Origin of the sequence: Mesorhizobium sp. M0571, from assembly GCF_040320985.1 — a bacterium.
In the GTDB taxonomy this organism is placed as follows: domain Bacteria; phylum Pseudomonadota; class Alphaproteobacteria; order Rhizobiales; family Rhizobiaceae; genus Mesorhizobium.
Genome location: NZ_JAMYQT010000013.1, coordinates 54,883 through 110,946, shown reverse-complemented (window position 1 = coordinate 110,946; position 56,064 = coordinate 54,883). Strand labels below are relative to the sequence as shown.

Genomic DNA, 56,064 nt, shown 5'->3' with positions numbered 1-56,064 from the left:
GGTGGCGGTGCATCCGGCCTATGACGCGCAGTTCGACGGCTTCGCGCCACCTGCGGTGCACAACAATCCGAAAGCCAGGCAGCAATGGGCGGTCGAGCAGATGAAGTTCGGCGCCAAGGCGTCGAACAATCTCGGGCTCAAGGCGTCGGTGTCGTTTTGTGGTGCCCTGGCTTTCCCTTATCTCTACCCGTGGCCGCAGCGGCCGGCGGGGTTGATCGAGGAAGCATTTGCCGAACTCGGCAAGCGCTGGAAGCCGATCCTCGACGTCTATGACGAGAACGGCGTCGATGTCGGCTACGAGATCCATCCGGGCGAGGACGTGTTCGACGGCGCGACTTTCGAGATGTTCCTCGATGCGGTCGGCGGCCACAAACGCTGCAACATCAACTACGACCCGTCGCACTTCCTGTTGCAGCAGCTCGATTATCTCGAATTCATCGACATCTACCACGAGCGGATCAAGGCATTCCACGTCAAGGACGCCGAGTTCAACCCGACCGGGCGGCAAGGCGTCTATTCCGGCTACCAGAGCTGGACCAACCGCGCCGGGCGCTTCCGCTCGCTCGGCGACGGGCAGGTGGATTTCGGCGGCATCTTCTCCAAGCTCACCCAATACAACTATGATTCATGGGCGGTGCTGGAATGGGAATGCTGCCTCAAGCACCCCGAGGATGGTGCTGCGGAAGGGGCCCCCTTCATCCAGCATCACATCATCAGGGTGACGGAAAAGGCATTCGACGATTTCGCCGGCGGCACGACCGACAAAAAGGTGCTGCGCGGCATGATGGGTATTTAGCGCTGCTTCCCTTCCCCTTGAGGGGAGGGTGGCCCGCAGGGCGGGGTGGGGTCGGTTCATGCCGAACTCTGCCTTTACGACCCCACCCCGACGCTACGCGTCGACCCGCCCCGCAAGGGGGAGGGTAACGAACAACGAGGGAGAAAATCATGGTTGGCGCATCGAAGGCGGAAACGGGGGGCGGTCCGATCCGCTACGGCATGGTCGGCGGCGGACAAGGCGCCTTCATCGGTGCGGTGCACCGCATCGCGGCGCGTATGGACAACGAGTTCGTGCTGGTTGCCGGTGCCCTGTCGTCGGATCCGGAGCGCGCCAAGGCCTCTGCGGCCGAGCTCGGGCTCGATCCGGCACGCAGCTACGGCTCCTATGCCGAGATGGCCAAGGCAGAGGCCAAGCGGCCGGACGGCATCGAGGTGGTGGCCATCGTCACGCCGAACAATGTGCACGTGCCGGCCGCCAAGGCTTTTCTCGAGGCCGGCATCCACGTCATCTGCGACAAGCCGCTGGCGACGACGCTGGCCGAGGCGAACAAGCTGGCGGCGCTGGTCGAAAAGACCGGCAAGGTGTTCGTGCTGACGCATAACTACACCGCCTATCCGATGGTACGGCAGGCACGCGAGATGGTGGCCAAGGGACAGCTCGGCGATATCCGCATCGTGCAGTCGGAATATCCGCAGGATTGGCTGACCGAAGACCTGGCCGCCACCGGCCAGAAGCAGGCGGCGTGGCGCTCAGACCCCAAGCAGGCCGGCGCCGGCGGTGCGCTGGGCGACATTGGCACGCATGCCTATAACCTCGCCCGTTTCGTCTCCGGGCTGGAGCTCGATTCACTGTCGGCCGATCTCGACGCCTTCGTGCCGGGGCGGCTGCTCGACGACAACATCAACGTGCTGCTGCGCTTCAAGCCGGTCGGCAAGTCGCACCCGGCCAAGGGCATGATCTGGGCAAGCCAGGTGGCGCCCGGCCACGAGAACGGGCTGAAATTGCGTATCTACGGATCGAAGGGCGGGCTTGAATGGGTGCAAGCCGACCCGAACTATCTCTGGTACACGCCGTTCGGCCAGCCAAAGCAATTGATCACCCGAAATGGCGCCGGCGCACTTCCCGTCGCCGGGCGCGTCAGCCGCGTTCCGCCAGGCCATCCGGAAGGCTATCTCGAAGGCTTCGCCAACATCTACCAGGAGGCCGCGCGGGCGATTCGTGCAGCACGTAGAGAGGGCGGCAAGCCGGCTAAGGATGTCGTCTTCCCGACCGTACAGGACGGCGTCGAAGGCATGGCCTTCATCGAGGCCTGCGTGAAGTCGTCCACGAAGAATGGGGCGTGGACGAAGCTCTGAAGGGATGGTGATATTCAGATGAGGCCGGCCTCATCTGAATCTCACCACTCCTCGGGTGATCGAGCGAATGATGGGAGAGGGGCGTCGATGAAAATCGGCATGTGCATGCTGTTGTGGACGACCAGTGTCTTGAAAAAACACGAGCCGCTGCTCAGGGACATCAAGGCGACCGGGTTCAACGGCGTCGAGATACCGGTCTTTGCCGGCACGCCGGACGACTACAAGAAGCTCGGTGAGCTGCTCGACCGCATCGGGCTGGAACGCACCGCGGTCTCGGCGATGGGCGATCCGGCGATGAACCTGATCTCGCCGGATGCCTCGACGCGCAAGGCCGGTATCGACTACATGAAATGGGCGATCGATTGCGCTCAAGCGCTTGGCGCGGACACCTTGAGCGGCCCGTTGCATTCGACGCTCGGGGCCTTCTCCGGCAGCGGGCCGACAGCGGCTGAGAAAAAGCGCTCGGTCGCCTCGCAACGTGCCATCGGCGACCATGCCGGCAACAAGAACATTACCATCGGACTGGAGGCGCTCAACCGTTTCGAATGCTATCTGCTCAACACGATGGACGACCTGTCGGAGCATATCGACGCGATCAACCGGCCGCACGTCAAGGCGATGTACGACACCTTCCATGCCAATATCGAAGAGGCCGATCCGATCGGCGCCTATACGCGCAATCGCAAAAACGTCGTCCATATCCACATTTCGGAGAACGATCGCGGCGTGCCGGGCCGCGGCCACGTCCCCTGGAAGGAGACGTTCTCCGCTATCCGCAAGAGCGGCTATGACGATTGGCTGACGATCGAGGCGTTCGGCCGTTCGCTGAAGGATTTGGCGGCAGCAACCAAGGTGTGGCGCGACTTTTCGGAAAGCCCGGAAGCTGTCTACCGCGACGGCTACAGGCATATCACGAGCGGCTGGAAGAAGGCGGCATAGCAACTGTTCCTTCGTCATCCTCGGGTCAAGCCCGAGGATGACGAAGGCGTGGAGACCTGCGGCCAATCGTGGTGATCACCCCTGGCCGGCCTGAATCCGGTTGTAGTCGTGGATCGTCCTGCTCAGCCGGCGGCGCAGGAAATTGGAAATGTTGTCGAAGATGAAAACGACGAGCAGGATCAGCAGCACCATGTAGAAGACATTGGCCCAGTTGGAGTTGGTGCGCATCGCCTCCCAGAGCTTCAGGCCGATACCGCCGGCACCGACAGCACCGATGATCGTCGCGCCCCTGGTGTTGGATTCCCACTGGTAGAGCGTTTGGCTGATGAAGACCGGGATCACTTCCGGCAGCACGCCATAGCGCTGCACCAGCAAGCCGTTGGCGCCGGTCGACTGGATGCCCTCGCGCGGCTTGTCGTCGATGTTCTCGAGACCTTCCGAATAGACTTTGCCGAGCGTGCCGATCTCGGTGAAGAAGATCGCGGCGCTGCCGGCCAGCGGGCCGGGGCCGAAGGCGCGGGTGAAGAACAGCGCCCAGATCAGCATGTCGACCGAACGCATGAAATCGAAAAAGCGCTTGAGCACCTGGCTAAGCAGGCCGCTCGGGGTGATGTTGCGGGCGGCGAAGAAGGCGAGCGGGAAGGCGACGATGCCGCCGAGCAGCGTGCCGAGAAATGCCATGACGATGGTCTGGAACAGCTTCGTCCAGACGTCGCCATGCTGCCATTGGGCATTGTACCAGATATTGTCGGCGGCCAGCGCAATGTTCGATGTGCCCGGCTTGAGCTCGGGTCCGGACATCAGCAACGAAACCACCTCGCCGGGCGACTTGCTGAAGAAGGGCGAGCGTGTGTCGAAGACGAAATTCGCCCAGCCGAGGAAGCGCTTGCGGACTTTGACGCGATCGACGGTTATGCGGACCTCGCCGGCAAAGCCCATCCTGGCAACGATTTCATCGTCGTGTGCGGTGATCCAGTCCGGCACGGGGCCGGATATCACCGGCTTGCCGCTGGTCAACGACACCGGTACCGTCTGGCCATTGGCGACCAGTATCGCCTCGGTCTTGTCGAAGGTGACCGATTTGGCCCGGCCGTCGATCAGGATGGTGTAGGAACCGTGGGCATTGGTGATGACCCAGTCGGGATGGGGATCTTCGCCAAGAGCCGAGAAACGCGGGTATTTGGGCGTGATCTGAGGCTGGTCGAGACGGAATTCCGGCTGCAGATCGTAGCTGATCCATTGCGTCAGGAAGAGCGGCAGGCGTTCCCAGTGCGATTCCCTCAGCACTTGCGGCAGGCTGAAGAACCACAAGGCGTAGACGAGGTAGAGCAGGATGCCGGCGAACAGAACCAGCGGGCCGAAGCGTTTGTGCACGGGCCGCCGGAACACTTGGGGAAAGCGCTCCTCGATCGACTGCATCTCATCGGCGGTCATCGCGGCCATGCTCAAGCGCGCATCATAAATGCCTGATCGCCGACGAGCTTGCGACGAAGCCAGGCGGAGAACTGGTCGACGAGGAAGATGGTGGTGAACAACAGCAGCACCAGTGCCAGTGTCTTGGCGCCGAAGCCGCGCGAGATCGAGAGCTTCAGCTCCTCGCCGATGCCGCCACCGCCGACCGCGCCGATGATGGTCGAGATGCGGACATTGATTTCGATCCTGAGCAGCGTGTAGGACATGAAATTGGGCAGCACTTGCGGCAAGCCGGCGAAACGTACGCGCTCGAACCAGTTGGCACCGACCGCGCGCAGGCCTTCTTCGGCGCGCATGTCGACGTTTTCGTTGATCTCGTAGAAGAGCTTGCCGAGGGCGCCGATCGAATGCAGGCCGATGGCGATGATGGCCGCGACCGGGCCGGTCGAGAGGATGGCTGCGAACAGGCCGGCAATGACGATCTCCGGGAAGGCGCGAAGCAGTTCCATGAAGCGCTTGACGACGAGCCTGAGCACCGGACTGGGCGTCAAATTGCGGGCCGCGATGAAGGAGAAGGGCACCGCAAAGATGAAGCCTATGAAAGTGGAAACCAGCGCCACATTAAGCGTGGTGAGCATCAGCTCGAAATATTCGGGCAGGTAAAAACCGCCCCAGAGATAGACGCGGCCAAGCGGGAAGTTGAACTCCTGGCTGCCCTTGTCGTGCGGCGATGCGATGTCGAACAGCGCGCGCCAGACGTCGTTGCAGTCCTTGGGAACAAGCCAACTAAGGAAATCCAGTATGTGCGGTAGCCGATCGAAGAAATGTCCGGCATTGGCCTCGTCGGCGAACCACATGGCTGTGCACATCGCGACAAGCAGCAAGCCGACGCCGAGCGCGGTGTAGAACCGGCGCAAGGACGTCTGGCGTTGCCAGGTGTCGGCCGTCCGCCGGGTCGTGTCTGAACGGATCGTGGCTGAGATGGTCATGATCGGGTATGCAAAAAGGGCGGCGCGGGTAACGCCGCCCTTTTCAATTGCATTCAGCCGCCGATCGCGGCTTTGCGGGCTTCGACGATGACGCTGTAGAAGTCCGGCTTCACCGGAACGTAGCCGGTGAAATCGCCGCCTTCGATGGCCTCGAAGCAAGGCTTGTCCTTGGCCGGCAGGCTGGTGAAGAAGTTGGCGAGCTTGGCGCTCATATCGCCGCCGCGCGCGGTGCGCACGACCAGCGGGCCGTTCGGGATCAGGCCGGAGCGCCAGACTTCGACGAAGTCGTTGGGGTCGACGGCGCCCTTGGCGATTTCCTTGTGGAAGGTGCCAGAAGTATAGCCGTTCTTGAAGTCGCCGATGCCCGAGGAATCGTCAACCGCAACATCGACCTTGCCGTCGCGGACGGCGAGAAGGTTGTTCTCGTGGCCGCCATTGAACTGCGTCGAGGCGAAGAAGGTTTCGTTCGAGGCGCCGGTGTCCTTCGGGATCTGGGTCAGCGGGATCAGATAGCCGGAGGTCGAATCCGGGTCGGCATAGCCAAGCTTCTTGCCCTTTGCCGACTTTATGTCGGTGATGCCGGACGACTTCAGCGCCAGGCCGATTGAATAATAGCCGGTCGCGCCGTCGGTCTGCTGGGTGGTGAGGATCGGGGTCACCGCGTTCGGATCCTTGAGATAGACGCTGGCATAGCCTGACGCGCCAAGCTCGGCGAAATCGAGCGTGCCGCCGAGCAGGCCCTGGATAACGCCGTCATAGTCGGCGGCCGGGAACAGCGAGACCTTTTCGAAGCCGAATTCGGACTTCAGGTGATCGGCGAGGCACTGAAAGTTGCGCAGCCGGTCTGCTTCATTTTCACCGCCAAGGATGCCGATGCGGAATTCCTTGATATCCTGGGCGTGAGCGGCACTTGCAGCGATGGCGAGCAATGAAACGGCGCCAAAAACCATCTTCCTAAACATTGGGTCTCTCTCCTTTGATCCGGCCTCGCGCCGGTTGCGATCGAATTTTGACGAGTGCCTTTGACGCGGGCGGGCGATCAGGCCGTTTTCATTGTTTGTCCATGATCTTTTCCGAAAACCGGTGTCCACTTTTTGCTACGCTGACCTTCGGTTCGGGATCATGGACTAGTATCCCGGAAATGCGGGCTCCAGCGGTCCGGCGGATGCAGCGATTTTCTGTTTGACGGCGACACTGGTCGAGGTGATGGCCTCGGAGATTTCGCCGCCATTGCTGTCGGCACCGTAGACCATGCGCACGGCCTCGCGGTTGAGATCTTCGGGCGGGCCGTCGAAGACGACCTTGCCGGCGGCCATGCCGATGATGCGGTTGCAATAGTTACGGGCCGTATCAAGGGTGTGTAGATTGGTGATCACCGTGATGCCTTCGCGCAAATTGATGTCCTGCAGCGAATCCATCACCACCTTGGCGTTGAGCGGGTCGAGCGAGGCGATTGGCTCGTCGGCGAGCAACACCTTCGGCCGTTGCATCATGGCACGCGCGATCGCAACGCGCTGCTGCTGACCGCCGGAAAGGGTGCCGGCAGGCTGCAGCGCGGTGCGGGCGATGTCGAGACGCTCGAGGGCTGCCACCGCCTCGGCGCATTCGTTGCGGGAGAACATGCCGAACAGGTTGGACAGGGTCGAGCGGTGGTTGAGCCGGCCGAGCAGCACATTGGTCAGCACGTCGAGGCGCGGCACCAGATTGAACTGCTGGAAGATCATGGCGCAGTCGCGCTGCCAGCGCCGGAGCGGCGAGCCGCGCAACCCGGAGACCTCGACGCCGTCGAACAGGATAGATCCCTGGCTGGGATCGATGAGGCGGTTGATCATGCGCAGAAGCGTCGATTTGCCGGCGCCCGAGCGGCCGATGATGCCGACCATCTGGCCTTGCGGAATGGAGATGTGAACATTGCTGACAGCAGTGTTCTTGCCGAACCGGCGGGTGACGCCGCGGATTTCGAGCGTAGCTGACATGGTGCAGGCTCCAGTCCAGTCGCAATTGAAGGTCTGTTAACCCTCGCTAGCGCAGCCACGTGAACCTGCGGTGTCTGATTGATGTCAGTTTTGTTACCGCCCACAGGTGTGCTGCAGGCGGCCCCGTTCGTCAGTCGGTTCCGAAGGGCATCAGCTTGCCGTTCCGCTCAGTAGGTGACTGTGACGACGACCGTATCGGTGTAGACACCGGCCGATGGCGTGGCTTGTGGCGGCACCCGACCATAAACGGTGAGGCTTTGAGGCGCGCCGGTTCCGGTGCCCGCCACTGTGCTACCAGGCGTCGACGCATCACCCCAGGGCTGAGTTCGATCGGTGTCCTTGTAGAGCCCGTAAGTCACGGTTTCCGCACCCTTCGACATCTTGCGCGCCGTCGGGGCCGAACCGGTTGTGCCGCCGCCCAGCGATACAGTGTAAGCAGCTGCCGGCGTGCAGGTTATCGAAACCTGACCGGCGGCATCGACATCTGCGGCGAGAACGCCCGTCGATCCGAAATCGACGTTGCTGGTCGATACGAGGCAATTCGCAGCGACCGTTGCATTTATGGTGAAAGTCGGAGCCGCCGCCAAGGTGCCGGTACCTGTATTGCAGTTGTTGGTGCTGCTGACGCGGTAACGAAATTCGACATTCGCACCAGAAAAGGTCGAGAGATAGGTCCCGGGTGGAGCCGTGCCCTGGCCACCAAATGCCGCGCCGTAGATTGTGGCGGTGCCCGTGGCCGTGCCCAAAAGACCCAGCGTCAACGTCAAGACCGGCGGGCGCGAAGCATAGGCCCAGGCATAAGATCCCCAGACGATGCTGCGCGCCGTATCCGAATAGAGCTGATAGTTGAGGCTGCTGGCTCCGCTCAGCATTTGTCGGGCCGCTGCCGTGGATGCGCCTCCGCTGCCGGCTGCAAGATGCGCACAAATAAGGATGCGCTGGGTGACCAAGCCCCCCGTGCAACTCATGTCTATCGTCGCGGTCGAGTTGGTCTGGCTGCTCGACAGAGTATCGACCGAGCCAAAATTCATGCCGGAAACGCCGAAACTGCAGCTCAAGGCCCAAGCGGCCGACGGGAACAGGACGACGATCAAGAGCATGACAAAGCGGAGCATCTTGTTTCCCATTGTCACCTTTCCCATTGTCACTGGCACGTCACGTCCTTGATCGCCACTTGCTGGCCGGGTGTGGGCAGGTAGAAAAATTCGGCCCGGCAGGAACTCCCATCGGAGCGAGCAATGACGAGTGCGTTTTCGGCACCCAGGTCGCGAATGTACGCCTGGCCGTCATAGCCGATGATGAAGTCTTCCGAACCACCCTCCATGCGGCCGCTCAGGCCGGCCTCGAGCGGTACCCCGCTGCTGTCGACCAAGGTGACGAGCGCCGCCTCCGGCGCTTCCGAAACACCGAATTTCACCACCACGCCGCTGCGATCGGCCGGCACCACGATTTCCCTGGTGGCCGGAATATCCGCGTCGACCGGCAGGTTCTTGGGATCGATCGAAATTGTGTTCGGCTCGTAGGAATTGAGGCCGGGGATCAGAATGCGGCCGCGACTGTCGGTCTTGCCGACCGGGCGATTCTGGAATTGCACGTCGACGTCGGGCGCGCCGACCTCGACGACCGCGAAAGCGTCGTCGATACGATTGGTGGCGAAAACGCCGCCACCTGCCACTGCGATTGCGCCATCCATCTGCGCGGTGGCTCTGAAATCCTTGTCATATTGTTGAACGTCGGCTTCGAAGCGAGCGAAGGGAGCCCTGTAGCTGACGGCAGCCGAACGGCTGGTTGTTTCTCCTTCCGACGTTCGCGCCCGCCAACCGATGCTGCCGTCCTCCAGACGCTCCGACCTGGCAACGTCGGCAACGACATTGAGGCCGTCGGGGCCGTTCTCCACGCCGGTCGAGGCGGTGATGTCGTCCCCGAATGAGATCGAGATCCCGGCAAACACGCCGAAGCTGTGATGGTCTTCGAGATCGGCAAAGGCCGTAGCGTAAAAGCTGCTTCGTTTGAATATTTGCTGACTATAGGAAAGGCCGACAATCTGGCTCTTCTCGCCTTCGGCGCTTTCGAGATGCGTATAGGAGAGATTGAGGCTCGAAAACTCAAGTGGTGCCGGAATGCTCAATGTTACTTGATCAATCGATCGCGGAACGTCCCCGCTGAAGATCGGGAAATCGCCGGGATCAGGAAAGGAAGGTTCGGCGGTCACCGAGGCGATATCCTGGTAGTCGCCGAAGGCGCGCTGAATCCGACCATAGATCGACCATCCCTCGGAACTCATCTCCAGCGACGCGTTCACCAGCGAGCCAGTGCGCCCGTCATGATTGCTGGCGGCAACGGCGAGTGAGGCAGCGCCGTAGTGTCCGAGCGGAAACGCGGCGCCCACCCCGCCATTGACCAACCCCTCGCCGCCCTCGGCATGGGCCTCGAGTGTCAGCCAGTTGGTGAGACCGTAACGCGCCGTGGCGATGCCAAACAGGCGCTCGTCATAGTCGGCGGATTCGATGCCGAAATTGCGCCGTGGAAGTCCAACTTCGGCGGAGAAATCGAGCAGCCCCTGTCCCAGCATCGAGCTGGAGGTGTAGAACGGAAGCGTGGCGGTGGTTTCACGACCGAGACTGTCTCGCAAGACAACCTGCGCTTCGCCGGCGCCTGCAAACACCGGCAGATTGGTAATCTGGAAGGGGCCGGCGGGAACCTCGCCGCTGTAGGTGCGGACGTTCTGGGTGTAGACTTCAAGCGTCGAAGGAACGGCTGCGGTTCCTCCGAAAGACGGCAGCGGCAGCGTGACCAGGTCGGATCGAAGCCGGAAGTTGCGCTGCGCCTGGACGCCGCCGAGGTAGACGGGCCGCGTCCATGACAGCCCGCCGGAAATGAAGTCACCTGCCCGATAGGTCATCAGGCGCTTCGGGTCCGAGTAGTTCCAGGTCGTGTTGAGCCGTACAAGTCCGCCAAACTCGCTGTCGGAATAGCCGGCGGTGAATGACTGGCTGAGCGTGCCGAAAGGGCTGAAAGCACGCGCGTCGAAGCCGCCGGAAATGCCCTGGAACAAGTCCAGATCATCGTCGAAGAAGCTGTTGGAGCTCGCAAAAAGCGAATAGTTCAGCACACCACCGTAGCCGGACTGCGGCTGAAGACGATCTTCCTTGTCGGTGCCGCGAATGTCGACGACGCGTGCGGCCCGACCCTCGTTGCTGGTCGTGACGTAAAGGCGCTGGGTTGCTTCGTCGATCCGAAAAGCGACCTCCGGCAGTCGGTCGAGCCTGACCAGGCCATCGTTGCCGATAGCGTCCTCCACGGGCTTCAAGCCGACTTGCTCCAGCTCGTCCGGAGTTGCCGCCAGGCCGCCGTCGGCAAATTCCGTAAAGGTGCCAATCAGTCCCGTCGAAACATCATTGATGAACACTTCGAGGTAAAGATCGCGGCGTCCCGCCGGGGGGAGAGCGGAGTCCACGACTTGCGGCTCAGCTTGCGAAACCTGAGCGACCGCCGGCAGGAGAGGGAAGATGATGCCCGCAACGACGACCGCGACCCTAGCGCCCCTTGATCGCCACTGGGGCATCGAATGGTCCACGATCACTTTGCCCTTTTAGCGTGATAGGGCTTCCAGCCAGCGATTTGCCGTTGCCGAGCGGCCATTGCATGGTCGCGCCGCCCAAAACATAACCGACAAGCCCGCTGCGACCACCCAGCTTCTTGCCGCCCTGAACCAAATTGAGATTGGACAGTCTCACGCGGCTTTCACCATTGTTGTGCGCTATCAGCATCAGCCTGCCTCCGGTCCGCGATACACTGAACGACACGTCAGATGCCTTTGCGTCGGGATTGCGAAAGAAGACAGGCACGGAATAGCGCAGCACCAGAGTGACAGTGCCGCCCTTCCTCCGCGACGGGTCAGGCAGTTCGTCCACCAGGACGCGGTAGCTTTCTTCCGTATCCACCGGCGCCTTGCTGACGCGAACGACACGAACGACGTAGTCGGCATTCGGTCCGATCCGCGTCGATGGCGGGCTGGCGACGACATCCGAGGTCGGCTCTAGTTGCTCCACGCCGCCTGCCTGGCGCCACCGAAAGACGCGGACCTGGACATTGATAGGCCGCTTGGCGTCATTGCGCAGGTTCAGAACCGCCGCGCTGTCGGGGGCGATCAATTCCAGATTGGTCGGGGCTACCCGCAAGGAAGCACCCTGAGAGTAGCCCGCGCACAGCAAGACGATCGCTGCGGCACTGACGTGTGTCAGCATGGATCGCATGCTAATTCCTTCGCGTTTGGGGAAGGTCAATAGGTTATGGTAATTGCAACGGTGTCCGTGTAGTCGCCTGCTGCCGGCGTCAGCTGCGCAGGTACCCGCCCATAGACGGTCAGGTTCTGGACGTTGCCGTCGCCGGTTCCCGTAACGGTGTCGGTGTTGACAGTGTCGCCCCATACCAGGGTGCGCGCGCTGTTACTATACATCGTGTAGTTTACCGTAGCAGCCGCCGGCGAAGTCATTTTGCGAACCGCAACCGTCGCGCCGGTGCCGGCACCTGCGCCGAGGCCCACATTGTAAGTCTGTCCGGAGGTGCATTGCACACCGATTGTGCTGGTCTCCTCGACGTTTCCATCGATGACGCCGTGCGAACCGAAATTCAGATCGCCAGCGGTTTGGACTTTGCATTGATTAGTGATCGTCAGGCGAACCGTCATACTACCGGCAGCCGTCACGGCAAAAGCGGAATTCGTCATCAATGACGCTGTCGAAAGAATAGCCAAAATGGCCGTCAGCTTGGCGCGCATCCGAGTGCTCCTTTTTTCTCGGCTGCTCGCCCATCGCGACAACCGTAGTACATACATCTCGCATGTCTCTGTTAAGATTCAGATAAGTTTAGACTCGGCTAAATTGTGGTTCCTGGTGCGCGAACGCGCGTGTCACTCGCCGGGTGGAATCTCTGCCGCGGTATCAGGGCTACGCGCCGTATTTCTCCAGAAACGCCTCGGCCGAAAGCGCGCGGAAATCGTCGAGTGCGGCGCGCAGCCGGGCATGATCCCAGTCCCACCAGGCGAGCGCCTGGTAGCGCTCCGCCGTGCGGCGGTCGAAGCGTTCGCGGATCGGTCTGGCCGGCACGCCGCCGACGATGGTGTAGGGCGCGACATCCTTCGAGACGACCGCGCCAGCGCCGACCGCCGCGCCGTCGCCGACGGTGATGCCGGGCAGGATGGTCGAGCCATGGCCGAGCCAGGTGTCGTGGCCGATGGTGACGCGTTTGGCGCGGCGCTGGGCGAAGAATTCGCTCTCGTGCTCGGCGTCGTCCCAATAGTCGGAGGCGCGATAGGTGAAATGATGCAGCGTCGGCCGCCAGGTCGGATGATTGGTGGCATTGATGCGGACGCTTGCGGCGATATTGGCGAACTTGCCGATGGTCGCGCACCAGACGGCACAGTCCTGCATCATGTAGGAATAGTCGCCAAGAATGCTTTCCGAGACCCGGCTGCGCTCAGCGATCTCGGTCCAGCGGCCAAGCGTCGAGTTCTCGACTTCCGCCGTCTCGTGGACCAGCGGCGCCTCCGACAATTTCTTGGTCATGCGGCGATTTTCCCGGCGGCGAAGGCGGTCACGTCGATGATGCGGTCGGCGACCGCCTCGCGCACGTCGTGGTCGTGGAAGATGCCGAGCAAAGCGACGCCCGCCGCCTTCTTGGCGGCGATCAACGCAATCACCACGTCGCGGTTCCTCGCGTCGAGCGAGGCGGTCGGCTCGTCGAGCAGCAGGATCGGATGCTCGGTGATGAAGCCGCGCGCAATATTGACGCGCTGCTGCTCGCCGCCGGAAAAGGTCGCCGGCGGCAGCGCCCAGAGTTTTTCGGGCAGGTTCAGCTGCCCCAGCAAGGCGCGCGCCTTGCCGCGCGCGACCTCACGGTCCTCGCCACGCTCGACCAACGGTTCGGCGACAACATCGAGCGCCGAGACGCGCGGCACGGTGCGCAGGAACTGGCTGACATAGCCGATCGTGAGTCGGCGAACTGCAAGCACGGTGCGCGGGCTGGCCGAGGCGAGATCGATGAGCCCGCCCTCGTGCTGGACGATGATCTGGCCTTCGTCGGCGGCATAATTGCCGTAGAGCATTTTCAGGATCGAGCTCTTGCCGGCGCCGGACGGACCGCCGAGCACAGAGCATTCGCCGGCCCTGATCGCGAACGAGACACCGGCGACGACCGGCAATTTGATGCCGTCACGCAGATGCATGGTGAAGCTCTTGGCAACATCGGAGACAACGAGCGGGGTCGCCATGATTACACCTGCAGTATCGAGGAAACGAGAAGCTGGGTGTAGGGCGCGCGCGGATCGTCGAGCACGCGGTCGGTGAGGCCGCTTTCGACGACGCGGCCGTCCTTCATCACCATCATGCGCTGCGACAGCAGCCGCGCCACCGCGAGATCATGGGTAACGACGATGGCCGCGAGGCCGAGATCGGTGACCAGCCCGCGCAGCAGATCGAGCAAGCGCGCCTGTACCGAGACGTCGAGGCCGCCGGTCGGCTCGTCCATGAATACCAGCCGCGGCCCGGTGACGAGGTTGCGGGCGATCTGCAGGCGCTGGCGCATGCCGCCGGAAAAGGCGCGCGGCTCATCGTCGATGCGGTCCTCGTCGATCTCGACGCGCGACAGCCAGTCGACGGCCGTGGCGCGGATCCTGCCATAGTGGCGGTCGCCGACCGCCATCAGCCGCTCGCCGACATTGGCGCCGGCCGACACAGTCATGCGCAGGCCGTCGGCGGGGTTCTGGTGGACAAAGCCCCAGTCGGTGCGCATCAGGAAGCGGCGCTCGGCCTCGCTCATCCGGTAAAGCTCGCGGAACTGGCCGTCGCGCATGCGGTAGCTGGCGGTACCGGAGCTGGGTAGCAGCCGCGTCGACAGGCAGTTGAGCAGCGTCGTCTTGCCGGAACCGGACTCGCCGACCACCGCCAGCACCTCGCCCGGCCACAGGTCGAACGTGACGTTCTCGCAGCCGACGCGCGAGCCGTAGAATTTGGACAGCGCCGAGACGCGCAGCAACGGTTCGTCGATCATGGGCGCGATCCTGGCATGAATTCTATGCTGTCGGCTTCGCTGTCGATCCTGCCGTCAAGGAGTGCGAGGAAGGCCCTCCCGACCTCAACCAGACCCTTGGTTTGATAATCCAGCCCCCAGGAGTTTGTGAAACCAAGAAGGTTCATGGTTGATGCAGGGAGCTTGTCGCCATGCCGGGACAGTGCTTCGAGCAGTCTTTCGATAGCGGCGACGACGGAAGCTTTCGTTGCGGAGTCGGCAGCAGCCTCGTCGAGATGGGCGTCCATCGCCCCGACGATCTCAGCCTCTGACTGCCACAACCATTCGTCGCGCAGTAGCATAAGGGGATCTGCTCGATCTGCCTTGGTTTCCAGGTTCAAAGCCAACAGTCGCAGCCAAAGGGACAGGACAGAGTCGCGCATCCAGAAGCCTTTGTCGCCAATCGCGACGAATGAGGTGCCCATTATGTCCGCTCCTCAAGAGTGGCTGCTGGGTGCTGTCCATGACCCGCTTCGCGCCGCTTCTCGCAATGATCTGTGTCGGAGCAGACGAACATGTGGCCGCCATGATCATCGAGGATGACCTCGTCGAGATAGACGTTTTCGGCCGCGCACAGCGCGCAGGGCTGGTCGAAGGTCTGCACCTCGAACGGATGGTCCTCGAAGTCGAGGCTGACCACATTGGTGAAGGGCGGCAACGCATAGATGCGTTTTTCGCGGCCGGCGCCGAACAGTTGCAAAGCCGGCGAACGGTGCATCTTCGGATTGTCGAATTTCGGCGTCGGCGAAGGATCCATCACATAGCGGCCTTCGACTTTGACCGGATAGGCATAGGTGGTGGCGATGCGGCCGTGCTTGGCGATGTCTTCGTAGAGCTTCACATGCATCAGGCCGTACTCCTCCAGCGCATGCATTTTGCGCGTTTCGGTCTCGCGCGGCTCGAGGAAGCGCAGCGGCTCGGGGATCGGCACCTGGTAGACCAGCACCTGGCCGGCCACCAAAGGGTGTTCGGGGATACGGTGGCGGGTCTGGATGATGGTCGCCTTGGCCGTCTCGGTGGTGACGGCGACATTGGCGACCTTCTTGAAGAAGGCGCGGATCGAGACAGCATTGGTGGTGTCGTCGGCGCCCTGGTCGATGACCTTGAGCACATCGTCCGGCCCGATGATCGAAGCGGTGACCTGGACACCGCCGGTGCCCCAGCCATAGGGCATCGGCATTTCGCGCGAGGCGAACGGCACCTGATAGCCGGGGATGGCGATGCCCTTGAGGATCGCCCGGCGGATCATCCGCTTGGTCTGCTCGTCGAGGTAGGCGAAGTTGTAGGTGGCGATATCGGTTGGTTGGGCGGTCATTCCGCGGCCTCCCTTTTCTCTTCCATCTTGCCGGTGTTCTCGCGGGCGTCGTGCTCGGCGCGCATGCGGCGCACGAGGTCGAGTTCGGCCTGGAAGTCGACATAGTGCGGCAGCTTGAGGTGCTCGACGAAGCCGGTCGCCTGGACATTGTCGGAATGCGAGATGACGAACTCCTCGTCCTGGGCGGCGGCAACGACATCCTCGCCGAACTCCGAAGCGCGCAGCGCGCGGTCACATAAAGCCATGGCCATCGCCTTGCGCTCGCTCTGGCCGAAGACGAGGCCGTAGCCGCGGGTAAATTGCGGCGGCGCCTTGGCCGAGCCTTTGAACTGGTTGACCATCTGGCATTCGGTGACGCGGATTGAGCCGAGCGGGACGGCGAAGGGCAGTTCCGGCACGTCGAGTTCCAGCTCGACCTCGCCAATGCGGACTTCGCCGACGAAGGGATGATTGCGCGCATAGCCGCGCTGGGTGGAATAGCCGAGCGCCAGCAGAAACCCTTCGTCGCCGCGCGACAGCGCCTGCAGGCGGATATCACGCGCCATCGGGAATTCGAGCGGCTCGCGGGTGATGTCGCCTGGGACATGGTCCTGCGGCATGTCGCCGTCGGGCTCGATCAGGCCTTCGCGGGCAAGGATCGCCGAGACGCGCGGCATGGCTTCCGCCTCGCCCGCACGCTGCTCCGGCTCGGCGACATCGCCGCCGGCGGCAAGCTCGGGATCGAGCAGCCGGTGGGTATAGTCGAAGGTCGGGCCGAGAAGCTGGCCGCCCGGCAGGTCCTTGTAGGTCGCCGAGACGCGCCGCTCGACCAGCATCGTGCCGGTCTCAACCGCTCTGGTGTAGCCGAAGCGCGGCAGCGTCGTGCGATAGGCGCGAACCAGGAAGATCGCCTCGATCATGTCGCCGCGCGCCTGAACGATGGCGAGCGCCGCCAGTTCGCGGTCGTAGAGCGAGCCTTCGCTCATCACCCGGTCGACGCCGAGCGCCAGCTGCTCGACGATCTGGTCGAGACGAAGTGCGGGCACTGAACGGTCGCCGCGCCGGCGGTCGGCGAGCAATTGATGAGCGTTGCGAATGGCCGCTTCGCCGCCCTTTACCGCGACATACATCCTATGCCTCCATCATCTTGATGCGCGTCGTGCGCGGCAGGCAGGCAATTCCGCCAGGGGTGGCGAGGATGATGTCGACGCCACGCGGAAAGCGCTGGTTATTCTGCTTCCACTGCTCGACGAAATGACGCGGCATCCGTGCCGGCGCGATCGTCGCCGTCCGTTCGATGCCGGGGCCTTCGAGCAATAGCGGAGCGCCGGAGACGAGATCGCTGACCTCGAGGATCAGCGTCGTGGAACGGTCCGGATAGTCCTGGGTGCCTTGCGAAAAGCCGTCGAGCGCCATCATCTCGGCCGGCGAGGCGATCAGCGCGAAATGTGCGTCGGCCGGCGTGTTGGCCAGTGGCGCGCCGGTATGGAAGCCGAGCCAGGATTTGATAGCGGGCGAGGCCTGCAAAGCCGGGTCGAGCCAGAGCGGCGTGTCGTTGTCGCACAGCGCCAGGGCTATGGCGCCGGCGGTGGCCGACAGCGGCGCCGGAGGGTGGGCAAGGACCGGCAGGGGCTGCACGCTGCCCGGCCGTGCCATCGCGTCCATGACGGCGCGGAACACCGTCTGCGCGTTGAAGACCGGATCGGCGAAACCGCCTTCGATCGATTGCACGGCTGCGTCCATCAGTCTTCTCCGCGTACCATGGTGAAGAAGTCGACCTTGGTCGCCGCCGTCTCGGCGCGGCGCTGTTCACGCGCCTTGGTCAGTGCGGCCTGCAAGGGGGCGACGATCCTGGTCTCGACTGCGTTACGGTGGGCGGGGTCCTGCCAGAGCGCGTCGGCAATCGCTGCCAGCCTTGCCTTTTGCTTGTCGCGGCCGAGTGCGTAGCAGTGGCCGACCTGCCCGGACGCAAGCCGCACCGTGGCGCGGGTGACCGTCGCCTCGCCGACATTGAAGGGCGCACCGCCACCGCCAATGCGACCGCGCACCGTAACCAGGCCGGTTTCGGGACCACGCAAAAGCTCCGCCTGGGAAGGCAGGCCGGACTCATTCCAGAGACGGACGATATCGTCGCCGGGGGCTTGTGCCAGTGTCGCCATGGCGGCTTTGCGCTCGGCCTGCTCTCGCGCTTCCTGTCCCCGCATGGCCGGTGCTCCTTGTGCGCTTAATTTGTCTATTGATATAGACAACTATACAAATTATACCCGTTATCTAGCGCGTGTCCATGACGGGTGAGTGACAAGAGCCAAAGTGGGCGCAAAGTTGGGGGCGGGAATGATCGGGCATGCCAACAGCATCGAGCGGCGCAGCGGTGTTGCACTGTGGCGCCAGATCGCCGACCAGATCCTGCGTTCGATCGCTATCGGGGATTTTCCCGAGAACGCGGCACTGCCGCCGGAGATCGTGCTAGCCGAGCGCTATGGCGTCAACCGCCACACGGTGCGCAGCGCCATCGCGGCGTTGGTGCAGGAGGGTGTGCTCAAGGCAGAGCAGGGGCGTGGCACTTTCGTGCTGTCGCGCAGGCGGCTGTCCTATCCGATCGGCACGCGCACGCGCTTTTCCGAAGGCCTGCAGGGCCAGGCGTCGGAGCGCAGGAGCGTCTTGCTGGCGTCGGCGGTCGAGCCGGCCAGCCGGCGCGTCGCCGAAGGGTTGGGCCTTGCCAAAGGGTCCGACGTCATTCGCCTGGAGACGCGCGGTGAAGCCGACGGACAGGCGGTGTCACGGGCCACCGGCTGGTTCGACGCCAAGCGCTTTGCCGGCATCGATGCCGTCATGGCGGAGACCGGATCCATCACCGCATCGCTCCAGCGCTTCGGCGTCAGCGACTATCTCCGGCAGTCGACGGTGCTGTCGGCGCGCCATGCGGATGCCGCCGATCTTGCCGACCTCGACCTCCAGCCAGGGGCCATCGTGCTGGTCACGGTCGCCGTCAACGTCACGCCGGACGGAAAGCCGATCCAGTTTGCCGAAACGCGGTTCCCAGCGGAGCGCGTCGAGCTGAAACTTTCGGCTCTCTGAGGCGCGCCAGCTTCGGCATCACCCGACCTGGATGACCGCCTTGATCAACCCGGATTTCTCATGCGCCCAGCGGGCGAGGTCGCGCCGCGTCTCGCCAAGCGTCGTGCGGTGCGTGACGAGCTTTGCCAGCGGCACCGCGCCGTTGCGGATCGAGGCGGCGACATGGTCGAAATCGGCACGCAGGGCGTTGCGGCTGCCGATCAGCATCATTTCCCGCTTATGGAATTCAGGGTCGGAAAAGCTGATGTCGTCCTTGACGACGCTAACCAGCACCAATGTTCCGCCATGCGCGACATGGGCGAAGGCCGACTGCACCGATCGGGTGCTGCCGGTGGCGTCGAACACCGCGTCAAAACCATCGCCGCCGGTCGCCTGTCGGACCAGTTCGGGGGCAGCTCCCTGCGAGCCGTCGTGCGTCGCGAAGCCGAGTTCGCTTTCGGCAAAACCCAGCCTCTCCGTACTCATGTCGAGCAGTGTCACATCGAGCCCGGCGATGCGGGCAAACAGCGCCGTGCCGAGCCCGATCGGGCCCGCGCCTATGACCAGGGTGCGTGCGCCGGATTGAGCCAGCGAGCGCCGTACTGCATGGGCGCCGATCGCCAGGAATTCGACGGCGGCGGCATCGGCCAGCGACAGGCCGTTTGCCGGATAAAGATTTTGCGCCGGCACCAGGATCTGCTCGCACATGGCGCCGTCGCGGTGGACGCCGAGCACCTCGATCTTCACGCAGCAATTCGGCTTGCCTTGCCGGCAGGCGATGCATTGGCCGCAAGCGAGGTAGGGATTGACGATCACCGGCTCGCCGATTGCGAGGTCGACGCCTTCGCCAGCCTCGATCACGGTTCCCGAGACTTCGTGGCCCATGATGCGGGGATAGGCGAGGAACGGATGCTTGCCTTCGAAGATGTGATAGTCGGTGCCACAGATGCCGACATGGCTGACCGCGACCAGCGCCCAGCCGGAGGGCGGCGCGGCCGGCGCCGGCCGATCTTCAAGGACAAGGTCGCCGGGCGAGCGGCAGATGACGGCTTTCATGCTTCAATCCAGTTTATTTGCCGCGTCGGCGCAGGCCGTCGAAATAGACGATGACGATGATCAGCACGCCGGTGATGATGCGCTGCCAGAAGGCGTTGACGTTCAAGAGATTGGCGCCGTTGTTGATGGTGGCGAGGATGAAGGCGCCGAGCAGCGGCCCGTGCACGGAGCCGACAGCGCCGAACAGCGAGGTGCCGCCGATCACCGAGGAGGCGATCGCCTGCAATTCCCAGCCCTCGGCCTGCGTCGGATTGCCGATGCCAATGCGCGACGCGAGCAGCACGCCGACGAAGGCCGCGCATAGGCCCGACAGCGTGTAGGCCATGTAGATGGTGCGCTGGACGTTGACGCCTGACAGGCGCGACGCCTCGGCGTTGGAGCCGACCGAGAACAGATAGCGGCCCCAGCGGCTGTGGTGCAGGAAGATATAGGCCGGGATGCCGACCAGGATCACCATCCAGAACAGATTGGGGACGCCGACGAAGGAACTGCGCGAGAACGTCTGGAAGGCGTCGTTGTTGATCGAGATCGAGTTGCCGTTGGTCATCAACAGGCCGATGCCGCGCAGCGAGGTCAGCGTCGCCAGGGTGATGATGAAGGGCGGCAGGCCCATCTTGACGATGCCGAAGCCATGGAACATGCCGATGGCGACGCCGACCAGCAAGGTAATCAGGATGGCGAGGAAAACCGGTGTGCCGGCGTTGATCAGCATCGCAACGATGACGGTGGCGAAGCCGACAACGGCGCCGACGGAAAGGTCGATGCCGCCGGTGATGATGACGAAGGTCTGGCCGACCGCCAGGATGGCGATCATCGACCCTTGCCGCAACAGGTTGGAGATGTTGTTGGCGGAGGCGAAGCTCGGCGTCGCTACCGACAGGATGATCCATAAAAGAACCAGCAGCGCCAGCAGTGTCAGCCCGAACAGGGCGTTGTAGTTGCGTTTCGGCCTTTCGGCAGGGATCGCCTCGGTGCTCATATCTGCCCTCCCGGTCTTTCTTGTTTCTCGGCCAGCGCCTGGGTGAGGATCTCCTCGTGATCAGCGGTCCGAAACCCATGCGTAGCCACCAGCTTGCCGCGCCGGAACACATGCAGCGTGTCGGCGAGTTCATAGACCTCCGGCAGGTAGGACGAGATCAGGATGATCCCGGCTCCCTTGGATAACAGCGCGCCGAACAGGCGGTAGATCTCGGCCTTGGTGCCGACATCGACGCCGACCGTCGGCTCGTCGAAGATGAACAGCTTGGCGCCGTGGGCGAGCCATTTGCCGATGACGATCTTCTGCTGATTGCCGCCGGATAGGCTGGAGGCCAGCGCGCTACGCGTCGGCGTCTTGATGCGCAGGTCGGCGATCTGGCGATCGGCCTGCGCCTTTTCCTGCGCGCGGGAGATCAGCAGATTGCTCGAGATGCGTTTGTAGATCGGCAAATTGAGGTTGAGCCCGACCGGCAGGTTGAGACAGAGGCCCTGGTCGCGGCGGCTTTCCGGTGCCAGCGCCATGCCAAGCCGGATCGCGTCATGTTCGGAATTGACCCTGACCTCCTTGCCCTCCCAGAGGATCTGGCCGGCCGACTTGCGGTGGCGGCCATAGAGCGTGGTGACGAACTCGCTGCGCCCGGCGCCGATCAGGCCGTAGAGGCCGACGATCTCGCCGGCACGGACGGACATGGAGACATTTTCGAAGCCCTTGCCGGACAGGTTCCTGGCTTCGACGATGGTCGCGCCGGGGGTGAAATGCTCCTTGTGGTAGACCTGCTCGATGGAGCGGTTGATCATCATCTTGACCAGTTCGGCGTCATTGGTCTCGGCGATGTTCCTGGTGCCGACCAGCGTGCCGTCGCGCAGCACCGAAACGCGGTCGGCGAGCTCGAACACTTCTTCCATGCGATGGCTGATGTAGATGATGGTGACGCCTTCGCCCTTCAGCCGGCGGATCAGCGTGAACAGCTGGTCGGCCTCCTTGCGGGTGAGGTAGGCGGTTGGTTCATCGAAGATCAGGAATTTGGTGCCGCGCACGGTGGCGCGGGCGGCGGCGATCAGCTGCTGCTGACCGATGGTCAGGTCACCCAGCATGACATGCGCCGGCAGGTCGAAGCCGAGATCGTCGATGATCTTCTGCGCCTGCCTGACCATCGCCCGCTGCTGCAGGATGCCGAAGCGGGAATCCTCCTCGCCGAGGAACATGTTGGCCGCGACCGTGAGATGTCGGCACAGGACGACTTCCTGATGCACGGCATTGATGCCGAGCGCCATCGCCTCATGCGGCGTCGCCAATGCGGCGGGCTTGCCCTCCCAGATGACGTCGCCGGATGTGCGCGGCATGACGCCGGTCAGAAGCTTGATCAGGGTGGATTTGCCGGCGCCGTTCTCGCCGACGATGGCATGGATTTCGCCGGCCTTGAAGGCGAGGTTGACCGGCTTCAGCGCGTGGGTGCCGGGATAGCGCTTTTCCAGCCCGTGCAGTTCGAGGATGGTCCTGCCCGGTTCCAGCGTTGGTGCCGGATGGAGTTCCTGCGCCGTCGAAGTCATGACAATCCTCCCAGATTGGCCCCCAGATCGGCCTCACGATTGGCGCGAGTACGGGGTGTTTCCGGGGCGAAAAGGCCCCGGAAACAGTTCGCCTGTGGCGATGCTCAGTCGAGCTTCGGGTTGAGCAGCGCGTCGATCTTCGGATCCTTCATGTTGGCCTTGGTCACCAGGTTGGCGCCGGTATCGACATTGGCCTCGACCTTTTCGCGCTTCGAGGCGGCGAGTGCCGTTTTGATGCCGTCATAGCCCATCCGGTACGGATCCTGGACGACGAGAGCCGAAATGACGCCGTCATTGAGGAACTTGATCAGCTTCTCGTCGCTGTCGAAGCCGACCAGCCCGACCTTGCCTGCGAGGCTGTTCTCGGCGATCGCCTGACCGACGCCCTGCGCCATGATCAGGTTGGACGCGAAGATGCCCTTGAGATTAGGGTTGGCGGTGATCAGGTCGGTGGCGATGTTGAGGCCGGTGGTGGCCTGGCCGTCGGCATATTTGTCGGCGACCAGCTTGAGGCCGGGATATTTGGCGGCGAGCTGTTCCTTGAAACCCTGGGCGCGCTGTTCGAGCGAGCCGGCGCCCGGAAGCGCGGTGATCAGGGCGACGTCGCCCTCGACCTTGCCGCCATTGGCTTCGCCGATGGCCGCTGCGAGGCCGTCAGCGGCGACGCGGCCGCCCTGGGTGTTGTCGGTGGTCAGGAACGAGGTGAAGGCCTTGGAGTCGGCGCCGGAGTCGATGCCGATGATCTTGACCTTGGTGGCGGCCTCGTCGATCGGCTTGCCGAGCGCCTTGGCTTCGGTCGGCGCGATGACGACGGCAGCCGGATTGCCGGCGACGGCATTTTCGAGGATCGAGATCTGGCCGTTGACGTCGGTCTCGGCCTGGGCGCCGAGTTCGGGAACATTGACGCCGAGATCCTTGCCGGCCTTGCGGGCGCCGGCCAGAACGATCTGCCAGTAGAAGGACGTGGTGTCCTTGACGATGATCGGAATGGTAACGTCGGCCGCGGATGCCGGCGCCGAATGCATCACGCCGGCAAGCATCGAGGCGGCTGCAAGTGCCACGAAGGCGCGGCGGTTGAGAATGCTGGTCACGAATTTCATTAGGAGTCCTCCCTAAGTCGCCCGGTGAACGTTACAGAAGCTCCATCCGGATGGCGCGGCCCAAACGGAACTTTATCAATAAAAAACAATTACCGCATTTTGATAGTGTATCACCTCGGTCGGCGCAAGCGATGTTTGATGCCTGCTTCGAATGGCTGGGCGGGAGAGTTTTTTCCGTCGGAACTCCGCTGCCAATCTCCTCCAATATCCCGCATGGAATATTAATTCCATCGCTCAGTCAATATGGAATGTTCATTCTTTTTAAGGCTCGCAGAAGTGTGACACCTGGGATATGTCAGGTGTCCGCGATTGTCGCGGGCGGTCTGGTTTAGAGCGTCGCTCCGAGGTGCCAGGGTACGAACTCGTTGTCGCCGTAGCCGAACTCTTCGCTCTTGGTCTTGCGGCCCGAAGCTGTCTCAACGATCAGTTCGAAGATCTCGCGGCCCATGCCGGCGATGGTCTTTTCGCCCGAGGCGATGACGCCGCAATTCACGTCCATGTCCTCTTCCATCGTGTGGTACATTGTCGAGTTGCTGGCGACCTTGATCGACGGCGTCGGCCGGCAGCCGAAGCAGGAGCCGCGGCCGGTGGTGAAGACGATGACATTGGCGCCGCCCGCCACCTGGCCGGTGGCCGAGACCGGGTCGTAGCCGGGCGTGTCCATGAACACCAGCCCGTGCCCGGTGACCTTTTCGGCATAGCCGAAGACGCCGTTGAGCGGCGTCTGGCCGCCCTTGGCGACCGCGCCCAGCGACTTTTCCAGGATGGTGGTCAGGCCGCCGCGCTTGTTGCCCGGCGAGGGGTTGTTGTCGATGGAAGCGCCATGCTTGGCGACGTGGTCTTCCCACCATTTCACGTAGCCGTCGAGCTTGGCGGCGATCTCGGGGGTGGCGGCGCGATAGGCGAGCAGATGCTCGGCGCCGTAGATCTCCGTCGTCTCGGAAAGGATGCCGATGCCGCCGACGCCGGCCAGAATGTCGACGGCCGCACCCAGCGCCGGATTGGCGGTGATGCCGGACATGCCGTCGGAGCCGCCACATTGCAGGCCGACGACGATCTCGCTGACCGGGATCGGCTCACGCTGAAGCGTGCCGACCTCTTCGGCGATCTCGGCCAGCACGAGCAACGCCTTCTCGACCGATTTGCGCGAGCCGCCGGCTTCCTGGATGTTGAAATGGCGTTTTCCCGCGGCGACGCCCTTCTGGCCATAGAGGGTGAGCTGGTTGACCTCGCAGCCGAGCCCAACCATCAGCACGCCGCCGAAATTCGGGTGACGGGCATAGCCGGCAAGGGTGCGGTGCAACACCATCATGCCGTCGCCGGTGGCGCTCATGCCGCAGCCCTGGCCGTGGACGATCGGGACGAAACCGTCGATGCCGGGATATTGCGGCAGAAGCGTGCGGTTCGCCGCATCGGCGATGGCGTGGCAGACGGTGGCCGAGCAATTGACGCTGGCGAGAATGCCGATGAAGTTGCGCGTGCCGGCACGGCCGTCGGCGCGGCGGTAGCCCATGAAGGTGCGGGTGCGGTCCGCCTCGGTCGCGTGCACTGCCTCGCTCGGCGGCACCACCGGCAAACGACCGCTTTCGAAGACCAGGTTATGCGAATGGATATGCTCGCCGGGCGCGATGTCCTGCGTGGCGCGGCCGATCGCCTGGGCATATTTGACCACGGCTTCGCCGGCTGCAATCGGTTTGATCGCCACTTTGTGGCCGGGCTCGATCAGTGCGACGGCGACGGCGCCGCCCGGCAGCACGGTGCCGATCTCGATGCGGCCATTGGCGACCGCGACATTGTCGGCGGGAGACAGAAGAATGCTGGTTGCGGCGTTCACGGGAGCTTCCTGGGTATGTTCCTGGGTGCGCGAGCGGATTGACACGCGGCTCTTAACATATAATGTCTTTTATCGGGAAAAAACATTTTTGCGTCAATTGTTTTTTCGCACGAGCGCGCCGCGTCTTTTGGATGCGCGATGGAGGCACCAAAACTAGCGTTGCGCATGATGTTTTCCGAAGCGATTCCGATTTCATGCGCGAGAAACGCTTCAGGCCGGCCGCAAGCGCCGGTGCGCCACGGGGCAGGGGATGTCAAAGAGCAACAACGTTTACAAGGACGCCTATAATCGCGGTCTCCGGCTGCTCGACGAAACCAAGAGCCTGCCCTCGGAGCCGGAGCTGGGCACTCTGCTCGGCGTCAGCCGCACGACGGTCCGCACCATCCTTGCGCGCATGGAAGAGACCGGCCTGATCGACTGGAACAAGCGCAACAAGACGGTTCTGCGCGAACCGCGGCCGGACGATTTTTTCCCCGAGGAAGAGACCGACACGCTGGCTGAGATCATCGAGCGCTCCTTCATGCGGCGGCTGCTTGCCGGCGGTGCCGAAGCCGGCATGCAGATCAACGAACTCGAACTGGCGCGCGAGATCGGCGTCGGCACCACCAGCGTGCGCGAATTCCTGATCCGCTTCTCGCGCTTCGGCCTGATCGAGAAGCGCCGCAACAGCCACTGGGTGCTGAAAGGCTTTACCCGCGCCTTCGCGCTGGAGCTGACCGAAATCCGCGAAATGTTCGAACTGCGCTCGGCCGCCGCCTTTGCCGCTTTGCCCGAGGACAGCCCGGTCTGGGCCGACCTCGACCGCCTGGAGGACGAGCATCGCCGGCTGGCGCGCGAGATCGCCGCGCGCTTCAGCGAGTTCTCTGAGCTCGACGAACGCTTTCACAGGCTGATCCACCGCGCCTCGCACAACCGCTTCATCGTCGATTTCTATGACGTCATCGCCATGATTTTCCACTACCACTACCAGTGGAACAAGGCGCAGGAGCGCGAGCGCAACGAAGTCGCGGTCCAGGAGCATCTCGCCTATATCGCCGCGCTCAAATCGCGCGATCTAGCCAGGGTCGACGCCGCCTGCCGCAAGCACCTGAAATCGGCCCGCCACACGCTGCTGACGTCGATCCCGGAGGGAAGGCAGCCGCTACGCGCGTGATTGTGTTGCGTTGCCGCAGCAACGTTTTGGCGATTTTCCGGCCGCCGGCTCCGTGCTAGAGAGCTGACGTTGCTGCGTGGAGAGGCTGGTTCTTGACCATATGCCGGAAACGATGGAGCATGCCGGTCGCGTTCGCCGCGGCCTGGCTGCTCGTGCTCCAGTCGATGCTCGGCGCGTTCGCTTCCGGCATCGAACCGAACGCTTCGCAATTCGATGCTTTCGGCAACACCATCTGCACCCATGACGGTGCGACGCAACTCCCTGCCGGCGACCCGCACCCGCAGCACATGCCAGCCTGCTGCATGCTTGGTTGCAACCTCGTTTCGGCTGTCTACGCGCCACCGCCCGATGCCGGGGGCCCGGCTCGCAGCCTTTCCGTAGAAACCGTCGCCTTTATCCTGGCGGCATTCCGGCATCGCGATTTCGCCCGTGCCCGCACTCCATCCAATCCGCGCGCACCACCGGCGACGGCCTGATCCGTTCTGGTTCGCGCTGCGCAACCCTTCGCCGGCGCGTTTATCGACATCGTTCGCGACCGGCCACGGCGCGATCCCCTAAAGCTCATGGAGCAATCATGTCCCACTTTCTTCGCGCCGCCGCGTTCAGCCGCAGGCGTTTCCCGTTGCGCGGCTTCGAGGCGCATCTCGGCTTCGCGGTGTTCGTCCTTGCCCTCCTGTTCGCCAGCGCCCAGTCCGTCTTCGCGCATGAGTTCAAGGTCGGCGATATCGAGATCGGGCATCCCTGGTCGCGCGCCACACCGGCCGGCGCCAAGGTGGCCGGCGGCTATTTCACCATCACCAACTCCGGCAGTGCGCCGGATCGCCTTCTGTCGATCACCTCCGATATTTCGGCCAAGGCCGAACTGCACCAGATGGGCGTCAGCAATGGCGTCATGACCATGCGGCCGGTCACCGGCGGCCTCGAGATTCCGGCCGGCGGCAAGGTCGCGCTGGCGCCCAACGGCTATCATTTGATGTTCATGGATTTGAAGCGGCAGCCGAAGCAAGGCGAGACCTTCTCTGCCACGCTGACCTTCGAGAAAGCCGGTACCGTTACGGTCAACTTCGCCGTGCAAGGCATCGGCAGCGCGGCACCTCAGGACGACGACTGACTTGGCCGCTTCGAGAGGTACCATCATGAAGAAATCTCTTTTGCCCGGCTGCGCGCTTCTCGTCCTCGGGACCAGCATGGCCTTCGCCCACATCACGCTCGAAACGCCGGAAGCGGCGGTCGGCTCGACCTACAAGGCGGTGCTGCTTGTGCCGCATGGCTGCGAGGGCAAGGCAACGACCGCCGTTCGCGTGCAGATTCCGGAAGGGGTGCTCTCGGTCAAACCGATGCCGAAGCCGGGTTGGACGCTGCAGGTCAAGAACGGCAAGTACGAGAAGCCCTACCAGCTTTACGGCCAGGCAGTGACCAGCGGCGTCAAGGAGATCGACTGGAGCGCCGGCAGCCTGCCGGACGAATTCTACGACGAATTCGTCTTCCGCGCGACACTGGCGGCGGATCTGCCGGCAGGTCAGACGCTCTATTTCCCGGTGGTGCAGGAATGTGACGGCGTTGCCGATCGCTGGATCGAGATTCCGGCGGTCGGGCAGGCTGAGGACGCGCTGGAATTTCCGGCGCCCGGCCTCAAATTGTCGCCGAAGAAGTGAGCGCTAACGGCGGGCTTTGTTCGAAAGAGCGCGCCGCTGCTTTTGGCCATGAGATGAGCGCGGCATCCTTCCTGCGACGAGCCTGTATCGCCGGTAATTATACCGGCCGGCTTGCCGTTGGCCTGCTTGCCGCCATCATGCTGCTCGCCGCAATTGCCGCGCCGAACCCCGCCTTCGCCCACGCGGCGCTGATCAAGGCCGAGCCGGCTGACGCTGCGGTGCTGGCGCAGAGCCCGTCGCAATTGTCGCTGACCTTCACCGAGCCGGTTTCGCCGTTGGTGCTGACGCTGGTGCGGCCCGACGGCACGCCGGTCCCGCTGACCTCTTTCCGGCTCAGCGGCCAGACCGTCGAGATCGACAATCCGCAGGCGCTGACATCCGGCACGCATGTGCTGAGCTGGCGGGTGATTTCCGCCGACGGCCATCCGGTCGGCGGCTCGGTGCTGTTTTCGATCGGCACGCCGAGTGCTGCGCCGGCTGTCGCCGAAGCCGTCGACCGGGGGCTTCGTACGGCGATCTGGATCGGCAAGGTCTTTCTCTATATCGGCCTCCTTTTCGGCGTTGGCGGTGCCTTTGCGTTGGCCTGGCTGGCACAAGGCGGGCGATCCGGCCAGCGCCTGATCGCCGCGGCAATCCTGTGCGGGCTGGTCGCGGGACCCTTGTCGCTCGGCTTCCAGGGCCTGGATGCACTCGGTGCGCCGCTGGCCCGGCTGGCGCAGCCGGTCATCTGGCAGACCGCGCTCGGGACCAGCTTTGGCTGGACGGTGCTGATCGCGCTGATGGCGCTCGGCCTTAGCCTATTGTCGCTGGTTGTGCCGCCCGCCGACGCAAAGCCGCTCGCCTTGGCCGGGCTGGTTGGTGTTGGCGCAGCACTTGCCGCCAGCGGGCATGCCAGTGCTGCCGAGCCGCAGTGGCTGACCAGGCCGATGGTGTTTCTGCACGGCGCAGCGATCGCTGTCTGGGCCGGGGCGCTGGCACCGCTCGGTCTTGCCTTGAAACGGCAGCCGGCCAAAGCCGGGCCGTTGCTGCGCCGGTTTTCGCGAGCGATCCTGTTCGTCGTGGCCGTGCTTGCGGCAGCCGGCATCGTGCTCGCCGTCATCCAGGTGCAAACGCCATCGGCGCTGGTCCATACCGTTTATGGCCGGCTGCTGCTGATCAAGCTGGTGCTGCTTGTCTTTCTGTTCACGCTCGCCGCCGTCAACCGCTTTAAGCTAACGGCCCCGGCCGAGGCGGGAAATACGGAGGTCCAGAGGCGGCTGGCCCGCTCGATCGGCATCGAAGCGCTGATCGTGGTGGTGATCTTTGGCGTTGCCGCCGGCTGGCGCTTCACGCCACCGCCGCGCGCGCTGGCGATCGCCGCCGCACAGCCGGCATCGGTCCATATCCACACGCTGCAAGCGATGGCCGACCTCAGCATTGCGCCCGGCCACGCCGGGCCTGTTGCCGCTTCGATCTTCATCATGACCGGCGATTTCGGCCCGCTCGACGCCAAGCAGGTGACGCTGGTGCTGTCAAAGCCCGATTCCGGCATCGAGCCGATAAAGCGCCCGGCAACAAAGCCCGGCGACGGCACCTGGCGCGTCGACGATCTTGTCATCCCGGTCCCCGGCCGGTGGACGGCGCGGCTCGATATCCTGGTCTCGGATTTCGAGATGGTGAAGATCGAGGCACCGATCGACATCAGGCCGTGAGGACAAGCTGGTGGTCTGCAACACAATTCGGCGAGGCGGTTGACGCGGCCTTGAAGGCCCGTCAATCATCGTCATCAAGAATGGGCATCCAACCCAATCGCGGGCTCAAACCAACAAGATCCGAAAGCAGGGAAGAAACAATGGAAAAAGCCGAAATCGGCCTGATCGGCCTTGGCACGATGGGCTCCAACCTGGCGCTCAATATCGCCGAGAAGGGGCACCGCATCGCAGTCTTCAACCGCACCGCGGCGCGCACCGATGCCTTTGTCGAAAATGCCGGCGCGCTCAGGGATATGGTGGTGCCCTGCTATAGCCTCGAGGAACTGGCCTCCGCGATCCGGCCGCCGCGGCCGATCATCATCATGGTGCTGGCCGGCAAACCGGTCGACGAGCAGATCACGGCATTGCGCGGGGTGCTGTCGGCCAACGACATCGTCATCGACGCCGGCAATGCCAATTTCCGCGATACGATGCGGCGCTTTTCCGAGCTTTCCAGCTCCGGCCTGACCTTCATCGGCATGGGCGTGTCCGGTGGCGAGGAGGGCGCACGCCACGGTCCCTCGATCATGGTCGGCGGCACCGAAGAGTCCTGGAAGCGCGTCGAAAAGGTGCTGACCGCAATCTCGGCCAAGTTCAAGGGCGAGCCTTGCGCGGCGTGGCTCGGCACCGACGGCGCCGGGCACTTCGTCAAGACCATTCACAACGGCATCGAATATGCCGACATGCAGATGATCGCCGAGATCTACGGCATATTGCGCGACGGGCTCGGCATGGGGCCGAAAGAGATCGCTGAGGTGTTTTCCCAGTGGAACACCGGTCGGCTTAACTCGTATTTGATCGAGATCACTGCCAAGGTGCTGGCCGCCGACGATCCCAAGACCGGCAAGCCGGTCGTCGACATCATCCTCGACCGCGCCGGCCAGAAAGGCACCGGCAAATGGTCGGTGATCGAGGCGCAGCAGCTCGGCATCCCGGCCACCGCGATCGAGGCGGCGGTGGCGGCGCGCGTGCTGTCGTCGATCAAGGACGAGCGGCTTGCCGCCGGAAAGGTCTATGGCGGCGGCGTGAGCAAGATTTCCGGAGACAGGGACGCACTGCTCGGCGATCTCGAGCTGGCGCTGTTTGCCGGCAAGATCGCCGCCTACGCGCAAGGCTTCGCGGTGATGAGCGGCGCGTCGAAGGAATTCAACTGGAACCTGCCGATGCCGGTCATCGCCAAGATCTGGCGGGCCGGCTGCATCATCCGCTCGCAATTGCTGGATACGATGGCGGAGGCCTTCGGCGCCGGCGGCGCAGCCACCAACCTGTTGATGGCGCCGGCTTTCGTTTCATTGATGCAGGAGGCACATCCGTCGCTTCGCCGTGTCGTGGCAAGGGCAGCCGAAGCCGGCTCGCCGGTGCCGGCCCTGTCATCGGCGCTTGCCTATTTCGACAGTTACCGGCAGGGCCGCGGCACTTCGAACCTGATCCAGGCGCAGCGCGATTTCTTCGGTGCGCATGGCTTCGAGCGCATCGACGGGCAAGGCGCTTTCCATGGCCCGTGGGGAAGCGGCGCGGCGGGTTGACCGACGCCGCTTAAGTGGACGCCGGGCGGCGATAGGCCTGCACTTCGCCCGGCACGCTCAGGCTTTGCAGGGAGCCGGGTGCGGCGCCGCCGATCCAGCCCAGCACCGAGCGGGCGAGCTCGGCGCCGGCCAGCCGGAAGTTCTCGTTGACGACCAGCAATTCGCTGCGAAACAGATGCAGAAGCTCCGACGACTGCTTGGATACCACATCGACATCGCGGCCAAGCTTAAGGCCGGCATCTTCGATGCCGGCGACGATGGCGAGCGTCGCGGCGGCGGCGCTGCTGATGAAACCATCCGGACGGTTTTCGCGGCGCATCAGCTGCGCGGTCCGCATTCTGATCTGCTCGATCGAATGATCGATCGAAACGGTGTTGAACGGGATTTCGCTGGCGCCGACCTCGCTCAGCGCATCGGCAAAGCCGGCGAGCATGTGGCCGTGATAAGTCAGCTCGACGGGCGGCGCCAGCAGAGCCAGCCGGCGGCGGCCGATGCCGGCCAGATGGCGCACTGCCTCGGCCGCGAAAGCGTAATTGTCGAAATCATGGTAGGGGTGGATCAGCCCCATATCGGTGCGGCCGTGCGTGGCAAAGGGAATGCCGCGCTCCAGCATATAGCGGGCCCTCGGGTCGTTCGGCTGCGTGCGCGAAATGATGACGCCGTCGGCTGAACCGGTTTCCACGAGATAACGGATCGGGTCCAGCGGATCCTGCGAGCGCGAATAGGGCGTCACGATCAAATGATAGGGCGTATCGGCGATGACTTCCGAAACTCCGTAGATGATATCCGAGACAAAGCTCATGATCTCGTGCTCGGTGTTGAGCACCAGGCTGATGACATTGGTCTTGCCGGTCCGCAGGCGCACGCCGGCGCGGTTGGGCCGATAACCGATCTGCTTGGCGACAAGCTGGACGCGCCGCTTGGTCTCGGCGCCGATCTCAGGCGCGTCCTTTAACGCGCGCGACACGGTGGTGACGCCCAGCCCGGTCATGAAGGCGAGCGTCTTCAGTGTCGGCCGGCCCTGGCCCGACGCCTCGTCGGCCTTCTCTTTTTGATGCCTGTTCATTCGTCCCGCCCCGTCAGGCGCATAGCAGTTGCCGGGCAGGCCGGCAATCGGCGGGCCGCGGGTACGCCGCGGGCCTTCACCGAATGAGACCGCTATATACTGAAACGTTACAGATTGTCACTGCCATCGCCTTATCACTGGTGACAGGCGCAAAATGAGCGATACTTCAATCGGCGCAGAAAGAGCGACTGGAACGGGCTTTTCTCGTTTTTGGGCGCCGCAGCATTTACTTTCGCGATGCAACCTCTCTTGTTGCGTTGCGGTAGGCTGGCGAGCTGATTGATTTTATTCGTGTTTCGAAAAAATGTGATGGCGCCTTTGCCCGAGGGGTTGCGCGTCTGAAGCAATTGCCGTATCCAAAATCTGTAACGTTTCAGATTCTGGGAGGAACGAAATGCGATACCAACTCATGACTGCTGCGCTGGCAGCGACGGCCGCGCTGCAGTTCGCCGGCCCGGCGGCCGCGACGGATCTGGAAGTCACCCATTGGTGGACTTCGGGCGGTGAAGCGGCGGCGGTTGCCGAACTCGCCAAGGCTTTCGACGCGACTGGCAATCATTGGGTGGATGGCGCTATCGCCGGCTCCGGCGGCACGGCGCGGCCGATCATGATCAGCCGCATCACCGGCGGCGACCCTATGGGCGCGACCCAGTTCAATCACGGCCGGCAGGCGGAAGAATTGGTGCAGGCCGGGCTGATGCGCGACCTCACCGATCTCGCCACCAAGGAGAAGTGGACGGAAATCGTGCAGCCGAAGAGCCTGCTCGACGGCTGTACCCTCGACGGCAAGATCTATTGCGTGCCGGTCAATATCCATTCCTGGCAGTGGCTGTGGCTGTCGAACGCCGCCTTCGAAAAAGCCGGCGTGCCGGTGCCGAAGAACTGGAATGAATATGTCGCTGCCGCGCCCGCGCTGGAAAAAGCAGGCATCCAGCCGCTCGCGGTCGGCGGCCAGCCCTGGCAAGCCTCCGGCGCTTTCGACGTGCTGCTTGCGGCGGTCGGCGGCACCGACGCGTTCCTCAAGGTCTACAAGGACAAGGACGCGGAATTCGCCGCCGGGCCCGAGGTCGCCAAGGTCTTCAAGGCGGCGGACGACGCCCGCAAGATGGCGAAGAACACCAATGTGCAGGACTGGAACCAGGCCACCAATCTGGTCATCACCGGCAAGGCCGGCGGCCAGATCATGGGTGACTGGGCGCAGGGCGAGTTCCAGGTTGCCGGCCAGACCGCCGGCAAGGACTATACTTGCCTTCCGGGCCTTGGTCTCAACGAGGTCATCGCCACCGGCGGCGACGCTTTCTACTTCCCGCTGCTGAAGGACCCCGAAAAATCGAAGGCGCAGGAAGTGCTGGCCCACACGCTGCTCGATCCCAAGACACAGGTCGCCTTCAATCTCAAGAAGGGCTCGCTGCCGGTGCGCGGCGACGTCGACCTCAAGGCGGCGAACGACTGCATGAAGAAGGGGCTCGAAATCCTCGCCAAGGGCAACGTCATGCCTTGGACGGACCAGCTGCTTTCGCAGGATACGCAGAAGCAGAAGGAGGATCTTTTCTCCGAGTTCTTCGCCAAGCAGGACATGACCGTGGAAGATGCGCAGAAGCGCTTCGCCGCCATCGTCGGTTCGGCCGATTGACGATCGACAACTGCCCTCACTCCCGCCCCTGCGAGCGCAGGGTCGGGAGCGTACCGCCCTTACCCGATCCAGCGCGGCTGTGCAGATGAGCAAGAGCGAACGCCCTAGCCAACTCTTTCGCAACCTCAATGCGAAGATCGCCTCGATCCCAATGATCCTTACCGCGCTGGTGATCTTTGTCGGCGGCAGCGCGTGGACGGTGCTTTATTCCTTCACCAGTTCGAAGCTCCTGCCGCGGCTGAATTTCGTCGGGCTCGACCAGTACTACCGGCTGTGGTCGGTGCCGCGCTGGCTGGTCTCGATCGAGAACCTGCTGATCTACGGCGTGCTGTCGCTGCTGTTCTCGCTGGTGATCGGCTTCCTGCTTGCCGCCCTGCTCGACCAGAAGATCCGGTTCGAGGACACGTTCCGGACCATCTTCCTCTATCCCTTCGCCCTCTCCTTCATTGTCACCGGCCTTGTCTGGCAGTGGCTGCTCAACCCCGAATTCGGGATCCAGGGAGTGGTGCGCAGCCTCGGCTGGGAGAGCTTCAGCTTCAATCCGCTCTATGATTCCAGCATCGTCATCTACGGCATATTGATCGCCGCTCTCTGGCAGGGCACCGGACTCATCATGTGCCTGATGCTGGCCGGCCTGCGCGGGATCGACGAGGATATCTGGAAGGCAGCGCGGGTCGACGGGATACCAACCTGGAAGACCTATCTGTTCATCATCATACCGATGATGCGGCCGGTCTTCATCACCACGCTCGTCATCATCGCTGCCGGTATCGTCAAGATCTATGACCTGGTTGTCGCCCAGACCAGCGGCGGGCCCGGCATCGCCTCCGAAGTCCCGGCCAAATATGTCTATGACTACATGTTCTTCGCCCAGAACCTCGGTCAGGGGTTCGCCGCGTCGACCATGATGCTGCTGTCGGTGATCATCGTCATCGTGCCGTGGGCCTATCTCGAGTTTGGAGGCAAGAAGCGTGTCTGACCATACCGTTTCCTTGCCGGCCGGCCCCGGCACGCTCGAAGCGTACGGGCCGAGCGGGCCGAAGCCGCGGCATATGTTCTCGCGCCGCAACATCTTCCTCTACGGCACGCTCATCGTGGTGGCGCTCTACTATCTTTTGCCGCTCTACGTGATGGTGGTGACATCGCTCAAAGGCATGCCCGAGATACGCCTCGGCAACATCTTCTCGCCGCCGATGGAGATCACCTTCGAGCCCTGGGTCAAGGCCTGGTCGAGCGCCTGCACCGGGCTCAATTGCGACGGGCTGTCGCGCGGCTTCTGGAATTCCGTGCGCATCACCATTCCGTCGGTGATCCTGTCGATCGCGCTCGCCTCCGTGAACGGCTATGCGCTTGCCAACTGGCGCTTCAAAGGGGCCGACACCTTCTTCATCATCCTGATCGTCGGCGCCTTCATCCCCTACCAGGTGATGATCTATCCGATCGTCATCATCCTGCGCGAGATCGGCCTCTATGGCAGCCTCAGCGGCCTAGTGATCGTCCATTCCATCTTCGGCATGCCGATCCTCACACTTTTGTTCCGCAACTACTTCTCTTCCATGCCGGAGGAGCTGTTCCGGGCAGCGCGCGTCGACGGCGCCGGCTTCTGGGGCATCTATTTCCGCATCATGCTGCCGATGTCGCTGCCGATCTTCGTTGTCGCCATCATCCTGCAGGTGACCGGCATCTGGAACGATTTCCTGTTCGGCGTCGTCTACACCCGCCCCGACACCTATCCGATGACGGTGCAGCTCAACAACATCGTCAACTCGGTGCAAGGCGTGAAGGAATACAACGTCAACATGGCAGCCACCATCCTGACCGGCCTCGTGCCGCTGATCGTCTATTTCCTGTCCGGAAAATTGTTTGTGCGCGGCATCGCCGCCGGCGCGGTGAAAGGATGATGGCGATGACCGCAAACCGCAGCGTTGAGGTAAACGGCAGCAGGGGGGCAAACGGCACCAGCGTCTCGATCCAGAACCTGTCGCTGAATTTCGGCGCGGTATCGGTGCTGCAGACGCTCAATCTCGATGTCGCCGAAGGCGAGTTCATCGTGCTGCTCGGCCCGTCCGGCTGCGGCAAGTCGACCTTGCTCAACTGCATTGCCGGGCTGCTCGACGTTTCCGAAGGCCGCATCTTCATCAAGGGCAAGAACGTCACCTGGGAAGAGCCCAAGGACCGCGGCATCGGCATGGTGTTCCAGTCCTATGCGCTCTATCCGCAGATGACGGTGGAGAAAAACCTGTCGTTTGGGCTGCGCGTTGCCGGCCTCGCCAAGGACGAGATCGCCAAGCGCATCGCCCGGGCCGCCGAGATCCTGCAGATCGAGCCGCTTTTGCATCGCAAGCCCGCGGCTCTGTCCGGCGGCCAGCGCCAGCGCGTGGCGATCGGGCGCGCACTTGTCCGCGACGTCGATGTCTTTCTGTTCGACGAGCCGCTCTCCAATCTCGACGCCAAGCTACGCGCGGAATTGCGCGTTGAGATAAAGCTGCTGCATCGCAAGCTGGAAAACACCATGATCTACGTCACCCACGACCAGATCGAGGCGATGACGCTGGCCGACCGCATCGCGGTGATGAAGGGCGGCGTGATCCAGCAGCTCGATGCGCCGCAGACGATCTATAACCGGCCGGTCAACCGGTTTGTCGCCGGCTTCCTCGGCTCGCCGGCGATGAACTTTCTCGACGGCAGGCTGGAGCAGGCGGAAGGCGACTGGCACTTTGTCGTCGAGGATGTGCGGATCCCGCTTGCCACCTATGCTTTCGAGAAGGACCCGGTGCCGGGCCCGGCCGTGTTCGGCATCCGCCCCGAGCATGTCGCGTTCAACAGCGGGGCGGGATGGCCGTTCGCAGCCACGGCAAATGTCGAGGTCGTCGAGCCCATGGGTTCCGACACGCTGGTGTGGCTGAAGCTCGGCGGCCAGAATTTCACTGTACGCGTGACATCGGAACGCACGCCGAAGAACGCCGAGGCGGTGGGCATCGGATTTGACCCGATGCGCGCCTCGCTGTTCGACGCCGCAACCGGCAGCCGCCTCTAGATCATGATTTAACCGTCCAACATCCATCCCTCGCCCAAGACTTAACCCTCCCCCAAGACTAACCCTCCCAAGAAAACGGACAGACACGATGAACTGGTCATTCCAACTTTACAGCGCCCGCAATTTCCAGCCCTGGGAGGGCGTGCTCAAAATGCTGGGCGAGCTTGGTTACAGCCAAGTCGAAGGGTTCGGCGGCGTCTATGACGATCCCAAGGCCTTCCGTGCCGAGCTCGACAAGAACGGGCTCGCCATGCCGACCGGGCATTTCTCGATCGACGCACTCGAGAAGGATTTCGACGGCGTGCGCAGAACGGCCGATGCGCTCGGCATCACGCTGCTCATCTGCCCCTTCCTGAACGCCGAGTTCAGGCCGGCCGACGCGGCCGGCTGGCGCGGCTTCGGTGAACGGCTGGCCAAGGTCGGCGAGACGGCTGAGAAAGCCGGCTATGGTTTTGCCTGGCACAACCATGATTTCGAGTTCAAGGCGCTTGCCGACGGCTCGGTGCCGCAGGACCATATCCTGTCTTCGGCGCCCGATATCGGCTGGGAGATGGACGTCGCCTGGGTGGTGCGCGGCGGCGTCGACCCGCTGCCCTGGATCGAAAAGCACGGCAAGCGCATCGTCGCCGCCCATGTCAAGGACATGGCCAAGCCGGGCGAGGGCCTCGACGAGGACGGCTGGTCCGACGTCGGCCACGGCACCATCGACTGGCCCGGCCTGATCAAGGCGCTGCGCGCCAAAAGTGCGGCAAAATACTACGTCATGGAACAGGACAACCCCAACGACATCGAGCGCTTTGCCCGCCGCTCGATCGCAGCCGCCAAGACCTATTAGGAGCACACCAGCATGGCAACAAAACTTGGGATTGGCGTCATCGGCTGCGGCAACATCTCGAAGGCGTATTTTTCACTGGCGCCGCTATTTCGCGGCATCGAGATGCGCGCCTGCGCCGATATCAACATGGAAGCGGCGAAAGCGCGGGCAAAGGAGTTCAAGCTGCGCGCCGAGACCGTCGAGGGGCTGCTCAAGGCGGACGATATCGACATCATCGTCAACCTGACCATTCCGGCGGTGCATTACGAGGTGTCGAAGCAGATCCTCGACGCCGGCAAGCACGTCTATTCGGAGAAGCCGTTCGTACTGTCGGTCAAGGAAGGGCTCGACCTGAAGAAGCGGGCGGAAAACAAGGGGCTTCGCATCGGTTCGGCGCCCGATACGTTCCTTGGCGGCGCACACCAGCTTGTCCGCGACCTGATCGACACCGGCAGGCTCGGCAGGATCACCAGCGGCACCTGTCATGTGATGAGCCATGGGATGGAGCATTGGCACCCCAATCCGGACTTCTTCTTCCAGCCAGGCGCCGGCCCGGTGCTCGACATCGGACCCTATTATATCACCAATCTGATCCAGCTGATCGGGCCGGTGAAGCAGGTCGCCGCCTTCGCTTCGATCCCGATGACGGAACGCATCATCAGCTCGAAGCCGCGCGTCGGCGAAAAGATCCCGGTCTCCACGCCGACGACGATCCACGGGGTGTTGGAGTTCGAGAACGGCGCCGTGGTGACGCTCAATACCAGTTGGGACGTCTGGAGCCACGGCCACGCGCCGATGGAGCTCTATGGCGAGGCGGGCACGGTGTTCGTGCCGGATCCGAACTTCTTCGGCGGCGAGGTGCGCTACACCGAAGCCGCCAAGCCGGTGAAGAAGCTGCCGAAATGGCGGCACCCGTTCGGCGTGCCCAACGAGATGCACTCGCAAGGCATGATGGCCAACTACCGCACCGCCGGTCTGGCCGACATCGCGATCGCGATTACCGAAGGCCGGCCGCACCGCTGCTCGATGGAACTGGCGCTGCATGCCGTCGACGTCATGACCGGCCTGTTGCGTTCGGGCGAGACCGGAAAGTTCGTTGCCATGCAGACCAGCTGCGAGCGGCCTGAAGCGCTCGGCGTCAAGGCGGCGAAAGAGCTGCTGGCGAAGAAGAAAACGAAGTAGGCGGCGCACTCAAGGGATCGCGGCCCCCTCCCCGTTCTTACGGGGCGAGGGTAAGGGGTGAGGGGCGGAGCCGACTCACCCGTTTTCGCGGCGGCAATTGTCGAACTCGCTTCAATCTGAGGATTTCCCATGCCCTATGTCCCCGCCGAAAACCGCTACGAAAAGATGATCTACAATCGCTGCGGGCGGTCCGGCCTGAAGCTGCCGGCGATCTCGCTTGGGCTCTGGCACAATTTCGGCGACGACACACCGCATAGAACCAAGCAGGCGATCACCCGCAAGGCCTTCGACCTCGGCGTCACGCATTTCGACCTCGCCAACAATTACGGCCCGCCGCCCGGCTCGGCGGAGCGGGCTTTCGGCGAGATCCTGCGGACGGACTTTGCCGGCTATCGCGACGAGCTGATCATCTCGACCAAGGCCGGCTACGAAATGTGGGCAGGACCTTATGGCGAGTGGGGCGGGCGCAAATATGTGCTGGCCAGCCTCGACCAGAGCCTGAAGCGGATGGGGCTCGACTATGTCGACATCTTCTATTCGCACCGCTTCGACCCCGAAACACCTCTGGAAGAGACGATGGGTGCGCTCGATCACGCGGTGCGCTCGGGCAAGGCGCTTTATGCCGGCATTTCCTCCTACAATTCGCAGCGCACACGCGAGGCCGCCGACATATTGAAACAGCTCGGCACGCCTTGCGTGATCCATCAGCCGAGCTATTCGATGCTCAATCGCTGGGTCGAGGATGACGGCCTGCTCGATACGCTTGAGGGGCTTGGCGTCGGTTCGATCGTGTTCTCACCGCTGGCGCAAGGCATGCTGACCGACAAATATCTCGGCGGCATCCCCGACGGCAGCCGCGCCAGCCAGGGCAAGTCGCTGCGCCCGGCCTTCATCAACGACAAATCCATCGCCAATATCGAGGCGCTGAACGTGATCGCCCGTCGCCGCGGCCAGACGCTGGCGCAGATGGCGCTGGCCTGGGTGCTGCGCAGGGGCAGGGTGACGTCGGCGCTGATCGGCGCCAGCCGGCCGGAACAGGTCGAGGATTGCGTCAGCGCGCTGAAGGCGCTCGACTTCAGCGATGCCGAGCTCGCCGAGATCGACACCTTTGCACGCGAGTCGGATATCAATCTCTGGGCGGCGTCGGCCGAGCGCAAGGGTCCGCCAAGGAAGTAGGCGACTGCGGCATCCACGGCTCAGACCGGGAACGACGATGCGAGCATGGTGAGCCACGCGGTCAATCTACACAACGACAGCCGGGCGAACATAGTAAAGAGTGCACTGTCACCGTAATTCCTCGTAATTCCTGCCAGGCTTCAGGGAAGGTGTTCGAGTGTATCTGGCTTTGTGCGACGAAAGCTAACTTGCTCCAATTTTCCAATTTCTAGTTCGACAGAGATGCGTCCGCCGTCGTTGAGCTCTATTTCGAGGGCGTCTTGATCGAATTTTACGGGAACTATGCTCATACCTATTTTCCAAAGAATTGGAAGTGATCCTTTGTGTTTTACGACATCGTAATTTGAGAGCTCATCTGAAATATAGACTTTAAAATCTCTATTTATATCTGTCGATATCCTATCGCCCATGTCTAAGGATAAAGCTTCAATCACAACCGAATACAATCCGATTCTAATCAAAGTTACTTCGGTATTCTCAACCCATGATATCCTATTACTCATTACGGAAACCTCAATGAATTGAATGGATCTACAGCATAGTAAGGCAAAGATCGCTATCATTCAGTACAGTCCACCCGGTAACTGGTGAAATTTAATTACGGTGACGGTGCACCTTTTTGAGCCGCGACATCCGTGTCGAGCAAATCGAACAGCCCGTCGACGATGGCAGCCGGTCCTTCATCGGTCTCAGATTCACAACGCCGTCGAGTTGATCCGTCAGATGCGCCCGGGCGCTTGACCAAGGCCAATCGGCCGCCTGCCTCACCAGTCCCGCGCGCACAGGGTCCGGCAACTCGCGTGCGCGGGGTCAGATTTGCCACTTCAGTTGGCAGCCGTCTTCGACCTCGACAGCCAGCGGCTAACTTTCGGCTGCCTTGAGGCTCCGCGCGGCTTCCTCGAGCGTCGCTCTATCGTTGCCAAGTCTGTCGATCAGGTCTTGCGCCTGATCACCGGTTATCCCGGTGCGCATCGCCAGCGCCTCGACCGTCAGAACGTCGGAACTGGCGATCGTTCCAGCCGGAACGCGGTCCGCGTCGTCGAGGTCAAGCTCATGTTTCGCCTGCTGCCAATGACGCTCATGGGCGCCGTGCGGGCGGCCCTCGCGCACCCAGATTTCATATGCTCGCTGCCGAATTTTTTCATGCCGATCGTCATCCATGGCGGTTCCTCCCTTGTGGGTTTTCACCAACGCCGGGAGTGCCGGAACGATCCGACGCTCGCGCCGATTTCGCACACAAGCCGGGACAAACCCGGATTTTCATCGAACAAACACCGGACAGACGCGTTTTGCGGAGGAACCTAGATAGCGGGCCGGCCGTTGATCCGAACCTGAGCAAAGGAGATAACGATGGCCGACGAACCGAACGAATCCGCAGCACCGAAAATAACTCAGCGTGAAGCTCAGGAAGCCCTGGAGAAGCAGGTCGCGCAGCTGAGGCGCGAGATCAACAAGATCAACCGGACCTTGGCCGAACGCGCGGAAGAGGCGATCGAGGACGCCGGCGATTGGTATGACAACGCTGCCGAGCGCGCCTCTCGGACGGCACAAGCCCTCCGCAACAGGGCGCAGACAGTGTCCGGGGTTGTCCAGGAGAATCCTGGCACAGTATCGTCCGCCTTCATACTCGGCGTGGCCCTAGGGGCATTACTGGGCCTCGCCTTGGCCGCCACAGACCAGCGCCGCGATCGCTGGTTCTAGTCCCAACCTAAAGTTTCCGGACAGAAACGGCGGGATTGCTCCCGCCGTTCATTCAGCAGGCGAACGCGGTCAGGGCGTGGCCGACTTCTGAGCCGTGCCGAGGGCTTTGGGCGCTGCCGGTGCGGGAGCCGCCGTCTTCATCTTGTCCTCGATCCAGCCGATGTAATTGGCCAGCCGCGTGTAGATGCCGTAAGCGTTCTTGTGGCCGCAGGCGGCGCTGCCGTCGGCCGGACCTTCGCCCCAGCTGACGACACCGACCTGCACCGGACCGTCGGCGCCGGTCATGAACAGCGGTCCGCCGCTGTCGCCATTGCAGGCGTCGCGCTCGCCGCTGGCGGTGCCGGCGCAGATCATGTTGCCGGTCAGCGGATCGGCCATATCAGCAGCAATTGCGTTGGCGGCCGCCTCGATGCCTCTTTCCGAGTAACGCATGCGGCGGGCGAGCTCGCCGAGCGCAGCCTTCAAATCATGCGCATAAATCGCCATGATGCCGCTGTTGCAGATTGCGTTCGGCTGGAGGTCCAGGTCGGCGACCATCAGCGCCGTGGGAAATGTTCCGTCCTGCATCTTGCCCCAGCCGGTGACCGTCGTCTTACCGGCGTCGGGGGTCGGCCCACGGGCAAATTTGATGGTCGGGGCATCGGCCGGCTCGGCCAGCCGGATCAGGCCGAGATCGTTGTCCAGCGTCTGCTCGCTGTAGCCTTCGTTGACGATGATCTCCACCGCCTTGTAACGCTTGCCCTCGCTGAGATCGGTGGCGCCGGTGAGCACGGTGACCACATCAGGCGAAATCGGCTCGCCATTGTCATTGAGGCAATGTGCCGCCGTCAGCACCCATTGCGGCGCAATCAGGCTGCCGCCGCAGAACTGCGCATTCGCCTGCGAGGCCGGGCTTTCGTCCAGTCTGTCGGTGGTCAGCAACGCCACCTGGAACGGGTAAGCGCCCGTCTCGGCCTGCTTGCCGCCGTAGACGCGATCGGCGCCGTCGGGGTTCTCCGCCTTGGCTTTTGCCCGGGACTCGGTCACGCGTTTCATCGGCGAGATCGCCGCCTCCGGCCGGGCGGCCGCGTCATCGGCATGAACGGAATTGACGACCGGCAAGGCCGCCGCGATGCCAAGCAGCGAGGCGGCAGCAATCGGTCTGAACCTATGGATGATCTTCACCTCGAACCCCCTGAGACGATGTTCCGACAGATCAGCCTCGACGCATAATCCACTGAAATGGAACCGGCCGGTGAGGTCATGCTCCAAGGCGAAGCACGATCTGTCACCAAACCGAGTACCACTTCTGCTAATCGTGCTGTCGAGCCAAACCCGCCCAACATCCTATAGCCCCCCACGAGCTATGTGGAAGCAATTTGTCGTTGCCAATGTTGGAGTATTTTAGGCAGTATACCGTTGCGGGCATTTTTGGCGGGGACCTAAACTGGCTGCACTGAATAATGGCCCGGTAAAGGCGCCGGCAACCAATTTCATTTTTCGGCGCCACCACGATCTCGACAATATTTCTATATCTTGATCCAGTCCTTGCTGACTTTTGGGAGCGTCTCACCATGACAAAACTGACACATAGCATTATTGTGTCCGCGTTGCTTTCCACCGCAATGTGGGCGGTTCCTGCCTTGGCTGCCGATCCAGGTTCCGCCAATGCCGGCAACGGCGAAAGCATGCGGGACGTGACATCGGGCGATTACAAGCCCGGCCGGGCGAAGCCGATCGCCCCGCCGAAACTGACCGACGACGAGGCCAACCGCGCCGCGCCGCTCGCCGACGAAGCAACGGCGGTCAAATCCTATGGCATCGTCGGCCGTTCCGCCGATGGCAAGGACATCAAGATCGACCCGAACGAGACGCTGAAGGACCTTGTCATCAAGGAAATGAACGCGCCCGCCGAGGGGCAGAAGTCCGACAATTCCGGGCTAAGCGGAGGCGAAGAGGCCGGCCGCCAGGTGTTCGGGGGGGACGACCGCGAGCAGATCAAGAATACCAAAACCTACCCGTTCACCGCGATCGGCTACCTCGAAGGCAAATCGAAGAGCGGCAGCTATGGCAGCTGCTCGGCGACGCTGATCGGTCCGCGCACGGTACTCACCGCGGCGCACTGCCTCTACAGTCACGAAGACAAGGCCTGGCTCGACAATATCCTGTTCGTGCCGGCTCTCAACGGGAAGACAGCCGACGACGCGCCGTTCGGCGCCTTCACTTATGAAAGCGCCTATATCGTCCAGGGCTTCATCGACAATTATCAGGGCTTTTACGGCTCGGTCGTGCCGTGGGATCTCGGCATCGTCACCCTGAAGCAGGATGTCGGCACCAATCTCGGCTGGCTGGGCTATGCCAATTACGTGGATCTCGGCGATTTCACTGCCAACATCATCGGCTATCCCGGCGACAAGCCGATGGGCACGATGTGGAAGGCGACCTGCGAAGTGCACGCCGAAAACATCGCCACCGAGTATTTCCAGTACGACTGCGACACTTATCCAGGATCGAGCGGCAGCTCGGTCTATGCCTATGACAATGGCTCCAAGCAGCGCGTCATCACCGGCGTGAACGTGGCCGAGAGCCCGGATGCCAATACCGCCGTGCGTCTGAACGCCATCAACGTCCAGTGGATCAACAGCCTGTACAAATAGGCCTGCCGAGTTTCCGCCGCGATCGTCGGGGCGGGCTATTTATTTAGCCGCATTTCTGCGACGCCAACTGTGATCACACTTGGCTGCAAAATGCTCCAAACCAAAGCCGGCGGCGGAGCATTTCCGTCGCCGGCTTTCGCATTTCGGGGATTATTCGGACTGGGCCGAGGGTGGCGCCTGGCGGACATAGTTCTCGATCGGCAGGGCGAAAGTCGGCGAACCGGCCTTGCGCTCCTTGTCGATATAGCCGGCAAAATAGCTCCAGAAGGAAGCGGCATAGTCGCGGAAATAGGAGTCGGCGACCTCACGCGAGCACAGCCCGCCTTCGACGCAGAAGGAAAGGCGGTTGAGGAAGTAGGCTACGCGGTCGAAATTGTCGCTGAACTCGGCAAGCGGCATGTCGCCGCCAGTTGCGCTCATCGCCTCGATACCAATGCGTTGCCTGAACACCTGTTCCTCGGTCGGCGTCGGATTGGCGCTGAGCAGATTGCCGTATTTGGCATTGAGTGCTGCAAGGCGTTGCTTGAGGGCCCGTTGCGCCTGCTGGTAGTCCTTGCTTTCCCAGAGCTCGACCAGCGACATCGTCTGCTCGACGCGCTTCTGCTCCTGGTTTGCCAGGAACTGGTAGACCGAAAAGATCAAGGTGAAGATGATCGCCAGGCGTACAAGCAATCCGGACCAGGCATAGACGAGCATGCGCCAGTCGCGATCGGTGAACGGGTTCGCCTCCTTCTTGACCTCGTGATTGCTCACCCACGGCAGGCCTTCGACGGTTTCCGGCAGTGACACCGGTTTCTTTTCCGATGTCGGCGCTGACACTGCCTGCTGTGTTGCGATGCCCCCCGCTTTTGTCATCCGCAGCTGTCCAGTTCTATGGTGGCGGACGGGTCGAGCACGATACCCGGCGTCTCAAGCTTCTTCTTCAGGCAATCCAGCTGCGCGCGCGAAACGATGAACTGCACGTCAGGCTCCACCTGCGCCTTGCCCGGCGACGGCAATGGCTCGACCACGCCGCGCGAGGCGCAGCTGCTGAGATCGACCACGACGGCGGTGTTGCCGGTTTTGGCGATTTGGTCATACTGGTCGAGAAAGCAACTCGCCAACTCGGAGTTGATGACGACCTCCTTGGCGCAGAGGCCGCAGGCCTCGTCCGCCGAGGCATTGGCGGCCAGCAACAGCCCGGCGACAAAGCCGGCGGTTGTTGCGCGCCACGAAAATACGATCCTGTTCACGAACGCCCTCATCCGTTTCGTTCGGCCGCCGACAGCGGCGGTCGAAGAATGTTCATTGTCAGCCGCCTAGGCAAGAGGCCTGGCCGGGCGCTTGATGTCGCCTCAAGCGCGCGGCACCGTCTCCATCGGGAAGATCATCACGGCGCCCTTCGATGCCTTGTCGTCGGTAAGCCGCATGGCCGACCGCGTCGCCGGCGCCATGCCGATATCGGCCAGCATGTCGGAGAAGCTTGGCTGTCCCAGTCCGCGCGTTACCGAGACAACGCCCTCTTGCGCCAGGAAGCTCAGATCCTGCTTCTCGCTCTGCGGCGGCGCTTGGGTCAAGACGGCGATCATCCGCTCCATGCCGAAGCTGGTGTCGGTGAATTTGAACAGGCCTTCCTCGAGGACGGCTCCCTCGGTTAGGCGCTCGGCGAGAAAATGCTGGATGGAATAATCAGAGCCGACATAGAGCACGTTGATGTCAACCAGGTTCGCCGAGCTGTTCCTGGCCAAAACATGCACCTGATCATCGGGCGAAACACGCGGCACCGTCGACGGCTCGATCGGCTGCAGCGTGTCACTATCGAGGCGCTTGATCCGGAACTCGACGTCGACCTCTTCCGGCCGATAGTCCGAAGCGGCGGCCAGCCTCGACAGGCCGATGGCGCGAAAGATTTTCGTCAGGTTCTTGGCCGCGGCATCGACCAACTTTCCGTGGTCATCCGGATGAATGACGATCAGCGGCGGCTTGCTGCCGTCCTTGAGCGTCATGTCGCCCGAAGCCGGCAGAAACCACAGTGCCGGCGCGTCGGTGGCATCTTCTGCAGCGCCGGCGACGGCATTCTCGCGCAGCACGGCGAGACGCAGATCGGCGCCCTTGCCCGGCTCGACCAGTGCGATATGGAAACCTGAGTTCTCCCTGGCCGCCAGTTCGTCGAGGACCGAACTGGCGAGCGCGGCCTCCGTCTCCAGGCCCTTGGTCGCCGCCGGCCGTGCGATCACGAGCTTGTAATCGACGGCGAGCTCGGCAAGCCGCGCATAGGCATTGGCGGGGATGTCGGCCAGCCTGAGCGCCGGCTTGCCGCCGAACTCGACCGGCTTGACGCGGCTTTCCAGATTCTTCGCCGATTGCACCTGGAGATAACCAAGCGCTTCGGACAGCGGCGACAGCGCCGAGGGCAATATTGCAAGCTTGCTGCCGGGGGTGAGGCGGTGCAGCAGTCCGGCGCCGATCGTGGCGTTATCGTCCTTGACGACGACCGGCCACTGCATGACCGCGTCGGTCTTGTCGGTGCCGAACACGCGTGCGTCGAGTTCTCCCTCGAATAGCGGCGTTGGCCGGTTGCGGCCGTCCGCCGAATACTGCTGCAGCACCGCCTGGCCGAGCTGGCGGTAGGTGATGTTGGGGTTCTCGGCCAATTTCGACAGGATGGTGAAGGTGAACAGGCCGAATCGAGGCGCATCGGCCGTGCCCTTGGGCAGTGGCATCTCAGGTGTCGTCTCCACCGTCTGCGCCGCGTAGAAGGCGACCAACTTACCCTTGGTGGTCGGCTCGGCGCCGGTCGGCGTCAGCTTGAAGGCCGGCTTGCGCTGGCCGTCCCCGTCAAAGCCGCGCGACGTGGCGGACGCAATCTCGTCATAGGCTTTCACCGCAGCCGCCCTGGCAGCGTCGTCGCCGCCGACCAGATCGGCGAACTCGACCTTGCGTTCCAGCTCGTCGTCGACCTCGGCCGCGCGCGTCGCCGTGCCGGAATGGCAGCAGTCGAACACGGCCCAGATAAAGGCGCCCTTGTCGCGGATGGCGTCGAGCGCGGTGCCGATCTCGTTGTCGACCAGCGCATTGGGCACGCCCTTTTCGCGGTTGACCCATTTGTCGATGTCGGACGGCAAGAAAATCTCGTCGAGGCCGTCGGTCTCGTCGCCCTTGTTCGCCGCGGGCTGCTGCGCACCATGACCGGACAAATGCAGGTAGACGAAATCGTCGCGCTGGACTTTGGCGGCAAGGTCGGCGAGTGCCGCCTTGATCGCCGCATGTGTCGGCGGTCCGTTGGCGCCCTCGACATCCTTGGCGAGCAGCGTGACGTTTTCGGCTGAGAACTTCACCGGCGCGGGCGTGTTCTTCAGAAGGAAATCGCGCACCAGGCCGGCATCGTTCTTCGGTCCGATCAGCCAGTTCTTCCGCGGCAGGTTCGGATAATCGGTGCAAGCAACGAGCAGCGCGTGGTAGGTGCGCGCCGCTGCGAATGCCCGGAACGGAAGCAAGCCGGCGGCCGCCAGCGCGGACGTGCCGGCAAGCAGCGTCCGCCGAGTCAATTTGATCATGATTGCTTCCCCAAGCCCGATCGAATTTCCAAGCACGGCCAGCCTGGCCGAGGATTTTGTCAGTATTTTGAATATCGCGCCGCTGCCCGGCCGACCACCGGCCGCGAATAGAAACAGTAGCAAAAAAGGCGGTTCGTCGCTATCTGGATGGAAGAGGCCTGATTGCATGCCCAACAGCGGCCATCGGCACGGAACGGCTTGGAACGGGATCATGGCGGCAAGGGATGTACTGACGAAGAACCAGCTTTGCGTGCTCGAGAAACTCGAGGCTGCCAGCGGGCCGCTCAGCGCCTATACGTTGCTCGACCAGCTGCGCGAGCGCGGTTTCCGCGCCCCGCTGCAGGTCTACCGGGCGTTAGACACGCTGGTGAAGTCCGGCTTCGTGCACAGGCTCGAAAGCCTCAATTCCTTCGTCGCCTGTGCCGAGCCGCACGACCATAGCCATTCGATGACAGCGTTTGCCATCTGCGATGCCTGCGGCCAGGTGACCGAGTTCTCCGACCACGATGTCGGCCACCGGCTCGACGAATGGGTGCGCTCGACCGGCTTCGCCGCCAAAAAGGCGGTGATCGAGTTTCGTGGGACTTGTGCGAAGTGTTTGGCCGAAGCGGCTTGAGGCCGGAGCCTCAGAGACAAGGCAAGGGAGCCTTTTACGTCTTGTCGGGTGACGCTAGAGTGTATCCTCATCTACGAAAGTGCCGTGGTCGGCCTCCGCGAGTCCTGCTCTGACGGCGCTGCGCTCCGATTCGGACGTGGCATATAGACCGGTTCGGCGGGCCTTGATGAGGCGGGCATAGTCGGCAAGCTCCTCCTGGTCTTCGCGAGGCCAAGCTTCCGCATGCTTTACCAGATTCTGGAGTGTCTTGGTGATCATGGGGGCTTTGTATCACACTGGGGACGGGTTTGGATTTTCACTTTGCGCCCATTCCAGCCGTTTGCGCTGCCCCTCACCCTCACCCTCTCCCCGTGAAGGACGGGGGCGTTGGTGCCGGCTTCCTTCTCCCCGTCATTTACGGGGAGAAGTGCCCGGCAGGGCGATGAGGGGCGGCGCCGAGGACTGTCAGTTGGTGCTGTTGTGAAAATGCAGAAGCCGCCATTCGCAGGGCGGCTCAGCGGCCCCGCCTCAATGTGCCTCTTCCCAGTTGTTGGCGGCGCGGGCGTCGACGTGCAGCGGCACCGACATCGATACCGCCGGCATGGCGGCGTTCTCCATGACATGGCAGACGACGGGGATCGTCGCCTCGACCTCGGCTTCGGCCGTCTCGAAAACCAGCTCGTCATGCACCTGCAGCAGCATGCGGGCGGAAAGCTTCGCCTTTTCCAGCGCCTCGTCCATACGGATCATGGCGCGGCGGATGATGTCGGCGGCGGTGCCCTGCAGGCGTGCATTGATCGAGGCGCGCTCGTTGAACGCGCGGACCGAGGGATTTGACGAGCGTATCTCCGGATAGTGGATGCGGCGGCCAAAAATGGTTTCGACGAAGCCGTGCTCGCGGGCATAGGCCTTGGTCGCGTCGATATAGTCGCGGATGCCGGGGAAGCGCTCGAAATATTTCTTGATGTAGTCGCCGGCTTCCTCGCGCGCGATCGACAGCTGGTTGGCGAGGCCAAAGGCCGAAATGCCGTAGATGATGCCGAAATTGATCGCCTTGGCACGGCGGCGCACTTCGGAAGGCATGCCCTCGACCGGCACGTTGAACATTTCCGAGGCGGTGATGGCGTGGATGTCGGCGCCGTCGGCGAAGGCCTGCTTGAGCTGAGGGATTTCGGCGACATGGGCGAGCACGCGCAATTCGATCTGGCTGTAGTCGGCGGAAACCAGCTTGTTGCCCTTGTCGGCGATGAAGGCCGTCCTGATCTTTCGGCCCTCGACGGTGCGCACCGGAATATTCTGCAGATTGGGGTCCGAGGACGACAGCCGGCCGGTTGTCGTCGCGGCAAGCGCGTAGGAGGTGTGGACGCGCCTGGTGTCGGGATGGATGAAGCCGGGCAGCGCATCGGTATAGGTCGATTTCAGCTTGGTCAGCTGGCGCCAGTCGACGATCTTGCGCGGCAATTCGTGGCCTTCGGCGGCGAGGTCTTCGAGAAGCTGCGCCGAGGTCGACCATTGGCCGGTCTTGGTTTTAGAACCGCCGGGCAGGCCCATCCTGCCGAACAGGATGTCGCCGAGCTGTTTTGGCGAGCCGATGTTGATGCGCTCGCCGACCAGCTGATAGATCTCGTCCTCGAGCCGCGCGGCACCCTGTGCCAGTTCGCCGGAGAGCCGCGACAGGATCTGCCGGTCGACGGAGATGCCGCGCTGTTCCATCCTCGCCAATACCGGCACCAGCGGCCGTTCTAGCCGTTCATAGACCGAGACAAGGCCCTTGGCGGCAAGCCGTGGCTTCAGCACCTGCCAGAGCCTGAGCGCGACGTCGGCGTGCTCGGCGCCGTAGGCGGTCGCCTTGCCGAGGTCGGCCTGATCGAGGCCGACGAAGCTTCTTCCCGAACCGGCGAGTTCCTTCAGCGGAATGGTCGAGTGGCCGAGCCATTTATCGGCCAGCGCCTCCAGCCCATGGCCACCATGGGTGCCGGCCTCGAGCACGTAGGAGATCAGCATAGTGTCGTCATAGGGGCCGATCTCGATGCCGTGACGGCTCATGACGACAAGGCGGTATTTCATGTCGTGCACGATCTTGAGGACGGATTTGTCCTCGAGCAGCGGCTTCAGCAACGCCAGCGCGTCGCGGATCGGGATCTGGTTTTCGACCGCGCCGCCGCCGAGCAGGTCGCCGTTGCCGTTCTTGTGGGCAAGCGGCACATAGGCGGCGTGGCCGGGCGCGACGGCCATGGCAAGGCCGATCAGTTCGGCCCGCATCGGATCGGGTGAGGAGGCCTTAACGTCGAAGGCGACGATGCCGGTCTCCATCGCCTCGGCGATCCAGGCCTTCAGCGTCGCGGCGTCGCGGATGCAGGCATAGGCGCCGGTGTCGATCTTACGGGCGGTGGCAGCCTCCAGGCGAAGCGCCGAAAGCAGAGATGGGGTGTCGCCTTGCGTGGCTTCGGCCGGGGCTTCGGACGCCGCTTCGTCCGACTTGACGCCCGGTGCGCTCTCGGCGGCCGCGGGCACGCCAAAACCCATGTCGGGGCCATGCGCGGTATCGGCACGCTCTATCGTGACGGCAGTGGCCGCAACGTCGCCTGCGTCGGTTCCGGTCGCTTCGGCGACGCGGCGGGTCAGCGTCGAGAATTCCATGGTCTTGAGAAAGCCGATCAGCCTGGGACCGTCCGGCGCGTGCAACACGAACTCGTCGAGCCCCTCGGTCACCGGCACGTCATTCTTCAGCGTCACCAGATCACGCGAAATGCGCGCCTTGTCGGCGTTGGCGATGATCGATTCGCGCCGCTTGTCCTGCTTGATCTCGCCGGCGCGGGCGAGCAGCGTGTCGAGGTCGCCGAACTGTTCGAGCAATTGCGCCGCCGTCTTCGGCCCGATGCCGGGCACGCCCGGCACATTGTCGACCGAATCGCCGGTCAGCGCCTGCAGGTCGATCATTTTCTCCGGCGGCACGCCCCATTTCTCGATCACCTCGGGAACGCCGATCTGACGGTCCTTCATCGGGTCGTACATGGCGACCGAAGGGCCAACCAGTTGCATCAGATCCTTGTCGGAAGAGATGATGGTGGTATCGGCGCCGGCTTCACAGGCAAGCCGGCAATAGGTGGCGATCAGGTCGTCGGCCTCGTAGCCTTCCGTCTCGATACAGGGCAGGTTGAAGGCCCTGGTCGCCTGGCGAATCAGGCCGAATTGCGGGATCAAATCTTCCGGCGGCGCCGAGCGGTTGGCCTTGTATTCAGGGTAGAGGTGGTTGCGAAAGGTTTTCGACGAATAGTCGAAGATCACGGCGAAATGCGTCGGCACGATGCCGACATCGGTGTTGCGGGCGTCCTGCGTCAGTTTCCAGACCATGTTGCAGAAGCCGAGCACGGCACTGGTCGGCAGCCCGTCGGACTTGCGGGTCAGCGGCGGGAGCGCGTGATAGGCCCGGAAGATGTAGCCGGAGCCGTCGATAAGGAAGAGATGATCGCCTTTTTTCATGGCACGAGGGATAGCGCGGCGCAGCGCCGCGGTCCATGCCAAACGCGGCTTCAGGCAAGGGTTCCGGCAACACCCTGACAGAGCTGGCCCATGAGGGCTTGGTTCAGAGCCTGGTTCAGAGCTTTGTTCGCTCACGCCTATGTTACGAAAGTGTAATTTTTGTGCCCTTGAATCGCCATGTTCGGAGACACAAATAAATGCCATCGGCAGTTTTCGCCGAAGTCCGGAGCAAGGCCCGTCCCCCGCCTATCCCGGACACTTGCGGCAGCCTATCCCCCCTCTCCGGGCTGCCGCATCGTTTCGAGTAAGGCCGCCGTGGTTCCCCCTCCACCACGGCGGCATTTTTTTGCCTTTCGACAGGATCCTACCTTGTGGCCTAACGGTCGCGGGCTTTCCGTTTCGCCGTATGGGCTCTAGATTCGCCGCCAGAATCGAAAGGCCCGCCAGATGTCTGCAGTTTCCCCGGTACTCGACCGCCTCGACAAGAATTTCGACCAGAGCCTCGAACGCCTGTTCGGCCTGCTCGGCATCAAGTCGATCTCCACCGATCCGGACTACGCGGCCGACTGCCGCAAGGCCGCCGAATGGCTGGTCGCCGAGCTCAAGCTGATCGGCTTCGACGCCAGCGTGCGCGACACGCCTGGCCATCCGATGGTGGTCGCGCATCACGACGGGCCGGCGGGCGCGCCGCATTTGCTGTTTTACGGCCATTACGACGTGCAGCCGGTCGATCCGATCGAACTGTGGGAAAGCGACCCGTTCGCGCCAGCGGTCAAGGAGATCGAGCCCGGCCACAAGGTGATCACCGGCCGCGGCGCGGCCGACGACAAGGGTCAGCTGATGACCTTCGTCGAGGCCTGCCGCGCATGGAAGCAGGTGCATGGCGGATTGCCGTGCCGCATCACGATCCTGTTCGAGGGCGAGGAGGAGTCCGGGTCGCCGTCACTGAAGCCGTTTCTCGAAGCGAATGCGGACGAGCTCAGGGCCGATTTCGCGCTGGTCTGCGACACCGGCATGTGGGACCGCGATACGCCGTCGATCTGCGTCTCGCTGCGCGGTCTGGTCGGCGAGGAGATCACGGTGACGGCCGCCGATCGCGACCTGCATTCCGGGCTCTATGGCGGCGCCGCCGCCAATCCGATCCGCATCCTGGCAAAAATCCTCGCCGACATCCACGACCAGGACGGTCACGTCACCATTCCGGGGTTCTATGACGGCGTCGAGGAAACGCCCTCGCAGATATTGCAGTCGTGGCTGTCGCTCGGCGAGACCGCCGAGACCTTCCTCGGCCCCATCGGCCTGTCGATCCCGTCCGGCGAAAAGGGCCGCTCGGTACTCGAGCTGACCTGGGCGCGGCCGACGGCCGAGTTCAACGGCATCATCGGCGGCTATACCGGCAAGGGCTTCAAGACGGTGATCGCGGCGCAAGCTTCGGCAAAAGTCTCCTTTCGCCTCGTCCACAAACAGGATCCGGAGAAGATCCGCGCCGCCTTCCAGGCGTTCGCCAGGGAACGTGTGCCGGCGGACTGCGCGGTCGAGTTCCACCCGCATGGCGCCTCGCCGGCAATCCAGCTTTCCTACGACTCGCCCTTTCTGGCCAAGGCCAAGCAGGCGCTCTCCGACGAATGGCCGAAGCCGGCCGTGGTGACCGGCAGCGGCGGCTCGATCCCTGTGGTCGGCGATTTCCAGACCTATCTCGGCATGGAATCGCTGCTGGTCGGTTTCGGCCTCGACGACGACCGCATCCACTCGCCGAATGAAAAGTACGAGATGAGTTCCTTCCACAAGGGCCAGCGCTCCTGGGCGCGCATTCTCGAGGCGCTGACACGCTGAAATTGCGCCATGATCAACTTTCTGTTGATTTTTCACCGGATCACGGCAAGGACGGGCATGGTCCGTCGCGCGTCTGTGCACGGGGCCGCGACCGGAGAAGACGATGAGCGACATCCGTTTCCACAAGAACGATCTGCCCGGCCTGCTGCATTACGATGTCGGGGCGGTCGCCATCGACACCGAGACGCTGGGGCTGAACCCGCACCGCGACCGGCTCTGCGTCGTACAGATCTCGCCGGGCGACGGCTCGGCCGACGTCATCCAGATCGCGCCCGGCCAGAAGAAGGCGCCGAACCTGGTCAGCCTGCTGCGCAACCGCAGCATCACCAAGCTCTTCCATTACGGCCGCTTCGACCTCGCCGTGCTCTACAACGCCTTCGGCGTCATGCCGGAACCGGTGTTCTGCACCAAGATCGCGTCGCGGCTGACGCGCACCTACACCGACCGGCATGGGCTGAAGGACATCTGCTTCGAGCTTCTCGGGGTCGGACTGTCGAAGGCGCAGCAATCGTCGGACTGGGCGGCCGAGACACTGTCGCCCGAGCAACTCGAATATGCCGCGTCCGACGTGCTCTATCTGCACCGGCTGCGCGACGTGCTGGGCGCGCGGCTGGCGCGCGACAACCGGACCAAGGAAGCCGATGCCTGCTTCCGCTTCCTGCCGACCCGTGCGAAACTCGACCTGATGGGCTGGGATGAAGAGGATATCTTCGCCCATAGCTGATGGCCTTCTGGCAATTTATCGCCGTCGGCCGGGAGGAACTGAAATGGCTGCCCGAAAATCAATCGAAACGGCGCCGAAGGACGGTTCCAAGGTCACCGTCTACTGGCAGGACAGCGACGGCGTCATGAACGAGAGCATCGCGCAATACCGTTCGCTCGACCGGCTGAAGGCGGCCGGCGGCGACTGGGACGAAAGCGATGCCGGCTGGTGGGCCTATACGGACGGCCATACGCAAAAGAAGATCGAGCCGATCAGCTGGCGGCCGGCTTCCGACGATCCGGACGCGGACGACTGAGGCCGGGTATGTCGCCGGCCGGCATCGCACGCTGAAGCGATTTATTCCTGGATGGCGTATTTTGTTCTTGCTTTGTGCCGGCAGCTATGCTAGTAATTTCCGTATGGTTGCTCATTCGCGCCGACGACCCGCCGACCGAGGCGGGTTTTTTCATTTCGGCTTTAGCGCCGGCGCGGGCCGCATCCGGTTGAATACAGTTTGCTTCGATTTTTCCCGACTTAACCCGCCTTTAAACCGCCGCATCTAGTCTTCAACTCGAACGCCATAGGCATCGGGAAAACAGCACAGCGCATGGCGAACCGGAAAGACAGCCGCATCGAGCCCAGCTTCGAGGCATCGCCGGCGGCGAGCTCCTCGGCCGGTTTTTCGGTGAGCGAGGAGGACCGCGTCGTGCCGAGCAACCGAAAAGCCGCTACAAAACGCAAATCGCCCAAGGCAAAACCGTCACGTGGCGGGCGCGGCAAAGGCCGGCGCGGCGTGTTCGGCGTGCTTGGCCGGCTGTTCTACTGGTGCTTCGTGCTGGCCATCTGGGGCGGCATCGCTGCTGCCGGCATCGTCGTCTATTACGGCGCGAAAATGCCGGCGGCTACCACCTGGGCCATTCCCGACCGCGCACCCAACATCAAGATCGTCTCGGTCGACGGCCAGCTGCTTGGCAATCGCGGCATGAGCGGCGGCGAAGCCGTCGGCCTGCACGAGATGTCGCCCTACATTCCCGAAGCCGTCATCGCCATCGAGGACCGCCGCTTCTATTCGCATTTCGGCATCGACCCGATCGGCCTTTCCCGGGCCATGGTGACCAATGTTCTCGGCGGGCATTTTTCGCAGGGCGGCTCGACGCTGACCCAGCAGCTGGCCAAGAACCTGTTCCTGACGCCGGACCGCACGCTGGAACGCAAGG

Annotated in this window: 54 protein-coding genes (2 of these 54 cut by a window edge); 24 read left to right on the top strand and 30 right to left on the bottom strand. The window is 63.0% G+C overall.

The window, feature by feature from the left end; all coding sequences use genetic code 11:
* The 3 genes from NKI85_RS17295 to NKI85_RS17285 all read left to right on the top strand — a co-directional run.
* Window positions 1-796, top strand: the 3' portion of a protein-coding gene (locus NKI85_RS17295) for a sugar phosphate isomerase/epimerase family protein (RefSeq protein WP_352525095.1). 260 nt of this gene lie to the left of the window's left edge; the window shows 796 of its 1,056 coding nt (coding positions 261-1,056); its start codon lies off the left edge, out of view; its stop codon occupies window positions 794-796.
* A gap of 149 nt (window positions 797-945) precedes the next feature.
* Window positions 946-2,133 (top strand): Gfo/Idh/MocA family protein, encoded by a 1,188-nt coding sequence (locus NKI85_RS17290; RefSeq protein ID WP_352525096.1) that lies wholly within the window; start codon window positions 946-948, stop codon window positions 2,131-2,133.
* A gap of 87 nt (window positions 2,134-2,220) precedes the next feature.
* Window positions 2,221-3,072 (top strand): sugar phosphate isomerase/epimerase family protein, encoded by an 852-nt coding sequence (locus NKI85_RS17285; RefSeq protein ID WP_352525097.1) that lies wholly within the window; start codon window positions 2,221-2,223, stop codon window positions 3,070-3,072.
* A gap of 75 nt (window positions 3,073-3,147) precedes the next feature.
* On the opposite strand, the gene phnE (NKI85_RS17280) is transcribed toward NKI85_RS17285, so the two are convergent.
* The 16 genes from phnE (NKI85_RS17280) to phnG all read right to left on the bottom strand — a co-directional run bounded on the left by phnE (NKI85_RS17280) (window position 3,148) and on the right by phnG (window position 18,016).
* On the bottom strand, window positions 3,148-4,515 hold the full coding sequence (gene phnE, locus NKI85_RS17280) for a phosphonate ABC transporter, permease protein PhnE (RefSeq protein ID WP_352525216.1): 1,368 nt from the start codon (window positions 4,513-4,515) through the stop codon (window positions 3,148-3,150).
* Window positions 4,516-4,517: 2 nt separating this feature from the next.
* Entirely contained in the window at window positions 4,518-5,474 is a 957-nt protein-coding gene (gene phnE, locus NKI85_RS17275) for a phosphonate ABC transporter, permease protein PhnE (protein ID WP_352525098.1), read from the bottom strand.
* A 53-nt stretch (window positions 5,475-5,527) separates the two neighbouring features.
* Window positions 5,528-6,436, bottom strand: coding sequence for a phosphonate ABC transporter substrate-binding protein (phnD, locus tag NKI85_RS17270; RefSeq protein ID WP_352777074.1), 909 nt, complete (start codon window positions 6,434-6,436; stop codon window positions 5,528-5,530).
* Window positions 6,437-6,601: 165 nt separating this feature from the next.
* Window positions 6,602-7,450, bottom strand: a complete 849-nt coding sequence (gene phnC / locus NKI85_RS17265) for a phosphonate ABC transporter ATP-binding protein (protein WP_352525101.1) — start codon at window positions 7,448-7,450, stop codon at window positions 6,602-6,604.
* A gap of 167 nt (window positions 7,451-7,617) precedes the next feature.
* Entirely contained in the window at window positions 7,618-8,565 is a 948-nt protein-coding gene (locus NKI85_RS17260) for a Csu type fimbrial protein (RefSeq protein ID WP_352525217.1), read from the bottom strand.
* Window positions 8,566-8,594: 29 nt separating this feature from the next.
* Complete coding sequence (locus NKI85_RS17255) at window positions 8,595-11,015, bottom strand: fimbria/pilus outer membrane usher protein (RefSeq protein ID WP_352525102.1); 2,421 nt, start codon at window positions 11,013-11,015, stop codon at window positions 8,595-8,597.
* On the bottom strand, window positions 10,987-11,706 hold the full coding sequence (locus NKI85_RS17250; RefSeq protein WP_352525103.1) for a fimbrial biogenesis chaperone: 720 nt from the start codon (window positions 11,704-11,706) through the stop codon (window positions 10,987-10,989). The genes NKI85_RS17255 and NKI85_RS17250 overlap by 29 nt, the downstream gene beginning before the upstream one ends.
* Window positions 11,707-11,732: 26 nt before the next feature.
* Window positions 11,733-12,179: a Csu type fimbrial protein gene (locus NKI85_RS17245; RefSeq protein WP_352525219.1), complete on the bottom strand. Its 447-nt coding sequence runs from the start codon at window positions 12,177-12,179 to the stop codon at window positions 11,733-11,735.
* A gap of 220 nt (window positions 12,180-12,399) precedes the next feature.
* Window positions 12,400-13,017, bottom strand: a complete 618-nt coding sequence (locus NKI85_RS17240; RefSeq protein ID WP_352525104.1) for a DapH/DapD/GlmU-related protein — start codon at window positions 13,015-13,017, stop codon at window positions 12,400-12,402.
* Complete coding sequence (gene phnL, locus NKI85_RS17235; protein ID WP_352777071.1) at window positions 13,014-13,721, bottom strand: phosphonate C-P lyase system protein PhnL; 708 nt, start codon at window positions 13,719-13,721, stop codon at window positions 13,014-13,016. Before phnL ends, NKI85_RS17240 begins: the two co-directional genes overlap by 4 nt.
* Window positions 13,722-13,723: 2 nt before the next feature.
* Window positions 13,724-14,500, bottom strand: a complete 777-nt coding sequence (gene phnK / locus NKI85_RS17230; RefSeq protein ID WP_352448383.1) for a phosphonate C-P lyase system protein PhnK — start codon at window positions 14,498-14,500, stop codon at window positions 13,724-13,726.
* Window positions 14,497-14,943 carry a hypothetical protein gene (locus tag NKI85_RS17225; RefSeq protein WP_352777069.1) on the bottom strand — a complete coding sequence of 149 codons (447 nt, stop codon included), beginning with the start codon at window positions 14,941-14,943 and terminating at the stop codon, window positions 14,497-14,499. The genes phnK and NKI85_RS17225 overlap by 4 nt, the downstream gene beginning before the upstream one ends.
* The gene (locus NKI85_RS17220) at window positions 14,943-15,833 is read right to left on the bottom strand and encodes an alpha-D-ribose 1-methylphosphonate 5-phosphate C-P-lyase PhnJ (protein ID WP_352525108.1); all 891 of its coding nucleotides are present in this window, start codon (window positions 15,831-15,833) and stop codon (window positions 14,943-14,945) included. The genes NKI85_RS17225 and NKI85_RS17220 overlap by 1 nt, the downstream gene beginning before the upstream one ends.
* Window positions 15,830-16,942, bottom strand: coding sequence for a carbon-phosphorus lyase complex subunit (locus tag NKI85_RS17215; RefSeq protein ID WP_352525109.1), 1,113 nt, complete (start codon window positions 16,940-16,942; stop codon window positions 15,830-15,832). Before NKI85_RS17215 ends, NKI85_RS17220 begins: the two co-directional genes overlap by 4 nt.
* A gap of 1 nt (window position 16,943) precedes the next feature.
* Window positions 16,944-17,555, bottom strand: a complete 612-nt coding sequence (phnH, locus tag NKI85_RS17210; protein WP_352525111.1) for a phosphonate C-P lyase system protein PhnH — start codon at window positions 17,553-17,555, stop codon at window positions 16,944-16,946.
* Window positions 17,555-18,016, bottom strand: coding sequence for a phosphonate C-P lyase system protein PhnG (phnG, locus tag NKI85_RS17205; protein WP_352525112.1), 462 nt, complete (start codon window positions 18,014-18,016; stop codon window positions 17,555-17,557). The genes phnH and phnG overlap by 1 nt, the downstream gene beginning before the upstream one ends.
* Window positions 18,017-18,146: 130 nt before the next feature.
* Between phnG and phnF the strand changes: the two genes are divergently transcribed.
* Window positions 18,147-18,890 carry a phosphonate metabolism transcriptional regulator PhnF gene (phnF, locus tag NKI85_RS17200; protein WP_352525113.1) on the top strand — a complete coding sequence of 248 codons (744 nt, stop codon included), beginning with the start codon at window positions 18,147-18,149 and terminating at the stop codon, window positions 18,888-18,890.
* Window positions 18,891-18,908: 18 nt separating this feature from the next.
* Here phnF and NKI85_RS17195 read toward each other — a convergent pair whose 3' ends face one another.
* The 5 genes from NKI85_RS17195 to NKI85_RS17175 all read right to left on the bottom strand — a co-directional run bounded on the left by NKI85_RS17195 (window position 18,909) and on the right by NKI85_RS17175 (window position 25,388).
* Window positions 18,909-19,925, bottom strand: coding sequence for a zinc-binding alcohol dehydrogenase family protein (locus tag NKI85_RS17195; protein WP_352777065.1), 1,017 nt, complete (start codon window positions 19,923-19,925; stop codon window positions 18,909-18,911).
* A 13-nt stretch (window positions 19,926-19,938) separates the two neighbouring features.
* The gene (locus NKI85_RS17190; protein ID WP_352525115.1) at window positions 19,939-20,904 is read right to left on the bottom strand and encodes an ABC transporter permease; all 966 of its coding nucleotides are present in this window, start codon (window positions 20,902-20,904) and stop codon (window positions 19,939-19,941) included.
* Window positions 20,901-22,454 carry a sugar ABC transporter ATP-binding protein gene (locus tag NKI85_RS17185; RefSeq protein ID WP_352525116.1) on the bottom strand — a complete coding sequence of 518 codons (1,554 nt, stop codon included), beginning with the start codon at window positions 22,452-22,454 and terminating at the stop codon, window positions 20,901-20,903. The genes NKI85_RS17190 and NKI85_RS17185 overlap by 4 nt, the downstream gene beginning before the upstream one ends.
* 104 nt (window positions 22,455-22,558) lie before the next feature.
* Window positions 22,559-23,554: an ABC transporter substrate-binding protein gene (locus NKI85_RS17180; protein ID WP_352777063.1), complete on the bottom strand. Its 996-nt coding sequence runs from the start codon at window positions 23,552-23,554 to the stop codon at window positions 22,559-22,561.
* Between the two features lie 328 nt (window positions 23,555-23,882).
* The gene (locus NKI85_RS17175) at window positions 23,883-25,388 is read right to left on the bottom strand and encodes a UxaA family hydrolase (protein WP_352525120.1); all 1,506 of its coding nucleotides are present in this window, start codon (window positions 25,386-25,388) and stop codon (window positions 23,883-23,885) included.
* A 250-nt stretch (window positions 25,389-25,638) separates the two neighbouring features.
* Between NKI85_RS17175 and NKI85_RS17170 the strand changes: the two genes are divergently transcribed.
* From NKI85_RS17170 to gnd, 6 genes are all read left to right on the top strand, one after another.
* Window positions 25,639-26,541 (top strand): GntR family transcriptional regulator, encoded by a 903-nt coding sequence (locus tag NKI85_RS17170; RefSeq protein WP_352525122.1) that lies wholly within the window; start codon window positions 25,639-25,641, stop codon window positions 26,539-26,541.
* A 119-nt stretch (window positions 26,542-26,660) separates the two neighbouring features.
* The gene (locus NKI85_RS17165; RefSeq protein ID WP_352525123.1) at window positions 26,661-27,017 is read left to right on the top strand and encodes a DUF2946 family protein; all 357 of its coding nucleotides are present in this window, start codon (window positions 26,661-26,663) and stop codon (window positions 27,015-27,017) included.
* A gap of 98 nt (window positions 27,018-27,115) precedes the next feature.
* On the top strand, window positions 27,116-27,652 hold the full coding sequence (locus NKI85_RS17160) for a copper chaperone PCu(A)C (protein WP_352525125.1): 537 nt from the start codon (window positions 27,116-27,118) through the stop codon (window positions 27,650-27,652).
* A 25-nt stretch (window positions 27,653-27,677) separates the two neighbouring features.
* Complete coding sequence (locus NKI85_RS17155; protein WP_352525127.1) at window positions 27,678-28,196, top strand: YcnI family copper-binding membrane protein; 519 nt, start codon at window positions 27,678-27,680, stop codon at window positions 28,194-28,196.
* A gap of 53 nt (window positions 28,197-28,249) precedes the next feature.
* On the top strand, window positions 28,250-29,887 hold the full coding sequence (locus NKI85_RS17150; protein WP_352525128.1) for a copper resistance CopC/CopD family protein: 1,638 nt from the start codon (window positions 28,250-28,252) through the stop codon (window positions 29,885-29,887).
* A 140-nt stretch (window positions 29,888-30,027) separates the two neighbouring features.
* Window positions 30,028-31,452: an NADP-dependent phosphogluconate dehydrogenase gene (gene gnd, locus NKI85_RS17145; protein WP_352525129.1), complete on the top strand. Its 1,425-nt coding sequence runs from the start codon at window positions 30,028-30,030 to the stop codon at window positions 31,450-31,452.
* A 10-nt stretch (window positions 31,453-31,462) separates the two neighbouring features.
* Here gnd and NKI85_RS17140 read toward each other — a convergent pair whose 3' ends face one another.
* Together NKI85_RS17140 and NKI85_RS17135 are read right to left on the bottom strand one after the other, a co-directional pair.
* The gene (locus tag NKI85_RS17140) at window positions 31,463-32,518 is read right to left on the bottom strand and encodes a LacI family transcriptional regulator (protein ID WP_352525131.1); all 1,056 of its coding nucleotides are present in this window, start codon (window positions 32,516-32,518) and stop codon (window positions 31,463-31,465) included.
* 134 nt (window positions 32,519-32,652) lie between these two features.
* Window positions 32,653-32,865 carry a hypothetical protein gene (locus NKI85_RS17135; protein WP_352525132.1) on the bottom strand — a complete coding sequence of 71 codons (213 nt, stop codon included), beginning with the start codon at window positions 32,863-32,865 and terminating at the stop codon, window positions 32,653-32,655.
* 47 nt (window positions 32,866-32,912) lie between these two features.
* Here NKI85_RS17135 and NKI85_RS17130 point away from each other — a divergent pair, with 47 nt between their 5' ends.
* The 7 genes from NKI85_RS17130 (at window position 32,913) to mgrA (ending at window position 40,360) form a co-directional block, all read left to right on the top strand.
* Entirely contained in the window at window positions 32,913-34,151 is a 1,239-nt protein-coding gene (locus tag NKI85_RS17130) for an ABC transporter substrate-binding protein (protein ID WP_352525133.1), read from the top strand.
* Window positions 34,152-34,236: 85 nt separating this feature from the next.
* Window positions 34,237-35,130 (top strand): carbohydrate ABC transporter permease, encoded by an 894-nt coding sequence (locus NKI85_RS17125; protein WP_352456791.1) that lies wholly within the window; start codon window positions 34,237-34,239, stop codon window positions 35,128-35,130.
* Window positions 35,123-36,052 carry a carbohydrate ABC transporter permease gene (locus tag NKI85_RS17120; RefSeq protein WP_352525134.1) on the top strand — a complete coding sequence of 310 codons (930 nt, stop codon included), beginning with the start codon at window positions 35,123-35,125 and terminating at the stop codon, window positions 36,050-36,052. Before NKI85_RS17125 ends, NKI85_RS17120 begins: the two co-directional genes overlap by 8 nt.
* Before the next feature lie 5 nt (window positions 36,053-36,057).
* Window positions 36,058-37,188, top strand: a complete 1,131-nt coding sequence (locus NKI85_RS17115; RefSeq protein ID WP_352525135.1) for an ABC transporter ATP-binding protein — start codon at window positions 36,058-36,060, stop codon at window positions 37,186-37,188.
* An 88-nt stretch (window positions 37,189-37,276) separates the two neighbouring features.
* Window positions 37,277-38,023, top strand: coding sequence for a sugar phosphate isomerase/epimerase family protein (locus tag NKI85_RS17110; protein WP_352525136.1), 747 nt, complete (start codon window positions 37,277-37,279; stop codon window positions 38,021-38,023).
* Window positions 38,024-38,035: 12 nt separating this feature from the next.
* Window positions 38,036-39,184: a Gfo/Idh/MocA family protein gene (locus tag NKI85_RS17105; RefSeq protein ID WP_352525137.1), complete on the top strand. Its 1,149-nt coding sequence runs from the start codon at window positions 38,036-38,038 to the stop codon at window positions 39,182-39,184.
* 129 nt (window positions 39,185-39,313) lie between these two features.
* Entirely contained in the window at window positions 39,314-40,360 is a 1,047-nt protein-coding gene (gene mgrA, locus NKI85_RS17100) for an L-glyceraldehyde 3-phosphate reductase (RefSeq protein ID WP_352525138.1), read from the top strand.
* 140 nt (window positions 40,361-40,500) lie between these two features.
* Here the strand turns inward: mgrA and NKI85_RS17095 are convergent, their stop codons facing one another.
* Both NKI85_RS17095 and NKI85_RS17090 read right to left on the bottom strand, forming a co-directional pair.
* Window positions 40,501-40,863: a hypothetical protein gene (locus tag NKI85_RS17095; RefSeq protein WP_352777055.1), complete on the bottom strand. Its 363-nt coding sequence runs from the start codon at window positions 40,861-40,863 to the stop codon at window positions 40,501-40,503.
* Between the two features lie 358 nt (window positions 40,864-41,221).
* Window positions 41,222-41,521, bottom strand: a complete 300-nt coding sequence (locus tag NKI85_RS17090; RefSeq protein ID WP_352525140.1) for a DUF2934 domain-containing protein — start codon at window positions 41,519-41,521, stop codon at window positions 41,222-41,224.
* A gap of 189 nt (window positions 41,522-41,710) precedes the next feature.
* Here NKI85_RS17090 and NKI85_RS17085 point away from each other — a divergent pair, with 189 nt between their 5' ends.
* Window positions 41,711-42,061, top strand: a complete 351-nt coding sequence (locus NKI85_RS17085) for a hypothetical protein (protein WP_352525141.1) — start codon at window positions 41,711-41,713, stop codon at window positions 42,059-42,061.
* A gap of 69 nt (window positions 42,062-42,130) precedes the next feature.
* Here the strand turns inward: NKI85_RS17085 and NKI85_RS17080 are convergent, their stop codons facing one another.
* Complete coding sequence (locus tag NKI85_RS17080) at window positions 42,131-43,225, bottom strand: S1 family serine peptidase (protein ID WP_352777052.1); 1,095 nt, start codon at window positions 43,223-43,225, stop codon at window positions 42,131-42,133.
* 389 nt (window positions 43,226-43,614) lie between these two features.
* On the opposite strand from NKI85_RS17080, the gene NKI85_RS17075 reads away from it, so the two are divergent.
* On the top strand, window positions 43,615-44,697 hold the full coding sequence (locus tag NKI85_RS17075; protein ID WP_352525143.1) for a trypsin-like serine peptidase: 1,083 nt from the start codon (window positions 43,615-43,617) through the stop codon (window positions 44,695-44,697).
* 150 nt (window positions 44,698-44,847) lie between these two features.
* On the opposite strand, the gene NKI85_RS17070 is transcribed toward NKI85_RS17075, so the two are convergent.
* From NKI85_RS17070 to NKI85_RS17060, 3 genes are all read right to left on the bottom strand, one after another.
* Window positions 44,848-45,552, bottom strand: coding sequence for a DUF4760 domain-containing protein (locus tag NKI85_RS17070; RefSeq protein WP_352525144.1), 705 nt, complete (start codon window positions 45,550-45,552; stop codon window positions 44,848-44,850).
* Window positions 45,549-45,929, bottom strand: coding sequence for a hypothetical protein (locus tag NKI85_RS17065; RefSeq protein ID WP_352525145.1), 381 nt, complete (start codon window positions 45,927-45,929; stop codon window positions 45,549-45,551). The genes NKI85_RS17070 and NKI85_RS17065 overlap by 4 nt, the downstream gene beginning before the upstream one ends.
* 102 nt (window positions 45,930-46,031) lie before the next feature.
* On the bottom strand, window positions 46,032-48,233 hold the full coding sequence (locus tag NKI85_RS17060) for a caspase family protein (RefSeq protein WP_352525147.1): 2,202 nt from the start codon (window positions 48,231-48,233) through the stop codon (window positions 46,032-46,034).
* A gap of 211 nt (window positions 48,234-48,444) precedes the next feature.
* Here NKI85_RS17060 and NKI85_RS17055 point away from each other — a divergent pair, with 211 nt between their 5' ends.
* Window positions 48,445-48,849 (top strand): Fur family transcriptional regulator, encoded by a 405-nt coding sequence (locus NKI85_RS17055; RefSeq protein WP_352525149.1) that lies wholly within the window; start codon window positions 48,445-48,447, stop codon window positions 48,847-48,849.
* A 507-nt stretch (window positions 48,850-49,356) separates the two neighbouring features.
* Here NKI85_RS17055 and polA read toward each other — a convergent pair.
* Entirely contained in the window at window positions 49,357-52,311 is a 2,955-nt protein-coding gene (polA, locus tag NKI85_RS17050) for a DNA polymerase I (RefSeq protein ID WP_352525220.1), read from the bottom strand.
* Window positions 52,312-52,758: 447 nt separating this feature from the next.
* On the opposite strand from polA, the gene NKI85_RS17045 reads away from it, so the two are divergent.
* The 4 genes from NKI85_RS17045 to NKI85_RS17030 all read left to right on the top strand — a co-directional run.
* Window positions 52,759-54,144 (top strand): M20/M25/M40 family metallo-hydrolase, encoded by a 1,386-nt coding sequence (locus NKI85_RS17045; RefSeq protein ID WP_352525150.1) that lies wholly within the window; start codon window positions 52,759-52,761, stop codon window positions 54,142-54,144.
* 103 nt (window positions 54,145-54,247) lie between these two features.
* A complete protein-coding gene (locus NKI85_RS17040) occupies window positions 54,248-54,868 on the top strand; it encodes a ribonuclease D (protein ID WP_352525151.1) in 621 nt (206 codons plus the stop codon).
* A gap of 43 nt (window positions 54,869-54,911) precedes the next feature.
* Window positions 54,912-55,163: a hypothetical protein gene (locus NKI85_RS17035; protein WP_352525152.1), complete on the top strand. Its 252-nt coding sequence runs from the start codon at window positions 54,912-54,914 to the stop codon at window positions 55,161-55,163.
* Between the two features lie 291 nt (window positions 55,164-55,454).
* A protein-coding gene (locus NKI85_RS17030) for a transglycosylase domain-containing protein (RefSeq protein WP_352525154.1) crosses the window boundary here: on the top strand, window positions 55,455-56,064 show its 5' end (the start). 1,640 nt of this gene lie beyond the right edge of the window; 610 of the gene's 2,250 nt are visible here — the first part of the coding sequence; its start codon is at window positions 55,455-55,457; the stop codon falls past the right edge of the window.

Excerpts from the sequence above, each read along its gene's own strand:
- NKI85_RS17160 (WP_352525125.1), top strand. The coding sequence starts at position 27,116 with ATGTCCCACTTTCTTCGCGCCGCCGCGTTCAGCCGCAGGCGTTTCCCG.
- phnE (WP_352525216.1), bottom strand. The coding sequence starts at position 4,515 with ATGGCCGCGATGACCGCCGATGAGATGCAGTCGATCGAGGAGCGCTTT.
- NKI85_RS17195 (WP_352777065.1), bottom strand. The coding sequence starts at position 19,925 with ATGAAAGCCGTCATCTGCCGCTCGCCCGGCGACCTTGTCCTTGAAGAT.
- NKI85_RS17055 (WP_352525149.1), top strand. The coding sequence starts at position 48,445 with ATGGCGGCAAGGGATGTACTGACGAAGAACCAGCTTTGCGTGCTCGAG.
- NKI85_RS17150 (WP_352525128.1), top strand. The coding sequence starts at position 28,250 with ATGAGCGCGGCATCCTTCCTGCGACGAGCCTGTATCGCCGGTAATTAT.
- phnD (WP_352777074.1), bottom strand. The coding sequence starts at position 6,436 with ATGTTTAGGAAGATGGTTTTTGGCGCCGTTTCATTGCTCGCCATCGCT.
- NKI85_RS17125 (WP_352456791.1), top strand. The coding sequence starts at position 34,237 with ATGAGCAAGAGCGAACGCCCTAGCCAACTCTTTCGCAACCTCAATGCG.
- NKI85_RS17250 (WP_352525103.1), bottom strand. The coding sequence starts at position 11,706 with ATGCGATCCATGCTGACACACGTCAGTGCCGCAGCGATCGTCTTGCTG.
- gnd (WP_352525129.1), top strand. The coding sequence starts at position 30,028 with ATGGAAAAAGCCGAAATCGGCCTGATCGGCCTTGGCACGATGGGCTCC.
- NKI85_RS17165 (WP_352525123.1), top strand. The coding sequence starts at position 26,661 with ATGCCGGTCGCGTTCGCCGCGGCCTGGCTGCTCGTGCTCCAGTCGATG.
- phnE (WP_352525098.1), bottom strand. The coding sequence starts at position 5,474 with ATGACCATCTCAGCCACGATCCGTTCAGACACGACCCGGCGGACGGCC.
- phnK (WP_352448383.1), bottom strand. The coding sequence starts at position 14,500 with ATGATCGACGAACCGTTGCTGCGCGTCTCGGCGCTGTCCAAATTCTAC.
- NKI85_RS17170 (WP_352525122.1), top strand. The coding sequence starts at position 25,639 with ATGTCAAAGAGCAACAACGTTTACAAGGACGCCTATAATCGCGGTCTC.
- NKI85_RS17115 (WP_352525135.1), top strand. The coding sequence starts at position 36,058 with ATGACCGCAAACCGCAGCGTTGAGGTAAACGGCAGCAGGGGGGCAAAC.
- NKI85_RS17075 (WP_352525143.1), top strand. The coding sequence starts at position 43,615 with ATGACAAAACTGACACATAGCATTATTGTGTCCGCGTTGCTTTCCACC.
- NKI85_RS17095 (WP_352777055.1), bottom strand. The coding sequence starts at position 40,863 with ATGAGTAATAGGATATCATGGGTTGAGAATACCGAAGTAACTTTGATT.
- phnH (WP_352525111.1), bottom strand. The coding sequence starts at position 17,555 with ATGGACGCAGCCGTGCAATCGATCGAAGGCGGTTTCGCCGATCCGGTC.
- phnC (WP_352525101.1), bottom strand. The coding sequence starts at position 7,450 with ATGTCAGCTACGCTCGAAATCCGCGGCGTCACCCGCCGGTTCGGCAAG.
- NKI85_RS17140 (WP_352525131.1), bottom strand. The coding sequence starts at position 32,518 with ATGAACAGGCATCAAAAAGAGAAGGCCGACGAGGCGTCGGGCCAGGGC.
- phnF (WP_352525113.1), top strand. The coding sequence starts at position 18,147 with ATGATCGGGCATGCCAACAGCATCGAGCGGCGCAGCGGTGTTGCACTG.
- NKI85_RS17070 (WP_352525144.1), bottom strand. The coding sequence starts at position 45,552 with ATGACAAAAGCGGGGGGCATCGCAACACAGCAGGCAGTGTCAGCGCCG.
- NKI85_RS17105 (WP_352525137.1), top strand. The coding sequence starts at position 38,036 with ATGGCAACAAAACTTGGGATTGGCGTCATCGGCTGCGGCAACATCTCG.
- mgrA (WP_352525138.1), top strand. The coding sequence starts at position 39,314 with ATGCCCTATGTCCCCGCCGAAAACCGCTACGAAAAGATGATCTACAAT.
- NKI85_RS17240 (WP_352525104.1), bottom strand. The coding sequence starts at position 13,017 with ATGACCAAGAAATTGTCGGAGGCGCCGCTGGTCCACGAGACGGCGGAA.
- NKI85_RS17110 (WP_352525136.1), top strand. The coding sequence starts at position 37,277 with ATGAACTGGTCATTCCAACTTTACAGCGCCCGCAATTTCCAGCCCTGG.
- NKI85_RS17060 (WP_352525147.1), bottom strand. The coding sequence starts at position 48,233 with ATGATCAAATTGACTCGGCGGACGCTGCTTGCCGGCACGTCCGCGCTG.
- NKI85_RS17155 (WP_352525127.1), top strand. The coding sequence starts at position 27,678 with ATGAAGAAATCTCTTTTGCCCGGCTGCGCGCTTCTCGTCCTCGGGACC.
- NKI85_RS17215 (WP_352525109.1), bottom strand. The coding sequence starts at position 16,942 with ATGTATGTCGCGGTAAAGGGCGGCGAAGCGGCCATTCGCAACGCTCAT.
- polA (WP_352525220.1), bottom strand. The coding sequence starts at position 52,311 with ATGAAAAAAGGCGATCATCTCTTCCTTATCGACGGCTCCGGCTACATC.
- NKI85_RS17180 (WP_352777063.1), bottom strand. The coding sequence starts at position 23,554 with ATGAAATTCGTGACCAGCATTCTCAACCGCCGCGCCTTCGTGGCACTT.
- phnG (WP_352525112.1), bottom strand. The coding sequence starts at position 18,016 with ATGCGGGGACAGGAAGCGCGAGAGCAGGCCGAGCGCAAAGCCGCCATG.
- NKI85_RS17220 (WP_352525108.1), bottom strand. The coding sequence starts at position 15,833 with ATGACCGCCCAACCAACCGATATCGCCACCTACAACTTCGCCTACCTC.
- NKI85_RS17040 (WP_352525151.1), top strand. The coding sequence starts at position 54,248 with ATGAGCGACATCCGTTTCCACAAGAACGATCTGCCCGGCCTGCTGCAT.
- phnL (WP_352777071.1), bottom strand. The coding sequence starts at position 13,721 with ATGGCGACCCCGCTCGTTGTCTCCGATGTTGCCAAGAGCTTCACCATG.
- NKI85_RS17045 (WP_352525150.1), top strand. The coding sequence starts at position 52,759 with ATGTCTGCAGTTTCCCCGGTACTCGACCGCCTCGACAAGAATTTCGAC.
- NKI85_RS17260 (WP_352525217.1), bottom strand. The coding sequence starts at position 8,565 with ATGCTCCGCTTTGTCATGCTCTTGATCGTCGTCCTGTTCCCGTCGGCC.
- NKI85_RS17130 (WP_352525133.1), top strand. The coding sequence starts at position 32,913 with ATGCGATACCAACTCATGACTGCTGCGCTGGCAGCGACGGCCGCGCTG.
- NKI85_RS17090 (WP_352525140.1), bottom strand. The coding sequence starts at position 41,521 with ATGGATGACGATCGGCATGAAAAAATTCGGCAGCGAGCATATGAAATC.
- NKI85_RS17255 (WP_352525102.1), bottom strand. The coding sequence starts at position 11,015 with ATGCCCCAGTGGCGATCAAGGGGCGCTAGGGTCGCGGTCGTCGTTGCG.
- NKI85_RS17285 (WP_352525097.1), top strand. The coding sequence starts at position 2,221 with ATGAAAATCGGCATGTGCATGCTGTTGTGGACGACCAGTGTCTTGAAA.
- NKI85_RS17225 (WP_352777069.1), bottom strand. The coding sequence starts at position 14,943 with ATGGGCACCTCATTCGTCGCGATTGGCGACAAAGGCTTCTGGATGCGC.
- NKI85_RS17190 (WP_352525115.1), bottom strand. The coding sequence starts at position 20,904 with ATGAGCACCGAGGCGATCCCTGCCGAAAGGCCGAAACGCAACTACAAC.
- NKI85_RS17290 (WP_352525096.1), top strand. The coding sequence starts at position 946 with ATGGTTGGCGCATCGAAGGCGGAAACGGGGGGCGGTCCGATCCGCTAC.
- NKI85_RS17035 (WP_352525152.1), top strand. The coding sequence starts at position 54,912 with ATGGCTGCCCGAAAATCAATCGAAACGGCGCCGAAGGACGGTTCCAAG.
- NKI85_RS17085 (WP_352525141.1), top strand. The coding sequence starts at position 41,711 with ATGGCCGACGAACCGAACGAATCCGCAGCACCGAAAATAACTCAGCGT.
- NKI85_RS17245 (WP_352525219.1), bottom strand. The coding sequence starts at position 12,179 with ATGACGAATTCCGCTTTTGCCGTGACGGCTGCCGGTAGTATGACGGTT.
- NKI85_RS17185 (WP_352525116.1), bottom strand. The coding sequence starts at position 22,454 with ATGACTTCGACGGCGCAGGAACTCCATCCGGCACCAACGCTGGAACCG.